Below are 57,671 nucleotides of genomic sequence, written 5' to 3'. Positions count from 1 at the left end.
AGCTTATAGCGCCCCCGACGGCCATTCCTGCAAAAAAACGCTGCCAGGCAGGTTTTCGATATAATGGCGGAATTCTCATGATGAGATATGCTCCTGTGTTAACCAATTAATGATAAGGGCACCAGTCTGGGCACCACCTAAGGCGGAGAGGATTAATAAAAACTGTTTAAAAAGATCCTTTGTATCGGCGTTAAATAAACCTCTTTCAAATGTATAAACCGCGTCGAACGTTCCACCTATAGCGGATACAATGGCCCAGATTCTTAGCGCTGAAGATAAGCGATAAACAGTTGTCAGCGGCGGCTGCCCGGTTAGGAATGAAGCAATTCCCCCTATAAGTGATCCGCCGAGTACGACTCCCAAGGCAATAAAGTAGCTTTCAATAAAAGCAGGAAAAAAACCAATCTCTTTCATCATGTCAACCGCCTCTACACATAGTCAATACCCAATACTCATGTATATGGACAAACTAATAGAAATATGTTTTTTAAAATGGATAGGATTAGGCTCCCCGGACCGCCCGCGGAAAGCGAAGCGCCTGGAGTGGAAATCAACAGGCAAATTTACCAGAGCATAAAATGAGAACATATTTTCCTTTTTGGCAATTAAGTTTTATAATAGAGGGAGAGATTTTCGAATTAAGGGGGTGACAATATGTCTTTTATTCACCTGCATGTATATAGTGCCTATAGTTTATTATCAAGTACGGCATCAGTCCCGGATTTAATAAAAAATGCACAGTCAAAAGGTTTTTCTGCCATTGCGTTAACGGACAGGAACGTCATGTACGGAACCATTGAATTTTATAAATTGTGCCAAAAAAATAATATGAAACCTATTATTGGATTAACAGTGGATGTGGAAAGTGAGTACACCTCTAATGAATCCTTTCCACTAGTCTTACTCGCTGAAAATGATTCTGGTTATAGAAATCTTTTAAAGATATCTAGTACCGTTCAAACCAAAACGGATCATGGAATCCCTTTGAAATGGCTGAAACATTATTCAGATGGTCTCATTGCGCTTACTCCTGGTCTCGAAGGAGAAATTGAGCAGTTGCTCATTAATGGCGACGAGGAAAGGGCTAAAGAACTAATTAGAAAACTAGATTCCATTTTTGGCAAGAATAACTTTTTCCTAGCAATTCAAAATCACCAACTCGAACAAGAAACAAAAATGAGAAATATGCTTACTAGTTTGTCCAAAGAAATGAATGTCCCGATTGCAGCCACAAATCAGGTCCATTATTTAGAAAAAGAAGATATGTTTGCCCATGAGTGTTTGTTAGCCATAAAAAATGGTGATAAATTGCAAGATGACCACAGAGAAACGTTAGAAAACGATCAGTTCTATTTAAAAACTGCAAGTGAAATGGTCGATTGTTTTTCAGATTTCCCCGATGCATTAGAAAACACAATCCGAATTGCTAACAGATGTCAATTTAACATTGAGTTAAATAAAACCTACTTGCCTGCATTTCCAACAGAAAAAGGGATTCCTGCTGAGGACTACCTTGAAATGTTGTGCAAACAGGGATTAAGTGAACGTTTTTCCTCGCCTGCGCAGGAATATTTTGAACGGTTGTCCTATGAATTAGCGGTCATTAAACGGATGAAGTTTAGCAATTATTTTTTAATTGTGTGGGATTTTATGAAATACGCACGTGAGAATGGGATTTTAACTGGGCCTGGGAGGGGTTCAGCAGCGGGTTCATTGGTGGCTTATGTTTTATACATTACAGATGTGGATCCACTAAAGCATAATCTACTATTTGAGAGGTTTTTAAATCCTGAACGAATTTCTATGCCGGATATAGATATTGATTTTCCAGACCATCGCCGTGATGAGGTGATTAACTATGTTGCAGGAAAATACGGTGAACTGCATGTCGCACAGATCGTTACCTTTGGAACGCTTGCAGCCAAGGCAGTACTTAGAGATATTGGCAAGGTATTCGGGTTAAATTCCAAGGAGCTTGAACATGTATCAAGGATGATCCCGTCACGATTAGGAATTGACCTTAAAGGTGCCTATAAAGAATCAGAAGCCCTAAGAAAGTTTATTAATGAAAGTCCTATGAATAAACGCCTATTTGAAACGGCTTTAAAACTAGAAGGACTGCCGCGTCATACTTCCACACATGCAGCTGGTGTAGTCATAAGTGAGAAGCCGCTCATTGATTTAATCCCCATCCAACGAGGGTCTAACCATGTTTTTCTAACACAATTTTCAATGGAACATCTGGAGGAAATCGGCCTCTTAAAAATGGACTTTCTAGGCTTGCGGAACCTTACATTGATTGATTCAATTGTATCCTCAATCACACGTAAAACAGGTAAGAAAATAAATATAGGTTCGATACCATTAGATGACACATTGACTTTTGCGCTATTAGCCAAAGGTGAAACAACGGGTGTATTTCAGCTGGAGTCAGAAGGAATGCGCAAGGTTTTAACACGTCTTAAGCCTTCCCGATTTGAAGATATTGTTGCAGTCAATGCCTTATACCGCCCAGGACCAATGGAAAATATCCCGCTCTTTATTGATAGGAAACACGGTATTCAAAAAGTTGACTATCCACACCCTGATTTACGGCCAATCCTTGAGAATACATATGGTGTTATTGTCTACCAAGAACAAATTATCCAAATAGCTTCAAAAATGGCTGGATTCTCACTTGGTGAAGCCGATTTATTAAGACGGGCAGTTGGAAAAAAGAAAAAGGATATTCTTGATCAAGAGCGCAGCCATTTTGTTCAAGGAGCCCTAAAAAAAGGGTATGAACATACCTTAGCTAATGATATTTATGATTTAATCGTTCGCTTTGCTAACTATGGATTTAATCGAAGTCATGCCGTTGCCTATAGTATGATCGCCTATCAATTAGCATATTTAAAAGCAAATTATCCGGTTTATTTTATGGCTGGTCTGCTTACCTCGGCAATAGGAAACGACACGAAAATAGCACAATACGTGATGGAGACGAAACAAAAAGAAATCACAGTCCTGCCACCATCCATCAACTATAGCGGGTACTCCTTTCAAGTGGAACAAGAGGGAATCCGTTTCAGCCTGGCAGCGATAAAAAGTGTGGGGGCTGCTGCCTTAAAAGAAATCTTTCAGGCCAGGAAAAAGAAAAAGTTTGTTGACTTATTTGATTTTTGTATTCGGGTATCTACTAAAGCCATCAATCGAAAGACGCTCGAGTTCCTGGTTCACTCTGGCTGCTTCGACGAATTTGGTGAAGATCGTGCTGTATTGCTTGCTAGTTTAGATGTGGCGATGGAACATGCACAAATATTTAAACCGGCTGACAATAACCAATTTGATTTGTTTGAAGATGAATTCATGCCAAAGCCGAAATACCTGCAAGTGGATCCAATCAGCCAGGAGAATAAGCTGACATTTGAAAAAGAGGCCCTTGGTTTTTATCTTTCTGACCATCCGGTATCTATTTACGAAGAGCAGCTGAAACGAAGTGGTGCACAATCCTTATTTGGAATAACTCATAAGAACCAGCGGGTCGCTACTGGAGTATATATCACCTCAATGAAATCAATTCGCACCAAAAAAGGTGATTCAATGGCCTTTTTAACGATCAGTGATTCAAGCGGTGAAATGGAAGCCGTCGCCTTTCCTAATGTATACAAGAAATATTCGCACCTATTAGGACATGGGAAGTTTACATTGCTCGAGGGGAAAATCGAAGAACGTGATGGGAAACAGCAATTTATCATTCAACACGTTTTTCATATAGAAGAGTGGCTAAAAACAAAAACAAGTAAACAATCAGTATTATATTTGAAAATAATAGAGGAAAAACAAGATGACAAATTACTTTTCCAAATTCACCAGCTCATTAAAGAAAACCAAGGAACTGCATCCGTCATTTTACACTATGAAAAAAGCCGCAAAACAATAAAGTTAGGTGAAGAAAATAATATCAATCCAACCTTTGAATTATTGCAATTATTAAGAGGGATGCTTGGCCCGAAAAATGTCGTCCTGAAGGAATAATTCTTTACAACTATCACAGATATGTTATAGTGATAATGAGACAAGTGTGGTCTGACCACTAATAATAGCGGGCTGCATAAGTGAGAAAGTTTGTAAATGTTTGTAAAAATTTGAGGGGTGGATATCTTGACATTACGTGAAGAAGCATTACATATGCATCGAATTAACAAGGGAAAGTTAGAGTCGAAATCAAAAGTTCAAGTCCGAAATGCACATGATCTTAGCTTAGCTTATTCACCAGGTGTTGCAGAGCCATGTAAAGATATCTATGAGAAACCAGAATTGGTTTACGAATATACCATGAAAGGGAATATGGTTGCCGTTGTTTCCGATGGAACAGCTGTTCTTGGACTGGGGAATATTGGACCAGAAGCAGCCCTGCCTGTAATGGAAGGTAAGTCAGTATTGTTTAAAAGTTTTGCCGGAGTTGATGCATTTCCAATCTGTTTAAACACAACCGATGTAGACAAAATTGTTGAAACGGTGAAATTGCTTGAACCTACTTTTGGCGGCGTTAATTTGGAAGATATTGCTGCGCCCAATTGTTTTGTCATTGAAGAACGATTGAAAAAGGAAGCAAATATCCCAATATTCCATGATGACCAGCATGGTACAGCTATTGTAACAGTAGCAGGGCTTGTTAATGCACTAAAGTTAGTTGGCAAAAAAATGACCGAAATTAAAGTTGTCGCAAACGGTGCCGGCGCTGCTGGGATTGCAATTATTAAATTGTTATATAGTTATGGTGTAAGGGACATAATTATGTGTGATACCAAAGGAGCCATTTATGAAGGGCGTCCACAAGGTATGAATTCGGTGAAAGCTGAAGTTGCAAAGTTTACAAATCGGGATAATCTATCAGGAAGCCTTGAAGATGTAATCAAAGGTGCGGATGTATTTATTGGGGTTTCAGTTGCAGGTGCACTTTCTAAAGAAATGGTCGCGTCCATGAATTCTGATTCTATTATTTTTGCAATGGCCAATCCGGACCCTGAAATTATGCCAGCTGATGCAAAAGCTGTTGGAGCGAAAGTGGTAGGAACTGGTCGTTCAGATTTTCCAAACCAAGTTAACAATGTTCTAGCCTTTCCAGGAATTTTCCGTGGTGCACTCGATGTTCGCGCTACACATATAAATGAAAAAATGAAAGTTGCGGCAGCAGAAGCTATTGCCAACCTGATCAGCCCGGATGAACTTAATGCGGATTATGTTATTCCAGGACCTTTTGATCCAAGAGTCGCACCAGATGTAGCCGCAGCTGTAGCAAAAGCAGCGATGGAAACAGGTGTTGCCCGTATTAAGGTTGATCCAGAAGAAATAAAGGAAAAAACAAAGAGGCTCGCTATTATTGGTAAAAGTGAGTGATCGGTAAGTGGTAAATAACACCAAGGTCTACTTAGAAGTTGTTAAGCAACTACGAGAAATGATTACCAATGATGGTTTAGAAACTGGAGATAAGATTCCTTCTGAACGTGAATTGTCTGAGCGCCTGAATTTCGGGCGCTCTTCCATTAGAGAGGCCCTTAGAGCATTAGAATTGCTTGGTCTAATTGAAACAAGACGTGGTGAAGGGACGTTTATTCGGGATTTTAGGGGAAATCATCTCGTTCAGTTGCTTAGTACATTTATTTTGCAAGATGAAAAAGCGAAAAGAGATGTGTTTGAAACAAAGAACTTTATTGAGATGGATTGCCTTCGATTAGCCATTCATAAAATAGATGATCAAAGTATTGAAAACTTAAAAAAATGGGTGAATCAGCAAGGAATTATAGATGATAATGATTTTTTTTATCAAATAGTTGAAATCGCAGATAACCACCTCTTTGCTAGAATTTGGTCCATCTTAAAGGATTATTACTACTCTTTTGGTTCAAGCAAGATGATCTATTCTCGTGAAAACTATTTAAGCTTGCTTGAGGCTTTAGCCGAAAAAAATGAATCGAAATTATTGACTGCTTATAACGGTTTACGGAATTTGTCAGTTTTTAACGACAAATACTAACAGATTTTGAACACATTTTATTTTATAGTGAAGTTTATCCAAGTCCAAAGAAAACTAGGTGTTTTTTAACTATAAGTGGTCTGACCACCCATGAGAAGCTATTAGGTATGAAGTAAAGCAACAATAGAAAAACTTTTAATATGTAATTATTGGAGAAACCTAACATTTGGCGTTACCGTAGCACAAAGGAGGTAGAATTTTGGCGCTTAAAGATCTGTTTTCAAAGAACCAGACAAAAAAGAAGAAATATGCTCAAATACCGACGGAAACTGCAAAAAGTGATGTACCTGAGGGCATAATGACAAAGTGTCCATCATGTAAGAAAATCATGTATACTAAAGAATTGCTAAAAAATCTAAAGGTTTGTTTGAATTGTGGACATCATTTTCCAATGAACTCAAGGGAACGTTTAGAAAGCTTTATTGATGAAGGAAGCTTCGTAGAATTTAATGAAAGTATGATTTCTAAAAATCCATTAAATTTTCCTGACTATCTTGAAAAGCTTGAAAAAGATCGGGAAAAAAGCAAGATAAATGAGGCTGTTGTAACTGGAATTGGAACAGTTAACGATCATAAGGTTGTCCTCGCCATCATGGATGCTTCGTTTCGAATGGGAAGTATGGGCTCCGTTGTCGGCGAAAAAATTACACAAGCTATTGAAAAAGCGGATGAGTTAAATCTCCCTTTTATTATTTTTACCGCATCAGGCGGTGCCAGGATGCAGGAGGGTGCACTAAGTTTGATGCAAATGGCCAAAACTAGTGTTGCGTTAAAGAAATTTAGTAATAATGGTGGACTAATCATTTCAATTATGACTCATCCAACAACTGGCGGGGTTTCTGCAAGCTTTGCGTCATTAGGTGATTTCAACCTTTCCGAACCCGGTGCGCTTATTGCTTTTGCGGGACGAAGAGTAATCGAACAATCCATACGTGAAGAATTGCCAGAGGATTTCCAAACATCCGAGTTCCTATTAAAACATGGGCAACTGGACGCAATCATTCATCGGACGGAATTAGTTGAGAAGATCACCAATATTCTAGAAATCCATCAACCTGGAGGTGAGCTCAGATGGTAGGAGAATTAGAATTTGAACGCCCTGTAATCGAATTAAGGAAGAAAATCTCTGAGTTACAGGAGTTCACCAAAACAGCTGATGTTGATTTAAGTTCAGAAATAGAAAAATTAGAAAAAAGACTTGAAAAACTTGAACAAAGCATATATGAAAATATTAAGCCATGGGACCGGGTACAAATTGCCCGCCTTCCTAACAGGCCGACAACATTAGATTATATACCTTATTTGTTTGAGAATTTCTTTGAATGTCATGGCGACCGTACCTTTGCTGATGATGAGGCAATTGTAGGCGGGGTTGCTAAATATCGAGGATTACCAGTTACAGTTATTGGTCATCAGCGTGGAAAAGATACAAAAGAAAATATTCGCAGAAACTTTGGAATGCCACATCCAGAAGGATATCGAAAAGCACTTCGATTAATGAATCAAGCGAATAAATTTAATCGGCCGATTATTTGTTTCATTGATACTAAGGGTGCCTATCCTGGGAAGGCCGCAGAAGAACGAGGACAAAGTGAAGCGATTGCCCGCAATTTATTTGAAATGGCTGGATTAAAGGTTCCTGTCATTTGTATCGTGATTGGCGAAGGCGGAAGCGGTGGTGCACTTGCACTTGGAGTAGGTAATCGGATATATATGCTCGAGAATTCCACATACTCGGTTATTTCTCCAGAGGGTGCTGCAGCTATTTTGTGGAAAGATGCATCATTAGCTAGAAATGCAGCCGAAACGATGAAAATAACTGCTCCTGATCTAAAGGAACTAGGCGTTATTGATGATATTATCCCAGAGGTTAAGGGTGGAGCTCAAAGGGACGTCATGAAACAAGCAGAGGAAATCGATCATATACTGAAGAATGCTCTGCAGCAGCTTCTTAAGCTTTCAGAAGAGGACCTTATTTCTGATCGTTACAATCGTTTCAGAACCATTGGTGAATTTGCCACCATTAATGATTACATTGGTGTGAATTAAAAATAATGTGCTCATAATTTATGGGCACATTATTTTTTTGACCATTTCACACAATGTTCACGAGAATTCCACAAAAAAACCAATGTTTCCGCTTACACATAAGAATAAAACGTTTCCATTTAACTGACTATTCCGACTCTTAAATTTACTAATATCATAAGGTTGTTATAGTTATTTCTTCGTGTTATTTTATAAATATTCGCGGGTTTTATGTAAATAATAAAAGAAGTAATTTATAAAACTCTTTGTTCCTTTTTTTTTACTACATATGGATTTATACATAATTTCCTAATCAAATAACTGAGGTGAAAGCTATGAAAAAAATAGGAGTTCTTACAAGTGGTGGAGATTCTCCGGGGATGAATCCAGCGATTCGTGCTGTTGTACGGAAAGCCATTTATCATAATTTAGAAGTATATGGTATTTACGGAGGTTATACGGGGTTAATTTCTGGTAATATTAAAAAACTCGAGTTAGGCTCGGTTGGCGATATTATTCAACGCGGAGGAACTATGCTGCAATCTGCTCGCTGTCCAGAATTTAAAACCAAAGAAGGACAACAAAAAGGAATTGAACAGCTTAAAGCACATGGAATTGAAGGATTAGTGGTAATCGGCGGCGATGGTTCATATATGGGTGCGAAGGCTTTAACAGAACATGGCTTTCCGTGTGTGGGAGTTCCTGGTACGATTGATAATGATATTCCTGGAACAGAACTTACAATTGGGTTTGATACAGCATTAAATACCGTGATTGATTCATTAGATAAAATTCGGGATACCGCTACATCTCATGAAAGAACTTTTGTCATTGAAGTAATGGGACGAAACGCAGGTGACCTTGCTCTATGGGCAGGACTAGCGGGTGGTGCAGAAACAATTTTGATTCCTGAAGAAGGTTATGACATGGATGATATTGTCGACAAACTTCGTAAAGGGCATGAGCGTGGTAAAAAGCATAGTATTATTGTGGTAGCAGAAGGTGTATGCAGTGGTGTAGAGTTTGGGAAGCAGGTAGAAGAAGCAACCAACTTTGATACCAGAGTTTCTGTCTTAGGGCATATTCAACGTGGTGGATCACCAACAGCTGCTGACAGAGTCCTTGCTAGTAGATTAGGAGCCAGAGCCGTTGAGCTTTTGATTGAAGGAAAAGGCGGTCGTGCGGTAGGGATTGAGAAAAATCAACTAGTGGATTATGACATAATTGAGGCTCTTGGTCGTGAACATACCTTAGACCTTGATTTATATAAACTTTCGATGGAATTATCAATTTAAGAATTAAATTAAGATAACTTTAAGTGCTTTTTTAATATAGGAGGAAATCACGGATGTTACGAAAAACAAAAATTGTTTGTACGATCGGTCCAGCAAGTGAAAGTGTAGAAAAATTAACTCAATTAATCAATTCGGGAATGAACGTGGCTCGTTTGAATTTTTCACATGGTGATTTTGAAGAACACGGAGCACGAATTAAAAATATCCGTGAAGCAGCAAAACTAACTGGGAAAACAGTGGCGATCTTGCTTGATACAAAAGGTCCTGAAATTCGGACAAATAATATGGTAAACGGTGCAATTGAGCTTGAGGCTGGAAATAATATAATTGTCTCTATGATAGAAGTTGAAGGGACCGTTGATAAGTTTTCCGTTACATACCCTGGATTAATTGATGATGTCCATGTTGGTTCTAAAATTCTTTTAGATGATGGCTTAATTGGTCTAGAAGTTACGGATGTAGATAAAACAAATAAAGAGATCCATACGAAAATTTTAAATAGTGGTACATTGAAGAATAAAAAGGGCGTGAATGTCCCAGGTGTATCTGTTAACCTGCCGGGTATCACAGAAAAAGACACACAAGATATTCTTTTTGGAATTGAACAAGGAATTGATTTCATTGCTGCATCATTCGTGCGACGTGCAAAGGACGTATTAGAAATTCGTCAGCTTTTAGAAGCGAATAAAGCAACACATATCCATATTATTCCTAAAATTGAGAATCAAGAAGGTGTTGATAACATCGACGAAATTCTGGAATTCTCAGACGGTTTAATGGTAGCACGTGGTGATTTAGGCGTTGAAATTCCTGCTGAAGAAGTACCACTAGTTCAAAAAATGTTAATTAAGAAATGTAATGCACTGGGGAAACCTGTGATAACAGCAACACAAATGCTTGACTCCATGCAAAGAAATCCACGCCCAACTCGCGCTGAGGCAAGTGATGTAGCGAATGCGATTTTCGACGGTACCGATGCAATTATGCTTTCAGGTGAAACAGCAGCAGGACAATATCCAGTAGAAGCTGTCCAAACTATGCACAATATTGCTTCCAGGGCAGAATCCGCATTAGATCACAAAGAAATTCTCTCAAGCCGCAGTAAAGATACAGAGCACAATCTTACTGATGCAATCGGACAATCTGTTGTCCACACTGCCTTAAATCTTGAAGTGAAATCCATTATTACCCCAACGGAAAGTGGACACACGGCTAGAATGATTTCTAAATATCGCCCGAAAGCAGCGATTGTAGCGGTAACTTCTATTGAGCATGTTTGCCGTAGGCTATCCCTTGTTTGGGGTGTTTACCCGCAGTTTGGCAATATTGCGACCACAACAGATGAAATGCTCGATAATGCGGTTGAAGCGAGCTTAAATAGCGGTATAGTGAACCGTGGTGATTTAGTAGTCATTACAGCAGGTGTCCCTGTTGGTGAAGCTGGTACCACGAACCTAATGAAAATTCATGTGGTTGGAGATATCATTACTAAAGCACAAGGCATTGGCCGTAAGTCTGCATTTGGGAAAGTGGTTATCGCACATGATGCTAAAGAGGCTTTGGATAAGGTAAAACAAGGTTCCATTTTGGTAACGCTAGGTACCGATCGTGACATGGTCCCAGCTCTTGAAAAATGCGCTGCTGTGATTACCCAAGAAGGTGGATTAACAAGCCATGCGGCTGTTGTTGGTCTAAACCTAGGCATCCCTGTGGTTGTAGGGGTAGAAAATGCTTTTGGTTTGTTTAAAGAAGGTCAAGAAATAACCGTTGATGCTAAACAAGGTGTTATTTACAACGGTCACGCTAGCGTATTATAAACTGTTTGTAAAAAAAGGAAGGGGAAACCCTTCTTTTTTTATATCTGACAAAAAGATCCCCATTCGTAATATAATGATACTAAGCCTTTTGGAAAGGGGACAATCTATGCGTTATTTATTTCTATTAATCATAGTCATTCCAGCTCTGGATATTGGTGTACTGCTTTTTTCAGGAAAGACAATTGGTGTATGGCCTACCATTGCCTTAATTATTTTAACTGGAGTTATTGGGGCTTATTTAGCCAAGAGAGAGGGCTTGCAGACGATCCGAAGGGTTCGAGAACAGTTGAGCTATGGACAACTTCCAGGAGATGCTTTATTAGATGGAATATGCATTTTAATCGGTGGAACACTGCTTTTAACCCCCGGATTTATGACTGATGTATCCGGTTTCTTCTTCCTTTTTCCACCAACCCGTAAGCCGATAAAAATATTAATCATAAAAATGTGGCAAAGGAAGATTAATAAAGGGAATATAAAAATAATAAAATAAAAGTCAGCTTCCGATTAGGGAGCTGACTTTTTACTTAAAAGCATTTATTTTTCTTTCCCCATGATAAATCCCCATAAATCATGAAAAACATGGGCCCGATAAAGAGTACTAATGATTACTAGAGTGACAGGACCAACAATTAATCCTAATAATCCAATTAATTTAAATCCGACGAATAAGGCAATCAGTGTTGCTAATGGATCGAGGCCAATATTAGATGAAAGGATCTTTGGTTCCATAATCTGCCGCTGGACGAGAACAATGATATAAAGAACACCTAATCCGATGGCAAGCCCCATATTTCCACCAATCGCCGCATAAATAATCCAAGGAACAAAAACAGCACCTGTTCCCAAATAGGGAATAATATCGACAATGCCAGTGACTAAAGCAATTGTTATTGCATAATCAACACGGAGGATAAGTAGGCCGATTAGAATAATTACTGTTGTAATGGAGATTAATGTTAATTGGGCTTTAATAAATCCAAAAAGCGCCTTTTTTAAATCGATAAAAACCGATCTGCTACTTGCTTTTGCTTTCTCGGGTAGAAGTTTGCCGCCAAATGTCGAAAATCGGTACCAATCTTTGCTAATAAAAAACGTAGCCAATAAAGAAAAGATTAAAACTGTCGCTGCATTCGGAAGCCAAGCAATAATATTGGGAATAATCCCGAATAAATTTTGAATAAAACTCCCAACAGTGGTGCCGATTCTAGTCCCGACATTCTGAATATTACTAATAATGGTATCCTGCTGCCCAGAATCAAGTTTTTTAAAGACGCTAGATAATTGTTCATAAATCGGCAGGATCTGCGCTGTGAAATAATTCTCTATATACTCTATTAACGTATCAAGATGTTTTGGTACCACAGTAGATAAATAATTTGCACCCGAAACAATTTCAGCGATAAGGAGTGTAATAAGTCCTGCAAATAAAGCAAAAATAATAATGAGTGCAATAAAAACTGCCAAGGCACGAGGCATCCTTGCCTTTCCTTCAAAAATGTCAACAAGCGGATTAATCAAAAAGGCAATAATTAAACCTATCAAAAATGGATAAATCAGTTTTGATATATAAAAACAACATAAAAGTCCTAAAACAATTGCTCCAATGACAATGATAAATCGTATTGTCCGGTTTACATACTTTAAATTCAAAGACAAACCTCCTTATAACGGAAATTATCATAATTCCAGTTTAACATTTTACGAAATAATCTGCATATTTTAACTAATAAATATCCTTTTGAAAATATTACAATCACTTTTTGGAAGAACAGTCGTAATGGAATATAACGGAAGTCTGGCATTAACATAAATTTCGCTCATGGATTGACATTATGTTACGATAATTTTGATAAGAAAGGGTGAAGTCATGTTAAACGAGTCAGTCTTATTTTTACTATTACTGCTAGTCATAGGTTTTATCGCGAAAAATAGTTCATTACTAATCGCAATTGCTGTCCTCCTAGTTTTAAAAATTGGAGGATTAGATACTAAAGCATTTTCATTTATACAGTCGAAAGGAATCAATTGGGGGGTAACGATTATAACCATTGCCGTATTAGCACCGATTGCAAGTGGAGAAATCGGTTTTAAAGACTTAACTGGAGCGTTTAAATCCTCCTTTGCATGGATTGCCCTTATCTCTGGTATGATTGTCGCTCTTCTTGCAAAAGGAGGGGTAAAATTATTAGCCGATGACCCCCAGATTACCACAGCATTAGTTCTTGGAACAATCCTATCTGTGTCTATTTTCAAAGGGGTAGCAGTTGGTCCCTTAATTGGCGCTGGAATCGCCTATACCGCAATGAAAATTTATGGTTTTTTTTCGTAGATTTTTTGTAAAATAATATTTTTTTCACTTTTCTAAGCCTTTCCATTCACAAAAATCTGATAATTGTTTATAATAGGCTTGTAAGCGTTTCTTTTTTTACATAAACCACTTATATATGCTGATTGCTTATTAACTAATTTTAGCCTAAAGAAATAGCATTTTAATTGTTTGCTTTTTACCCGAGCAGTCGCTCAGTTAATTTAAAGGATGGACAATGGGATTTTTTCACTTTACTGGTATGGGGAAATTTAGAATGAGAAGGAGAGATTTACTATGACAGTAACACGCGGTCTTGAAGGGGTAGTGGCAACAACTTCCTCCATCAGCTCAATTATTGATGATACGCTTACTTATGTTGGCTATGACATTGACGATTTAGCTGTAAATGCTAGTTTTGAAGAGGTAATCTATTTATTATGGCATCGTAATTTGCCGACAGCAGACCAGTTAACTGAATTGAAAAAACAACTTGCTGAAAATTCGGCATTGCCACAGGAAGTAATTGAACACTTTAAATTGTTTCCAATTCAAGAAGTACATCCAATGGCTGCCCTTCGTACAGCCGTTTCGCTTTTAGGTATTTATGATGATAAAGCAGATTTAATGGATGCTGATTCAAATTATCAAAAAGCTATTCGCCTTCAGGCAAAAATGCCTGCGATTGTTGCAACATTTGCCCGTATAAGAAAAGGGTTAGAGCCAATTGCACCTAAACCAGAACTAAGCTTTGCAGCCAATTTCTTATACATGTTGACTGGGAAAGTACCAGAACCAATCGCTGTTGAAGCGATTGATAAAGCGCTTGTATTACATGCGGACCATGAATTAAACGCATCTACATTTACAGCCCGTGTATGTGTAGCTACATTATCCGATGTTTATTCTGGTGTAACTGCTGCAATTGGTGCTCTTAAGGGACCATTACACGGTGGAGCAAATGAAGCGGTCATGAAAATGTTAAAAGAAATTGGTACGCTCGAAAATGTTGAACCATATGTACGTGGTAAGCTTGAGAAGAAAGAAAAAATCATGGGCTTTGGCCATCGTGTCTATCGAAAAGGAGATCCACGTGCCAAGCATTTAAGAGCCATGTCTAAAAAATTGACTGAATTAACAGGCGAACCACAATGGTATGATATGTCTGAAAAAATTGAAAGTATTGTAACAGGGGAAAAGAATCTGCCGCCTAACGTGGATTTCTATTCTGCTTCTGTTTACCACAGCTTAGGGATTGACCATGATTTAATGACACCAATCTTTGCAGTAAGCAGAGTATCAGGCTGGCTTGCTCATATTCTTGAACAGTATCAAAACAACCGCTTAATCCGCCCGCGTGCAGATTATACAGGTCCTGGAATGCAAAAATATGTACCAATTGAGCAACGAGGTTAATTATTTACTTTTGTCGCAATAATTGGTCTAATAAGAATGTATGATAAGGTTAGAGACAAACATCTCTAACCTTTCCATAAGTCATAACGTAGCTTTTTTACATAATAGGAGGGAAAATCAACTATGCAAGGCGAAAAAATTACAGTTACTAACGGAGTATTAAACGTACCAAACAATCCAATTATTCCATTTATTGAGGGTGACGGAATCGGACCAGATATTTGGGCAGCTTCTGAGCGAGTTTTAAATGCAGCTGTTGAAAAAGCGTATAAAGGTGAACGCAAACTAATCTGGAAAGAAGTTTTAGCTGGAGAAAAAGCATTCAACCAAACTGGTGAATGGCTGCCATCTGAAACACTTGATGTAATCAATGAATATTTGATTGCTATTAAAGGACCATTAACTACACCGGTTGGCGGCGGAATTCGTTCGTTGAATGTTGCACTGCGTCAAGAGCTAGATTTGTTTGTCTGCTTACGTCCAGTTAGATGGTTTGAGGGTGTTCCTTCACCGGTTAAACGTCCGCAAGATACAGACATGGTTATTTTCCGTGAAAACACAGAAGATATTTATGCAGGTATTGAATATGAAAAAGGTACAGAAGCAGTTAAAAAGGTAATTGACTTTTTACAAAATGAAATGGGCGTTAACAAAATTAGATTCCCAGAAACTTCTGGTATCGGTATTAAGCCTGTTTCTGAACAAGGTACTTCTCGTCTAGTCCGTGCGGCAATTAACTATGCCATTAAAGAAGGCCGTACGTCAGTTACACTTGTACACAAAGGGAATATCATGAAATTTACTGAAGGTGCATTTAAAAACTGGGGCTATGAGCTTGCTGAGAAGGAATTCGGTGATAAAGTCTTTACATGGGCACAATATGACCGTATTAAAGCGGAGCAAGGTTCAGAAGCGGCTAATAAAGCTCAAGCTGATGCAGAAGCAGCAGGCAAAATTATCGTAAAAGACGCCATTGCTGATATCTTCTTACAACAAATTCTTACACGTCCACGTGAGTTTGATGTTGTTGCAACAATGAACTTAAATGGAGATTTCATTTCAGATGCACTTGCTGCACAAGTTGGCGGTATTGGTATTGCACCAGGTGCTAACATCAACTATGAAACAGGACATGCGATTTTTGAAGCAACACACGGTACTGCACCTAAATATGCAGGTCTTGATAAGGTGAATCCATCATCTGTTATTTTATCAGGTGTGTTATTGCTTGAGCACCTAGGCTGGAACGAAGCCGCTTCAATGGTTATCAAATCAGTAGAAAAGACAATTGCTTCTAAAGTTGTAACATATGATTTTGCTCGATTAATGGAAGGCGCAACAGAAGTAAAAACTTCTGAATTTGCTAGCGAGCTTATTAAGAACATGGAGTAAAGGGTTGATGCAGATGTGGGCTGTTCTTTAAATAGCCCCTCCTGCATTTTATGGTTCAAGAACAACAAAACGTTAAAAGGGGAGAGTTATAATGTCATTAAAACGTAAAAAGGTTTCTGTAATCGGCGGAGGATTTACTGGAGCAACTACGGCATTTTTACTAGCTCAAAAGGAACTTGGAGATGTAGTTTTAGTAGATATCGCTCCAATGGAAAACCCTACAAAAGGTAAGGCACTAGATATGCTTGAAGCAAGTCCAGTACAAGGCTTTGATGCCAATATTACTGGTACTTCAAATTATGAAGATACGCGTGATTCAGATATCGTCGTGATTACTGCGGGTATTGCTCGTAAACCTGGTATGAGCCGAGATGATTTAGTTCAGACAAACCAAAAGGTTATGAGAAGTGTAACTCAAGAAATCGTGAAGTATTCCCCTAACTGTACTATTCTTGTTTTAACTAACCCAGTTGATGCAATGACATACACAGTATTTAAAGAATCAGGATTCCCTAAAAACCGTGTAATTGGTCAATCTGGTGTTCTTGATACTGCTCGTTTCCGTACATTTGTTGCTCAAGAATTAAACCTTTCTGTTAAAGACATTACTGGTTTCGTTTTAGGCGGTCATGGTGATGACATGGTTCCGCTTGTACGTTACTCATATGCGGGCGGTATTCCTTTAGAAACATTAATTCCTAAAGATCGTCTTGAAGCTATTGTAGAACGTACAAGAAAGGGCGGCGGTGAAATTGTTAACCTTCTAGGTAATGGAAGCGCCTACTATGCTCCTGCTGCTTCTTTAGTTGAAATGTGTGAAGCCATTCTAAAAGACCAACGCCGTGTTCTTCCATCCATTGCCTATCTAGAAGGCGAATTTGGTTACGATGGCATCTACCTTGGTGTACCGACAATCCTTGGTGCAAATGGTATTGAAAAAGTCATCGAACTTGAATTAACTGCTGACGAAAAGGCTGCTTTAGATAAATCAGTTGAATCCGTTCGCAATGTGATGCAAGTATTAGCGTAAAAAAGGATAAAGGAGAAATTCGGGGTTACAAAGGTTCCCCGAATTTCTTTGTATACATTTGAAATCGCTTACATGGAGGTGGAGTTTTTTGCTTTTAGGTAAAAAAAGAAGGTTAGGACGTAAAATTGAAGAAATTTCTGTCGGTGAAAAATTAGCTATGACTGAAAAAATAGAAGACAAGGATCTGCTTCTTTATTTAGGATTAACGGATGATGCAAATCCCCTCTATATTCAGCATGATTATGCTTCACAGACTCCATTTGAAAGGCCGATCGTTCCGAGCATTATGCTGACAGGTATGATCACCTCAGCCATTTCAAAATATTTACCCGGCCCTGGAAGCCATATTTTAAGCCAAGAAATCAATTTTCCTAAACCTGTTTTTCATTATGGAGCTGTTGAGTTGTTATTCGAAGTCGTTGAAGTAACAAGGAATGAGCATACCATTGTGATTAGTGTGGCAGGAACTAATGAAAAGAACGAGACCGTCATTCAAGGTAACGTTAAAGTATGTCCGCCACACCGATTAGAAGAAATTCATGGCAGGGCTTTAGAGAATTTTTAATAATGTTATTAAGAAGGAATGTGACCTGTTCACATTCCTTTTATTTGTTAAAGTTTTGTAAAGCTAGAAAATACACAAACTTTATTATTATAATGGAGGTAACTAATAAAGTGGGGGTTACTATGAAAAATAGAGTGCTTGTTGTCGATGACGAACAGTCGATTGTTACTTTACTACAATATAACTTGGAGCAAGCGGGGTTTGATGTAATAACAGCAATGGATGGAGAAGAGGGAAAACAATTAGCAGAGACACAATCACCTGATATCATTGTATTAGATTTAATGCTGCCTAAAATGGATGGAATGGAAGTTTGTAAGCAGTTGAGACAAAACAAGATTATGACTCCGATTCTAATGTTAACCGCTAAAGAGGATGAATTCGATAAAATCTTGGGGCTGGAACTTGGTGCAGATGATTACATGGTCAAACCTTTCAGTCCAAGAGAAGTAATCGCTCGTGTCAAAGCCATACTTAGAAGGACTCAAATTCAAACAGATGCTGGACAAGTAGGTGGAGAAGAGACGGGATTGCTACAAATAGGTAATCTGAAAATCAATTCTGATAAATATGAGGCTTATTTTAACGGCAAGTTGTTGGAGTTAACATTAAAAGAATTTGAATTGCTTCTTTACCTCTCCAAAAATAAAGGGCGTGTTATGACCCGTGATCAATTACTAAGTGCTGTTTGGAATTATGACTTTGCTGGCGATACTAGAATAGTCGATGTACATATATCACATTTAAGAGAAAAAGTTGAAGCGGACACAAAAAAGCCGGCCTATATTAAAACAATTCGGGGCTTGGGCTATAAACTGGAGGAGCCTAAGGGAGAATGACCAAATTCCGAAAAGGACTGCTAATATCACTAATCATACTAGTTATTATTGTATTAGTTGGGGTAGGAATTTTGATAGGTCAATTTTTTAAAAGCTATTACCTAGAGTCACTAACTCAACATCTGAAATTTGAAGTTTTATGGGTTCTTTCCATTTGTCTTGGGATTGCCATCATTATTATTCTTTTTCTATGTGTAAGAATTACCTCAAAGTATACCAAACCAATTGAGGCTGCAACCAACGTTGCCATTGAACTGGCTAAAGGAAATTACCGTGCTCGAACTACAGTAAGTAGATTAGATGAAACGGGGATGCTTGGATCATCAATCAATATGCTGGCAGAAAACCTGCAAGAACTCACTAAAGCACAAGAAATGCAGCAGGACCGACTAAGTGCACTAATTGAAAATATGGGGGCTGGTCTAGTTCTAATTGATAGTCGAGGGTACATCAACCTAATTAATAAAGGATTTATTGATATTTTTCATGTCAATTCTAGTGATTATTTAAATAAAGTTTATTACGAAGTTATTGAATATGAAGAAATTTGTCAGTTAGTGGCTGAAGTTTTTCGGACGGAAAAAAAGGTCAGCAAACAAATACTTGTTCCACTATTCATTGAACGTAGGTACTTTGTTGTCTATGGTGTTCCGATTCTTGGAACCAACAATGTATGGAAAGGTGTATTGCTCGTATTTCATGACATTACTGAAATAAAAAAACTCGAGCAAATGCGCAAGGACTTTGTGGCCAACGTATCGCACGAATTAAAAACCCCGGTCACTTCTATTAAAGGATTTACTGAAACACTGATGGATGGTGCCATGAATAATAAAGAAACATTGGAAGCGTTTCTTTCCATTATTCTAAAAGAAAGTGACCGACTCCAAACCCTCATCCAAGAATTATTAGATCTTTCAAAAATAGAACAACAGGGATTCAGATTAAATATTCAGGAACTAGATTTGAACGAGATGTTAAAAGAGGTTATTACGATTCTTAGTGGAAAAGCCCAAGCAAAGAATATCCGGGTTAGCCTTCTTTGTAAGCAAGATCAAGTGATGATCCAGGGTGATTTAGACCGTTTAAAACAAGTGTTTATTAACTTGATTGCCAATGCCATGAACTACACTCCGCCTGAAGGGAATGTGGAAATAATCCTACTCGAACACGGTGAAAAGGTACGAGTCCATGTAAAAGACACTGGGATCGGAATTAATAAGGAAGAAATTCCACGTATTTTTGAACGTTTTTACCGTGTTGACCGAGCAAGAAGCCGAAACTCCGGCGGGACTGGACTAGGTCTAGCGATCGTTAAGCATTTAATTGAAGCCCATCATGGAAATATAAGTGTTAGAAGTGAATTGGGTGAAGGAAGCGAGTTTATAATTGAATTGTATAAATATTTAAGGTGATTTTGGAAGGTGGATATATTTAAATGGAAAAAAAGAAACTTGTCCTTATCGATGGTAATAGTATTGCTTACCGGGCATTCTTTGCACTACCCTTGCTTAATAACGATAAAGGAATTCACACGAATGCCGTATATGGTTTTACGATGATGCTGATGAAAATACTTGAAGATGAAAAGCCAAGCCATATCCTTGTCGCATTTGACGCAGGAAAAACGACCTTTCGACATAAGACCTTTAGTGAATATAAAGGCGGCAGACAAAAAACGCCGCCTGAGCTATCGGAACAATTTCCGTTCATTCGTGACCTTCTAGATGCCTATGGAATCTCTAGGTACGAACTTGAAAATTATGAGGCTGATGATATCATTGGTACCTTGTCATTAAGTGCTGAACATGATGGGTATGAAGTGAAGGTGATTTCCGGAGATAAAGATTTAACGCAACTCTCTTCACCAACGACTACCGTTGGAATTACGCGCAAAGGTATTACAGATATTGAGGAATATACCCCTGAACATGTCGCTGAAAAATATGGACTAACACCAGAGCAAATCATTGATATGAAAGGGCTGATGGGGGACCCTTCCGATAATATTCCTGGTGTACCCGGCGTTGGTGAAAAAACAGCGATCAAACTTTTAAAGGAGTTTACAACGCTTGAAAATTTATTAGCCTCTATTGACCAGGTTAATGGTAATAAGCTTAAAGAGAAGTTGGAAGAATTTAAGGATCAAGCCATAATGAGTAAAGAGCTGGCAACGATTGAAAGGCAGGCACCTATCGAAGTAAATTTAGATACGATTGCTTATGAGGGGTTTACGCGCGATAAATTAGTAGCTCTCTTTAAAGAATTAGGATTTCATTCGTTATTGGAAAAGCTGGGTGAAGGTCCAGAGATGGCTGATGTGCCAGAACTGGAAGAGATTGAGTTTCAAACTCCAGCAGAAATCACGGAAGAGTTATTTGCAGACGACAATTATTTTTATGTTGAAATGTTGGATGATAATTATCATTTTGCAGAAATTATTGGCTTTTCCCTTGTCAATGAAAATGGGCATTTTTATTTTCCTACAAATCAGGTATTGCAATCAGAGGCTTTCAAAAGATGGGCAGAAGATGAGAGTAAAAAGAAGACCGTCTATGATGCCAAACGTTCTGAAGTCTCTTTAAGAAGATATGATATTCATTTAAAAGGTGTCGATTTTGATATTTTGATGGCGTCATATATCATAAATCCATCGGAGAACATTGAAGATCTTGCCGCGATTACGAAACGATTCGATGTACATACAATCCAAACAGATGAATCCTTTTATGGGAAAGGGGCGAAACGAAAAGTCCCTGAAGTAACACAGCTTGCGGAGCATCTTGTCCGTAAAAGTCTTGCCATGTCTGATTTAAGAGGAAAACTTGAAGATGAATTAAAGAGAAATGAACAATATCAGTTATTTACTGAACTTGAAATGCCATTATCGCTCATTTTAGCTGATATGGAATCATGCGGAATCAAAGTGGAACAGGAACGCCTTCAGACAATGGGCAAAGAACTAAATGAAAGACTAATTGAAATTGAAGAGAAGATATGTCAATTAGCTGGAGAGAAATTTAATATCAACTCACCTAAACAGCTTGGCGTTATCTTATTCGAGAAATTAAACCTGCCTACATTAAAGAAAACGAAAACAGGGTATTCCACTTCGGCAGATGTATTGGAAAAATTGGCGGAGGATCATGAAATTATTGAATACATCCTTCTATACAGACAATTAGGTAAGCTGCAATCTACCTATATAGAAGGATTATTAAAGGTGATTAATCCTAAAACGGGAAAAGTCCATACTAGATATCAACAAACCTTAACAGCGACAGGGCGGTTAAGTTCGATTGACCCTAATTTGCAAAATATCCCGATTCGTTTGGAAGAAGGTCGGAAAATTCGTCAAGCCTTTGTTCCATCTGAGGAAGGGTGGATCATTTTTGCTGCGGATTATTCCCAGATTGAACTTCGCGTACTTGCCGATATTGCTGGTGATGATAAGCTGATTCAAGCATTTAAGGAAGATATGGATATTCATACGAAGACAGCCATGGAGGTTTTCCATGTCAATAAGGATGAGATAACCTCAAATATGAGGCGGCAGGCAAAAGCTGTAAACTTTGGAATTGTCTATGGAATCAGTGATTATGGACTATCCCAATCCTTAGGAATAACTAGGAAAGAAGCCGGTCAATTCATTGAACGCTATTTAGATACTTACCCAGGTGTCAAAGAATATATGGATGAAATTATACACTCAGCCAAGCAGAAGGGGTACGTTTCAACCCTAATGCAAAGAAGAAGATATATTCCTGAAATTACTGCGCGTAATTTTAATATCCGAAGCTTTGCAGAAAGAACGGCAATGAACACACCAATCCAAGGCAGTGCTGCTGATATCATAAAAAAAGCAATGATAGATATGGATGAGGCTTTAAAGGACATGGGGTTAAAGACACGGCTTTTACTTCAGGTACATGATGAATTAATTTTTGAAGCACCTGAGGAAGAATTGGAAACTTTAAAGAAATTAGTCCCAGACGTAATGGAAAATGCCCTTGAATTAAAGGTACCATTGAAAGTGGATTATGCTTACGGGCCAACTTGGTTTGACGCTAAATAATAGGAGGGGGCTACAATGCCAGAACTTCCGGAAGTAGAAACTGTTCGAAAAACATTAAAAAAATTAGTAGTGAATAAAACCATCAAAGATATAACGGTCTATTGGCCGAAAATCATAAAAAATCCACTGGAAGTGGAACAATTTGTCGATGCCTTGATTGGGGAGACCATTCTTGATGTCGGAAGAAGAGGGAAATTTTTAATTATTTATACAGGAAATTTCGCCTTAGTTTCTCATTTGAGAATGGAAGGAAAGTATGGTCTATATCCTAAGGATGAGCCCTATGATAAACATACACATGTTCTCTTTCATTTTACAGATGGGACAGAGTTAAGATATCGGGACGTTCGCAAGTTTGGAACCATGCATCTTTATAAAAAAGGGGATGAGTTTTTAACGGAGCCCTTGATCGGACTTGGCCCTGAACCATTTTCGGAGGAATTCACCATCGAATATTTAGCTGAAAAGCTGGCAAAAACGAATCGGAAAGTTAAAACAGCTTTATTAGACCAAAAAGTCTTTGTTGGACTTGGAAATATCTATGTGGATGAAGCACTTTTTAGGGCCGGAATCCATCCAGAGCGTTTGGCTAACACTCTGGATAACAGCGAAGTTACCCTTCTTCATCGTGAGATTGTGGCAACCTTGAGTGAAGCAGTCAAAAAGGGAGGAAGTACAATCCGTTCGTATGTAAACTCTCAAGGTGAAATAGGAATGTTCCAGCTTGAATTATATGCTTACGGTCGAAACGGTGAAGAGTGTAAACGATGCGGGACACCTTTAGAAAAAACAACTGTTGGTGGGAGAGGAACCCATTACTGCCCTCAATGCCAAAAAATCGAAGCAGAACCGAAAAAGTAAAAGAGTGAAAAGAGAATAACATTAACCATGGATAGGCTCCTGCCATATACTATCGTAATGATTTTGGTGGAAGGAGCCCTATACATCATGGTTCAGTTGTTATCACTTCTCATCCTCGCTTTTGCCCTTAGCCTTGACAGCTTTAGCGTAGGATTTACCTATGGACTTAGGAAAATGGTCATGCCGCTAAGGTCAATAATTATTATTGCAAGTTGCTCTGCTATTTCCTTAATGATCGCCGTGTCAATTGGACATGGACTTGAGAAAGTTTTATCACCAAGAATTACCGCAAGCCTAGGGGGGATTATCCTAATTGGTCTTGGTGCTTGGGTTTTGTATCAATTTTTTCGGCCAGAAAAAGAAAAGGACGTACTCGATCATGAAAAGACCATCGTGAATTTTGAGATCAAGTCCCTTGGATTAGCCATTAATATATTGAAAAAGCCGATGTCGGCTGATTTCGATCAATCTGGTACGATTACTGGGATTGAGGCGTTAATGTTAGGGTTCGCCTTGTCGTTGGATGCCTTTGGAGCTGGGATTGGTGCAGCGATGCTTGGCTTCTCTCCTTATTATTTAGCGTTTACTGTTGCGATTATGAGTTCGTTGTTTGTGCTTTTAGGAATAAAAAGTGGAACTTTTTTTCATAAATTTGAATGGATTCAAAAGTTCACCTTTTTACCAGGGATATTATTAATTATTATAGGGATTTGGAAATTATAAGAATCAGAAAGAGGATTTTGGGATGTCATTAGTTATCGGTTTAACAGGTGGAATTGCAAGTGGAAAAAGCACCGTCTCTAACTTTTTCAAAGAAATGAATATCACTGTGGTTGATGCAGATATTGAAGCACGCCTTGCGGTAATGAAAGGTGAAGCGGCTTATTTTAAGATCATTGCTGAGTTTGGCGAAGATATATTATTAGCCGATGGAGAAATTGACCGGCCTAAACTGGGCTCCATTATTTTTCATCAAGTCGAAAAACGGCAATTATTAAATGACATCGTTCACCCAGAAGTCAGAAGAAGAATGAAAGACCAAGTCGAAACAGCAAAAAAGAACGGCGAAGAAGTGGTTGTTCTTGATATACCGTTACTATTTGAAAGTAAACTTACCTATATGGTGGATAAAACATTACTAGTATTTGTTGACAATGAAACGCAATTAAAAAGATTAATGGCGAGAAATAACCTATCTGTCATGGATGCTGAAGCAAGGATTCATTCGCAAATGCCGTTATCTGACAAACTCAGGCTGGCGGACGCAGTAATTAATAATAACGGATCGGTCGAGGACACAAAAAAACAGCTTCTTGAAATCTTAGCGAAGTTTGGCATCAATAAAAAATAAGATGAAACAACCGGAGAGAAGGAGTCCCCCTTCTCTTTTTTTATATTATTAAGTTATCTAAATTATTAAACATTAAAAAATCCGCACATAATTCATCACAATTCCACCTAAATATGTTATACTAATTACAATAATACAAGTATTAAGTATGTCACTAATACAAAAGGGGTTGCAAAAATGAAGACAAAAGTTGCGATTAATGGGTTTGGAAGAATTGGAAGGATGGTTTTTAGAAAAGCGATCCTTGAAAATAAACTTGATGTTGTAGCCATAAACGCTAGTTATCCCGCAGAAACATTAGCACATCTACTTAAATATGATACTAATCATGGACCATTTCAAGGAGATGTTATTCCTTTAGATGAAGAGTTACTTGTAAATGGAAAAAGGATTAAACTATTGAGCAGTCGTAATCCAGAGGAACTTCCATGGAGAGAGCTTGGGATTGAGATTGTTATCGAAGCTACTGGGAAGTTTAATGCCCGTGAAGCAGCGGCATTACATTTAGAAGCGGGAGCAAAGAAAGTGATTTTAACTGCTCCGGGAAAAAATGAGGATGTTACAATTGTCATGGGTGTAAATGAGGAAATGTTAGATGTTAATGTTCATGACATTATCTCCAATGCATCATGTACAACCAACTGTCTAGCACCAGTTGCAAAGGTATTAGACGATAAGTTTGGAATTGAATGCGGATTAATGACCACGATTCATGCCTATACAAATGATCAAAAAAATATTGATAACCCTCATAAAGATTTACGGAGGGCTCGTGCATGCGGTCAATCAATCATTCCAACGACAACAGGTGCAGCGAAAGCAATATCTCTAGTCTTACCACAGTTAAAGGGGAAATTACATGGTATGTCACTTCGCGTACCAACACCAAACGTTTCACTAGTTGATTTAGTCGTGGATCTTAAACAAGATGTGACGGTCGATGAAGTCAATCATGCCCTTATGGAAGCAGCAAATGGACCATTAAAAGGTATTTTGGATTTCACAATGGAACCGTTAGTATCTGTTGATTTTAATACGAATGAGCATTCTGCCATCATTGACGGTTTATCCACTATGGTGATGGGCACAAGAAAAGTAAAGGTTTTGGCATGGTATGATAATGAATGGGGCTATTCGTCACGTGTGGTAGATCTCACTCTGTTGGTTGCTCAGCAAATAGCAAAGTCCTCAGAGTTAAAGGTTGGGTAAATAAAGCGCAAAAAAAGCTGTCGATTTGACAGCTTTTTTTTGTGTGCTATCTTGTGCCATTTTGGTGAAATAGGCATAAAATAGCTTTGTTGAATTTATTAACAAATGGATGACAAAGCCCGTCCTAATAAAGTTTTTTAAATTGATAGGTTGCAAAAAAAATATAAACAAAGTATACTAGTCATCGTGAACTTCTTGAAATTAGGTAGCGATTAATTACTTAAAGGGTTAGGACCTCTCTGGACTAACTTTCCCCCGTGGTAGTTATAAGATACCGTCAATACATGATTTCAAGAAAGAACAAAAAGGTTAGAGGGGGAAAATGAATATGGAAACAATGGGACGTCACGTGATCTCTGAGTTATGGGGATGCGACTTTGAAAAACTAAACGATATGAATTTTATTGAAATGACTTTTGTTGAAGCAGCTCTTAAATCTGGGGCAGAAATCCGTGAAGTAGCATTTCATAAATTTGCTCCACAAGGTGTGAGTGGTGTCGTCATTATTTCCGAATCACATCTAACTATTCACAGCTTCCCTGAACATGGGTACGCCAGCATTGATGTCTTCACTTGCGGCGATTTAAATCCTAATGTTGCAGCAGATTATATTGCTGAGGCATTAAATGCCCAAACACGTGAAAATATTGAAATTCCACGCGGCATGGGTCCTGTCCATGTAAAACAGGCAAAAATACTATAATCTATGAACATAATTGGTAAGAGGTGTATCTAAACATACACCTCTTTTTATATTTTGTCTGTGTTAAAGTTTATTGCTGAATTAGGCACCCTGTTGATTGGAGTGGAAGGCACGAAGACTCCTGCGGGAGTACGGGGCAGGGGAGACCCCGCAGGAGCGCAGCGACGAGGAGGCTCCCCGGACCGCCCGCGGAAAGCGAAGTGCCTGGAGCGGAAATCAACAGGCAACTTTAACAGAGGCTATATTTTAAGCGAAAATGTTGTACAATAAAACAAAAGACAATTGGGGAGGAAAAGTATGGCTATGTTAGGTAACTTATTTGTTCGATTTAAGCAGCAAATTGAGACTTCAGACAAAATTGCTGACGATTCTTTAAAAACGCATTATTATAAGGCAAAGTTTAACCAAGTTTTCGATTCAGTTGAAAAGTTATTTCATGAAGATGCCGATTGCCAAGTAACAACCGTTTCTAAAGATCATGGAGAAATTGCTATTGAAATCAATAAACCAATTAAATGCTTTCTGATTGTTACCATTGTGTCTGTAAAACCAATGGAAACCGCAGTAGACTTTAATATTTCATCTGAAAAAATTTCGATTCTCGGCACCTATCCTGCTTTAAAAAAGCGGATTATTTCTTATTACGAGCGAATTAATCAATTACATAACTTCGTAGGAATAAAAAACTCCTAATACTTACTTGTATAAAGATATTCTTTTTTATAAGATGAAAGTAAGCGTTTAGTTCGGAAGCTACAGTGTAGATTTGGAGTTGATTACAATGAAATGCCCTTCTTGTCAAAATTATGGTACACGTGTCCTTGATTCCAGGCCTGTTGATGAAGGCCGGGCCACACGGAGGAGACGCGAATGTGAGGAATGTGGGTATCGTTTTACTACATTTGAGAAGATTGAAGAGATCCCGTTAATTGTAGTCAAAAAAGAAGGTACCAGAGAAGAGTTCAGTCGTGATAAAATCTTACGAGGTTTAATAAAAGCTTGTGAGAAGCGGCCTGTGGCCTTAAAGGAACTAGAAGATATAACCCACGGTGTTGAAAAAGACCTGCGAAGTCAGGGGGTCTCTGAAATAAAAAGTGAAGCCATAGGTGAAATGGTAATGGACAGGCTAGCGCATGTGGACGAAGTTGCCTATGTCAGATTCGCATCTGTTTATCGACAATTTAAGGATATCAATGTTTTCATTGATGAATTAAAAGAATTAATAAAAAAAGAAAAATCGTAAGAGCTAAATAGGTTTTTGGCTCTTTTTGACTTTATAACAGGGGAAGGTTGTAGTATTATGGCGCAGCATTGGCAGGAAATTCTTCCTATTGACCGTTATATCGTAACTGCTGATGGGCTACTGCATGATTATGACCGGAAAGTGCTGACGTTTTTATATCAGCCTTTGATTGGTTCAACTTGCTTTAGTTTATATATGACTCTCTGGGCAGAGGTAGAGGAAAACCGTTTATGGTCTGAGTCCTCCACACACCATCTGTTGATGAATCTCTTAGAGATGAACTTAAAGGACATTTTTGAAGCAAGGTTAAAGTTAGAAGGCATAGGTTTGTTAAATACCCGTGTCAAAACAGATGAAGGAGGCAGGTCGTTTTTATATGAACTTCGTCCTCCATTAAGTCCCCAACAATTCTTTTTAGATGGGATGCTAAATATTTATCTTTACCGAAAGATCGGAAAAACCCATTTTTCACGGTTGAAACGCTTTTTTAGTGATCAACAAAAGCCGAGTGAAGATGAGTATGTTGATGTTACTAAAGCCTTTCAGGATGTGTTTGCTTCAGCTGCACCAGGCAGTATGCAATATATACATGGGATTTCTGAAGAATTACATGAGGAAGAAAATCAGCAGTTTATTGGACGGTCGGATTCCAATCCGATTCAAATTGGTTTGGACACGTTTGATTTTGATATGTTAGCAGCCGGGCTGAATGAGTCACTCGTTCCGAAAAAAGCATTAACGCCAAAAGTAAAAGCAGTGATTAGTAATCTTGCATTTCTGTATCAAATCTCCCCATTAGAAATGAAGAATTTCATCTTAGGCGCTATTAACGAACATGATGAGATTGACATTGAAGACTTAAGAAAAGGTGCTCGGGATTGGTATCAGTTTGTTAATTATGACCAGTTACCAAGTCTTATTAACCGAACCCAGCCTATTGTCCACCAAACTCAAATCACTGAACCTAAAACTCCGGAGGAGAAATTAATCCGTTCTTACGAAACGACCCCGCCGCTAATCGTTTTTAAAGAATTCTCAGGCGGAGTAGAGCCTTCGAATGCCAATTTGAAGACATTAGAAGAAATTATGATTAAATATAAACTGCCACCGGGTGTTGTCAATGTTTTAATTGAAGTGGCAATGAGAAAGACGGACATGAAATTTACCAAGGGTTTTGTGGAGACCATTGCTAGTCATTGGGCAAGGAAGCAGGTTAAAACGGTGAAGGAAGCAATGGAACTTGCGAAAAATGAAGAACACAAGGCAACCGAGAGTAAAAAAACGGGGAAATCAACTAGTAAAAAGCCGATACGGACAGAATTAATCCCAGATTGGTTTGATGAGGGCACTAAGGACACAAGCAAAGAGCCTTCGCAGGGAACTAATAATGAGGTCGAAGCAAAGAAACGGGCAATTGAAGAAAAATTAAAAGCGTTCCGCAAATAGGGGGTGCCGTAGTTGGAGAAAATCAATAAAACCTTAAATAGATTGGCTTCAAATGAAAGTTTTCAAAAACGATATGAACAACAGCGAATGCAAGTCCTGCAAAATCCTGATGTTAAAGCATTTCTGTCACAGAATCAAGAGGCTATTGATTCTGTGATGATTGATAAAAGTATGAGTAAACTGTATGAGTACATCAATCAGAGCAAGGATTGCAATAAATGTGAATCCCTTGATGGCTGCATCAATTTTATGAAGGGGTATCACCCTGATTTGGTTTTAGCTCGGAATTCTATCGATGTGGTGTATAAACAATGTCCTCGAAAAATTATGGCTGACGAAAAGAAGAAAAATGAGAAGTTGATCAAGAGTTTATATGTCCCTAGAGATATCTTGGAAGCCTCCTTTGAGGAATTTGAAGCGGACACTGGCCGACTCGATGCCGGCGATCAAGCTGCAACGTTCTTAATGAATTATGAGGCAGGAAATAAGCCAAAAGGTCTTTATCTTTATGGGAAATTCGGTGTGGGAAAATCTTATTTATTAGGTGCAATTGCCAACGAATTGGCGAAGAAACAAATTTCTTCGATGATTGTCTATGTGCCAGAATTGTTGCGAGAAATGAAAGGGTCAATCGCGGATTCCACATTGAATGAAAAAATTGAAGCATTAAAAAAAGAACCCATCCTTATGCTTGATGATATTGGCGCTGAAGCTGTCTCAAGTTGGACGAGGGACGAGGTGCTTGGCCCCATTCTACAATTTAGAATGCTTGAGAGTCTTCCTACATTTTTTACATCAAACTTTGACTTTAAAGGGCTTGAGCATCATTTAACCTACAGTCAGAGGGGCGAAGAAGAGAAGATGAAGGCAAGACGAATCATGGAGCGGATTCGTTCCTTGAGTGTGCCTGTGATGGTCGAGGGACCAAACAGAAGGTAATTTAAATCAATTTATGTAGTATTAGGATTGTCGTAAACAAGTCGGCAGTCCTTTTTCTATCCTTTTTTTCTGTAAATAACAAAAGCATGTACCAGCTAACTTCTATTTTAGCCAAGTCCCCCATATATATTAATACAAAGATTGGCTTAAAGGGGGGATTCGGTTGGCGGAAATCATCTTCCAAAGCAAGTTGGATGCTGAAAAATTTTATGACCACTTGCTGAAGTACTTACCAAATAATCATGACAAAGAAACTATTCTTCTAATTGAAGATCGACATATAGTAAAATTTTTTAGCAGTATGGTATCGGTTGAAATTTCAAGAATTGTTAAACATGCTTTTTATGAATTCATTACGATCATAAAGCGGGATGATTGGTTTAGGGAAATATTAAAAGGCCATTATTTCTACGATGAATATGAAGAACAGCAGCAAATTATCGAGATTATTGATTCCATCCTCGAAGGTCAACGAGAAGACCTGTCTATTTTTTTAAACGATACAAATGAAGAGAAACAGATCAAATCTGCAATCGACCATATTTTTCAAGATAATATCTCTTTTTCGTTTGACTCGTTCCTTAAATTTCGTTTACGTCCGTATTTACAGTCACTGCAAGGGTATGTCGAGATTGCGATTGATGAATATAAAATGGAGCAAGAATATCAAATATTCGTGCAGATGCTCCGTGAGTTTCTGGTGAATCGTGAACCAAAAATGGAGGTGCTCCATTTATTGTTTGATGAGGAAATCACCTTTTATAATGAGCAGTTTGTCGAAATGAAACGTGCTGAATTAACAAGAATGATTGACCGTAAACTCCTGGTAAACCATCCTGTCTATGTCGACTCAGCATCGATTGCCCCATTATTATCACTTGCGCCTACAACTATTTTTTTGTATACAAAGGACCCGGATGAGCCCTTAGTAAGGACTATTAAAAATATTTTTGAAGAAAGAGTAACCATTAAATCATTTGCTGCACTAAGAGAAGTGAATAAATGGGCGGAGAATCAGCAATCTTCTGAAAATCAGGCTTGAGAAGAGGAATTGTGTGAAAATTTGTCTTATTAGGTTGATGTCTCTTGATTTTTCAAAAATTAATCATTATAATTGCATACATAGTATAGTCATAGCAAAAGTGATGATAAGGATAACAGTATTTTTTACGGTTTCTAGAGAGGGAGGACATGGCTGAAAGCCTCCTAACACGAAAATAATACTTACCACCTTTAAACTTCAGCAGTGAACGCTTCATGTCTTCATGCGGTTAGTAATTGACTGACGGCTCTCGACCGTTAACAGACCAAAGTCATTTTCAAAGTGTTATTATGTGAAAATGAAAAATTGGGTGGAACCACGTGTTTATCAAAACTCGTCCCTTTTCCAGGGACGGGTTTTTTTATTTTTTTGTTGTGTTAAAGAATAATGTTGATTTTGGAACTCTGTTGATNNGAGGAGGCTCCCCGGCACGCCCGCGGAAAGCGAAGTGCCTGGAACGGAAATCAACAGACTAGTTTAACACAGCCTATTTTTTAAAAGCGGATTTTTGGGCAAAAATTGACCCGAAACGCTTATTTCAAAGGAGGAATTACCATGTCAGACGTTGTTAAGATTTCGTTTCCAGATGGGGCAGTAAAGGAGTTCCCACAAGGAACAACAACGGAAGATATTGCCGCATCCATCAGCCCAGGCCTAAAGAAAAAAGCGATTGCCGGCAAATGGAACGGACAGTTGTTTGATCTTCGCCGTCCAATTAATGAAGACGGTTCAATAGAAATCGTCGTCCCAGATTCCGATGATGCGTTAGAAATTTTACGTCACAGTACTGCGCATTTGATGGCACAGGCTGTTAGGAGACTTTATCCGGGTGTGAATTTAGGTGTTGGACCTGTTATCGAAGGTGGATTTTATTATGATATGGACCTTGAAGAATCATTAACTCCAGAAGATCTGCCAAAGATTGAAAAAGAAATGGCCCGAATCGTTAATGAAAATATTGAAATTGTCCGCAAAGAAGTAAGCCGTGCGGAGGCTGTTCAGCTTTTTAAAGAAGCAGGTGACCCTTATAAGCTGGAATTAATTGAGGCTATTCCTGATGAGGAAACAGTGACAATTTACGAACAAGGTGATTTCTTTGACCTTTGCCGCGGAGTCCATGTCCCATCAACAGGTAAAATCAAAGAGTTTAAGCTGTTAAACATTGCAGGTGCTTACTGGCGCGGTGACAGCAAAAATAAAATGCTGCAGCGCGTTTATGGAACAGCCTTTTTCAAGAAAGAAGACTTAGCGGAACACCTTCGCTTACTTGAAGAAGCGAAAGAACGTGACCACCGTAAAATTGGGAAAGAGTTAAACCTTTTCACTAGCAATCAATTGGTAGGACAAGGATTACCGTTATGGCTTCCAAAGGGTGCAACTATCCGTCGGGTGGTTGAACGTTACATTGTTGATAAAGAACAACGTCTGGGCTATGACCATGTATACACTCCAATTATGGGAAGTGTCGATTTATATAAAACTTCAGGGCACTGGGATCATTACCAAGAAGATATGTTCCCAGTAATGGACATGGATAACGAGCAATTAGTTCTTCGTCCAATGAACTGTCCGCATCACATGATGGTGTACAAAAACAGCATCCACAGCTATCGTGAGCTGCCAATTCGAATCGCAGAACTTGGAACAATGCATCGTTATGAAATGTCTGGTGCACTTTCAGGACTACAGCGTGTTCGTGGAATGACTTTAAATGATGCACATATCTTCGTTCGACCTGACCAAATTAAAGATGAATTCAAACGGGTTGTGAACCTCGTTTTAGCCGTATACAAAGACTTTGATATTAATGACTATTCCTTCCGCCTTTCTTACCGTGACCCGCAAGATACTGAAAAGTATTTTGACGATGACGCAATGTGGGAAAAAGCCCAAGGAATGCTGAAGGAAGCAATGGATGACCTTGGTCTTGATTATTATGAGGCAGAAGGAGAAGCAGCCTTCTACGGTCCAAAGCTTGACGTTCAAGTGAAAACTGCATTAGGAAAGGAAGAAACACTTTCCACAGTTCAATTGGACTTCTTATTACCAGAACGTTTTGATTTAACATATGTGGGTGAGGACGGTAAACCGCATCGTCCTGTGGTAATCCACCGTGGTGTTGTATCCACAATGGAACGATTTGTTGCCTTCTTAATTGAAGAATATAAAGGTGCTTTCCCTACTTGGCTCGCTCCGGTACAGGTGCAGGTCATTCCTGTTTCTCCTGGTGTGCATTATGATTATGCGAAACAAGTTCAAGAACAGCTTCAAAATGAAGGTATTCGTGTTGAATTGGATGGCCGTGATGAAAAAATCGGTTATAAAATCCGTGAAGCACAAATGCAAAAAATACCATATATGCTTGTTGTTGGGGATAAAGAAGTCGAAAATCAGGCGGTTAATGTCCGCAAATATGGCGAGCAAAACTCAGAAACAAAGCCATTCTCAGACTTTTTAACTTCATTAATTGCTGAAGTGAAAAGAGGATAAACAGTAGAAAGAGAGGTTCGCCTCTCTTTTTGTTTGAAAAAAACTATTGAATAATTATTTATTTCTTGCTAAAATAAATTTCGTTGTCAAAGAAAATAGTTCATTTGACATTGTATCTTTGCTTATGTTATATTTACTAAGGTGAAAAATTGAATACTTGTTTTTGGGAAAAGAAGAAGCACCCGCTTCTCACCTGATTGACGCGAATAGAGCAGTTAGCAGGTTTTACTTGAACTTTTTGGTTTGATTACTTTTGTTCTGTAAAGTGTGGGTGCATTCATCCGCACTTTTTTGTTTGTGCACTTATAGCACTGCTAAAAAGTTTTATACCTGTGGATTCTTGTATAGCGTTTTACGTTAAGGTTTGAAAGGGCTCGTAATGATTTTCTTGACCATGACGTTGTATTCGTGATAAAACCTTGGAGGTGGCTAATTATTAGCAAAGACATGTTATTAAATGAGGGCATTCGCGCTCGCGAAATTCGCCTAATTGATCAAAATGGCGAGCAGTTAGGGATTAAAACCAAAACTGAAGCCTTAGAGATTGCCGGAAGAGTGAACCTAGATTTGGTACTTGTAGCACCAAATGCAAAGCCTCCAGTCGGCAGAATTATGGACTATGGCAAATTTAAATTCGAGCAGCAAAAGAAAGAAAAAGAAGCTCGTAAGAATCAAAAAATCATCACCACTAAAGAAGTTCGTCTCAGCCCGACAATTGATGAGCATGACTTTAATACAAAGTTACGCAATGCAATTAAGTTCTTAGAAAAAGGCGACAAGGTAAAAGCGTCCATCCGTTTCAAGGGCCGGGCGATTACCCATAAAGAAATTGGTCAACGTGTGTTAGACCGTTTTTCAGAGGCGTGCAAGGAAGTTGCAACGATTGAATCACATCCAAAAATGGATGGTCGTAGCATGTTCCTAGTTTTAGCACCTAAAACCGACAAGTAATAAGGAGGATATCCCAATGCCAAAAATGAAAACTCACCGTGGCGCTGCAAAGCGTTTTAAAAGAACTGGTTCAGGTAAATTAAAACGTGACCATGCTTATACAAGCCACTTATTTGCTAACAAATCTACTAAAGCAAAGCGTAAGCTTCGCAAAGCATCACTTGTTTCTAAAGGTGATTTCAAACGCATTCGTCAAATTTTAACTTACATGAAGTAAAAATTAAGTGATCGATTTATATATTGGAGGGAAATTAAATGCCACGTGTAAAAGGCGGTACAGTTACGCGCAAACGTCGTAAAAAAGTTCTTAAATTAGCAAAAGGTTATTTCGGTTCAAAACATACATTATATAAAGTAGCTAACCAACAAGTTATGAAATCTTTAATGTATGCTTTCCGCGATCGTCGCCAGAAAAAACGCGACTTCCGCAAACTTTGGATTACTCGTATCAATGCAGCAGCACGTATGAACGGTCTTTCTTACAGCCGTTTAATGCATGGCTTAAAGCTTGCTGGTATCGAAGTAAACCGCAAGATGCTTGCTGAATTAGCAGTAAGCGATGCAAACGCATTTGCTGAATTAGCAAATGTTGCAAAACAAAACATTAACAAGTAATTTGAAAAGCGGAAGCGCCTTGAACAGGGGCGACAGGCATAAGACGAGCCGGCGAGAAGGTTGTTTTTTAACCTTCTTGACGGATTGGCTTATGACCCCGAGCCCCTAGGCGCTGTAGCTAGACATATCAAAGGCCATTCTCTTATGAGGATGGCTTTTTCTATAGAGGGGGATACTGGGGATGAAAATATGGTTAGTGGCCTATTTTATCATGAATATTGCGGGGCTCGTGATTATGTGGGAGGATAAGAGAAGGGCTAAAAAGCATGAGTTTAGAATAAGCGAGCGGACCTTATGGCTAGTGGCATTATTTGGCGGTGCTGTAGGTGCGACAGCAGGCATGCAACTTTATCGACATAAAACAAAGCATACTTCATTTAAGATTGGTTTTCCGGTTCTTGCAGTGATTGAGTTAGTTCTGTTAATCAAGTTTTTACTATAAAAGTCGCATCTTGGGGGCTAAGCAATGCATGCGTAATCAATTAAGTTACATAAAAATTTCTTGAAAAGAGGTTCAAAATGGAATATCAATTGAAAGTTAAATTAATAGACGATGAGGCTGTATTACCCCATCGAGCATATGAAGGTGATGCTGGCTTAGATTTATTTTCTATTGAAGAAAAAATAATCAAAGCAGGGGATGCGGGCTTAATAAGAACGGGTATACAAATTGAATTACCTAAAGGAACGGAGGCGCAGATTAGGCCAAGAAGTGGTCTAGCCTTAAAACACTCTATAACTGTGCTTAATAGTCCGGGGACTATTGATGAAGGGTACCGAGGGGAAATAAAAATTATCCTTATTAATCATGGGAAAGAAGATTTTACAATTGAAAAACAAATGAGAATTGCCCAAATGGTTATTGCCCCAGTCTTAAAAGTTAACCTTATTGAAACAGAAATATTAGCGGATACGGGTAGATCAGAAGGTGGATTCGGTTCTTCCGGTATATAAAAGTATGATTGGACATTTTCATTAGAAATTGGACTTTGCAGCTTCCAACTTCTTTAAAAAGGTGAGAATGTCCATTTCATATTTTTTGATAGTAAAAATTAGTATGGTCCCCCTTTAATACCAAATCATTAGACAAATGATCGGATAATTACCATAATACTCAATGCTAAGCCAATTAATGAAAGAATAGAAAAAACAACTAGTTCTTTTATTTCCCTTTTTCGTATTAAACGTAAAGCTTCCCATGAAAAGATTAAAACGAAGGTAAAAATCACTAAAAAAATCTTAAACATTTTCCATTCCTTTTTATGAAGTATTTCTTCACTTACTTAAGCCGATTCTTCTTACATAAACTTTTGATTTAATATTTACTTCTACTTGTGAAAACTCATGGTTCCAATTCTTTTTATAAAATGTATTCCATGCTTTTGGATATTCTCTGTAAACGGCTTGGCCAAATCCAAATATGTCTGATTGAAAATCTTTTTGAGCCTTATTTACTACTAATTGAATTCGACCCTTAATCTCCTTTTCAATATTTTTTTGGATCTCTTCAATTACTTTTGGATTAAATAATACTAGCTTTGAAGTATTTTCAATTGCACTCATTTCTGAGGTAACATTAACTGTAATTTTCATTTGTCCATGGTCATGATGAGGAAGGATTTTTGTTTTTGATCTAATAATATCAAGACTAATATTTCCCCCGCCTTTTTCCTTTGGGACTTTAATAGTAATGACTCCTCCTTCAATTTCATTACGAAGCCATAAAATTCCCCGGGTTTCAGTTTCATCCATCCAACCTATTAGCTTGTCTTTTTTAAATACAGCAGCCCCATTAATAGACTGTATTTTTCCTGATTCATTTTCCGTATCTACTTCTACCGAAGTTAATTTATACTGAGGGGCATATGGTTCTAATCCGTCTGTAAGAAGCATGTTTAAAAAATCCCTGACATAAACCTTTAAACCTACACTTAGCTTTGCAAGTTCCTTCGTTTCCTCTGCTGAAACACTTTCTAAATTTGGCATGTTTTTAATAACTTCGGAAGCCGCTCCTTCTGTAAACATAATAAAACTGTTCATTCGAGGTTGATGGAATCTTGTATAAAAGTCAATAATATTAAAAATTCCCTTTCTAGCTAAAGACTCACTGATTAACAAGACCCTGCTTTGAGAAAAGAATACACGTCTCGATAGCTTCATTTGTAACTTTCGGTACGCTTCAGAAACCGTGACACCTTTCTCTGAAATGACAAATGTACTGCGATCTTTTCCTCCTCCACTACTTCCTCCAGCTGGTCCTAGCTTAGTTGGTATAGCCACTTGAAGGGTTAAGCGAATCATATTCTCTTCAACAAGGTCTAATCCAATCGCAGTAACAATGGCAATATCATTCACTTCAATCCGGTTCCAACATCCTGTAAGCAAAAAAACGGTTATGACTCCTAATAGCAGTTTTCTAATCACCTTCATAATCCCATCCCGTCCTTTTAAACGAACTAGTTTTTACGGTTGCGGGGACTTAATCTCCTCAAATTCCTTTTTCCTGTTTGTTCTGGCCGTTCATTCATCCTCCACCAAGGGGCACGAACAAAAACATCTTTAAGGTTGTTAAAATTAAGTGGGGCAACAGGGGCCAAATAAGGAACACCAAAGGAGCGCAGTTGGACAAGGTGTACTAAAATAAAGAAAACTCCTAATAAGATTCCATAAAACCCTAATGTTGCGGATAAAAAAATCATTAAAAACCGAAGGAGCCGAATAGCTCCAGTTAGGGTATAACTAGGAAACATAAACGATGCAATGCCTGTAGTGGATACAACAATAACTAATGGAGCGGAAACAATCCCCGCCTCAACAGCAGCTTGACCGATTACTAATGCTCCAACAATACTTACTGTTGATCCAATCGGCCGCGGCAGCCGTAAACCAGCTTCACGCAGTGCTTCAAAGGTTATTTCCATTAATAGGGCTTCGATAACCGCCGGAAAGGGCACCTTTTCCCGGGAAGCTGCAACACTAAACAAAAGATTGGTTGGCAGTAATTCCTGATGGAAGGTAGTCACAGCGATATAAATGGAGGGAAACAATAGTGCAATCAATAAAAATAAATAGCGGATGAATCGAATAAAGGTTGCCATAATAAACTTTCCATAATAGTCTTCAGGGGAACTCATCATTTGAAAAAATGTCACAGGAACCACTAGAGCAAAAGGGCTATTTTCAACGATAATCCCAATTCTGCCTTCAAGAAGGTTACCGACCACTCGATCCGGCCGTTCAGTTTGCAATATTTGCGGAAACACTGAGAAAGGATGATCCTCAATAAGCTCCACAATATAGCCGCTGTCCTCAATCGCATCAATATTAATCTGGTTTAATCTGCTACGAACTTCTTCTATGATTGAATATTGGGCAATTCCATCAAGATAAGTAATGACTACTTCAGTTTGGGAAAGGTTCCCAATCTGTATACTTTCGAATTTAAGCTTTGTTGTTTTTAAACGTCTACGAATCATACTTGTATTGGTCCGGATATTTTCAGTAAAGCCTTCTCTTGGTCCTAAAACGACCGCCTCGGATAGGGGTTCTTCAATGGAGCGCTTTTCCCATGCTTGTTCACTAATAAAAAGGAATTGTTTATATCCATTAATCAATAAAACAGTATCACCTAACAAAATATGATTAATCACTTCCTGCAGTGTTTCCCCTTGTTTTACTTGAGCTGAACTTAGTTCTTCTATGATGGTCTCAATTGTCGGTTTAGGGTTATTTAGGAATGCATTATTGTTTTTGAGTAAAGGAGTGATGACGTTTAATTCAATTCTTTCTATACCCACTAATCCATCGAGATAAAAAATCATAGCCGAGTAGGTAGAATTTATTTGAAGTTCACGATATTTGAAATCTGAAGCCCCTTCAAAATAATGCTTTACCTGTAAAAAATCTTCCTGAAGAAATCCTGATAATTGATCGTTTCCTTTTTCCTCCAGAGTTTTGTCTCGGTTTTGATTTTGGAAAGTCGAATATAATTTTTTAATCCGTCTTAAAGTTTTCAATGAACGTACCACCCTTATTGATTAAAATGAGACTATAAAAGGCCCAATTTTTTTCGAATCATTGCGGTAAATAGTAATAAAATCGGCACAATGATTTGTAATAGAGTTAAGAAATATGGAACAAAAAACTTAAATCCAAAATCTATATGTTCAACATAATTAGATGAGGATATTAGTGACAAGGGGGTAATAATTAACCCTAGTGATATCAGTACGGAACGAGTTTGTTTTAATTTGAATAATTGAGATATGGCAACGGAAGCACCGAATGTAAATCCTCCCACCTTAAAAAATACACCTGCTACCATCATTAAAATAACAAGGGCATCAAACCGCTCAAGAAAGTCTGCAACAGAAACCATTTGAGTTGCAGCAAGCAGGGTAAAAAGATCTCTGTTGTAAATTTCCGGTCCTAGCGTAGAAAGCATCATAATAGAATTAATTGTTAATAGGATTCCTCCGATTACTAGAGCAGACAATCCTATCTTTCTTATATGTTTTTTATTGCTTAAAAAAGGAAAAAACATCATAATGACAATGGTTTCGCCAAAAGGGAAGTTTATGGCAGTTGGAATTGCTTTTTTCAATAAAGGTTGTACTCCATTACCTAAAACAGGAGTTAGATTTTTTAGATCAAATGGTTCAACGCTAAATAAGAGAAGCCAAATCAGGATAAGTGCAAAAATATAGATAGGAAAGATGATTTCCGCCATTCGCCCCAAAGTCTCTACTCCGCCCAGCAAACAATAGATCATTAACACCATAAAGCTTCCTATTACTACTAAGATTGGGGTTTCAGTTAAGATGGTTGTGACAATCAGATCCCCCAATTCTCTGCACGCTCTTGCGGCAGAATAGGTAAAATGCACAATATAAAGCAGGATTACCGGATAGGAAAGAAATCTTCCGATTATCTTTGGCAGCATCTGAACGAGTGTATCCCCTGAATAATAGGTTGATAATTGAGTATAAACAACCATTAATATTAGACTGGATCCCATGCCGATAAGGATATAGATCCATGCATCCTGCTTCGTGTCAGCCCCTAAACCCAGAATCATCGCCGTCCCTAATACATAGCCTGCCATTAAATAAACAAGCTGGATTGCACTAATTTTTTCCTTAATCATTAATTTATCTCCCTTTTGAAATAAGAAAAGCTTTTGCTATACAAAAAAAACCGTTCCTAACAAAGTATTCCTTTTTTTTAATATTCTCCATAGATATACATGTTATCCATGAAGCCTAGATTCCATGAACTTCTTAAAGATTCAAAGGGTGCCGAGTTATTTCATCCAATCAGGCTAAATTTGTAACTGAACAATATCCTTCTGTATAATAAAATTGTACCTATAAAAAATGGGGGCGAAATAATGACAAAACTAGATGAAACCTTGATGATGTTAAAAGAGTTAACAGATGCCAAAGGAATACCTGGTAATGAGCGTGAAGTTCGGGAAGTCATGAAAAAATACATAGAACCTTTTGCTGATGAACTTACAACGGATGGACTTGGCAGTTTAATTGCCAAAAAGGTGGGTAAAGAAGGCGGCCCGAAAATTATGGTTGCGGGTCATTTGGATGAAGTTGGCTTCATGATTACCCAAATTGATGACAAAGGTTTCCTTCGTTTTCAACCAGTTGGCGGCTGGTGGGGTCAGGTTATGCTCGCCCAGCGTGTAACGATCGTGTCGAGCAAGGGAGATGTAACCGGGATTATCGGTTCTAAGCCGCCGCATATTTTATCACCAGAAGCACGCAAGAAACCTGTTGAAATTAAGGACATGTTTATTGATGTAGGTGCTTCAAGTCGTGAGGAAGTCACGGAGTGGGGCGTTCGTCCAGGCGATATGGTTGTTCCATATTTTGAATTCACTGTTATGAATAATGAAAAAATGTTATTAGCTAAAGCCTGGGATAACCGGATTGGCTGTGCCATTGCTATTGATGTGTTGAAGCAGCTGAAAGGTGTAGACCATCCTAATGTTGTCTATGGTGTTGGTAATGTTCAAGAAGAGGTTGGTTTGCGTGGTGCCAAGACGGCAACGACTAAAATTAAACCTGATATCGGCTTTGCAGTTGATGTCGGTATTGCCGGCGATACACCGGGAGTTTCTGAAAGAGAAGCCATGAGTAAAATGGGTAAGGGACCACAAGTTGTTATCTATGATGCTTCACTTGTAGCCCATAAAGGATTGCGCGATTTAGTAACCGACACAGCTGATGAACTGAACATTCCTTATCAGTTCGAATCAATACCTGGCGGCGGTACGGATGCAGGGTCAATCCATTTGACACATAATGGGGTTCCAGCGATGGCGATTACAATTGCGACTAGATATATCCATTCTCATGCCGCGATGCTCCATCGTGATGATTATGAAAATGCGGTAAAATTGATTGTGGAAGTCATCAAGCGTTTAGACCGTGAGATGGTTGATAAAATTACGTTTGAATAACTTATTGTGGGGTCCCCGGTAGAACTTTACCGGGGATTTTTTATTCGAGTTTTTGATTCGTTGATTGAAAGGTGATATTCGCCGATTGAATCTCCAAATTCGCTGATTAAGCATGAAAATTCGCCGATTGAATGCCCAAATTCGCTGATTGAAACCAAAAATTCGCCGATTGAGTGTCTAAATTGCTGATATTCTTTATATATCAACATTTAAACATTTATTATTAGATCAAGTTTTGCTGAAAGTTTAAATCTTTACAGAAAAAAGCTGTCAACCTTAACCGATTGACAGCCCCAGAACCAACAAATGGCTACTTTAACCCACTTTCAAGAGTAGCGAGCATTTCTTTTTTCTCTTCTTCGGATGAGTTTTTCCAAATGATTTCAAATAATACGCCGAGACCCGGGAGCATTTTTTCTTCTCCGTTTTGAATCGCATCAACAATCGTATCTTCTAATTGGTCTTGTGTATTCCCAGCAACATTGTGAACAATCGCGTTACGTAAATTTAAATTCATGTATATGCACTCCTTTTCAATAAATAATAAAGTCTAAAACTCTGAAACTGGAGAACTGTCTAGCTACAGCGCCTAGGGGCTCGAGACATAAGCCAATCACTTCGGAAGGCAAACGGCGCCTTCTGTCAGTGCTTGTCTTATGCTTGTCGCCCCTGGACAAGGCGCTTTCGCTTTTCTTTTAATATGTTTTCTATTTTTGGTTTTATTATGTATTTTTATTAGGCTATAATATAAAAATCATCGTTATTGTAAAAGGAGAGCGGGTTTTGAAGCATATAGAATCAATCAATAATCCCAAAGTTAAACAATGGAAAAAACTGTTAACGAAAAAAGAACGGGATAGGTCAGGAACATTTTTAGTGGAAGGCTTCCATTTAGTTGAAGAAGCCCTGAAACAAGGGGAACAAATTATAGAAATCATTGTTTCTGAAAAAGTGGATTTACCTTCAAGATGGGATGCTGGTTCCACGCCAGTTACACAAGTTACGGAAGAGATATCGAATTCCTTAACCGATACGGAAGCTCCCCAGGGAATTTATGCCGTCTGCCGAATCGCAGCTCCGGAAGTACGTAATGCAAAAACCTACCTGTTCATTGACGCGGTTCAGGACCCGGGCAATCTCGGCACTATGATTCGTACCGCTGATGCAGCGGGGATTGACGCTGTTGTGGTGGGACGTGGAAGTGTGGATATTTTCAACTCTAAGGTCCTAAGGTCTGCACAAGGAAGTCATTTTCACCTGCCAATAATTAGAGGAGACCTTCATGAATGGATCGACCAGCTGCAGGAAAAAAATATTCCTGTTTACGGTACAGCACTTGAGGGGGCCTCTGCATATACTGATATTTCCATAGGTGATTCGTTTGCCTTGATTGTTGGAAATGAAGGAAATGGTGTGGGTAAAGATATTCTTGCAAGTACAACAGCGAACCTTTATATCCCCATTTACGGGAAGAGTGAGTCATTAAATGTGGCCGTTGCGACAGGGATCCTGCTTTATTATTTGAAAAAATAGGCGTAAACTAGTTTGACCTTGCGTAGAGAATTATTATATAATAATGAACAATATGGAATATTAAATGACGATGATGGAGAAAAGTATCTTATTTAAAGCTATTTAGGGAGAAAGTGCCGTGACTGAAAGCACTTTTATGGCAAGGATAAGAGAAGTTCACCTCCTGAGTTGGCATCGGGACCACGATTAAAAGCAATAGCAGTCCAGCTGCTTCGCTTTCCGTGTAAAGATGCGCCGGCATAAGCCGTTATCCGAATGAAGCGAACACAATGTGTTTTACATAACGTGTTTACAAGGGTGGTACCGCGAAACTTTAACCTCGTCCCTTTCCAGGGATGGGGTTTTTTTGTTTTTTTCTGGTGCCTGACACCAATTACCGATTACTATGAAGGAGGAATTGACATGCAAGAGCGTTTAAAGGAATTGCAGGAAGAGGCTATTCAAAAAATTGAACAATCTGGAAGCTTAAAAGAATTAAATGACATCCGTGTTGCCTACTTAGGAAAAAAGGGGCCAATTACGGAAGTGTTGCGTGGCATGGGGAAACTTTCAGCTGAAGAGCGTCCAGTGATGGGGGCATTAGCAAACGAAGTTCGTGAAGCGATTGCCGAAAAAATTGAAGCCAAACAAAAGGGGTTAGAAGAAGCGGCTGTCCTAGAAAAGCTAGCTTCTGAAAGTATCGATGTTACTCTCCCTGGCCGCCCAGTGAAGGTTGGAAATCACCATCCGCTGACTAGAATCATCGAAGAAATTGAAGACTTATTTATCGGAATGGGTTACCAGGTAGCTGAAGGTCCAGAAGTTGAACAGGATTATTATAATTTCGAAGCTCTTAATTTACCGAAAGGCCACCCAGCCCGTGATATGCAGGATTCTTTCTATATTACAGAAGACATCCTTCTTCGTACTCATACCTCTCCGGTTCAAGCTCGGACGATGGAAAAGCACCAAGGCAAAGGTCCGATCAAGATTATTTGTCCAGGTAAAGTGTACCGCCGTGATAATGATGATGCGACACACTCCCACCAATTTATGCAAATCGAAGGTCTTGTTGTCGGTGAAAACATCCGAATGAGCGACCTGAAAGGAACATTAGAAGTGTTTGCGAAGAAAATGTTCGGGGAAGATCGTGAAATCCGTCTACGCCCAAGCTTCTTCCCATTCACAGAACCTTCTGTTGAAATGGACATTTCTTGTAAAATTTGCGGCGGCCATGGCTGCAGCGTTTGTAAGCGCACCGGCTGGATCGAAATTCTTGGTGCTGGTATGGTCCATCCGAACGTCCTTGAGATGGCCGGATACGATTCTAAAAAATACACTGGCTTCGCCTTCGGTATGGGACCTGAGCGAATTGCAATGTTAAAGTACGGTGTCGATGATATCAGACATTTCTATACAAATGATGTGCGTTTCTTAAAACAATTTTCAAAACACGAGTAAATGGGAAGGCTTCAATCCGTTGAAGTTGAATAAACAAAGGAGGATGACGACATGTTCGTTTCATATAAATGGCTCCAAGATTATATCGATTTAACTGGAGTAACTGCTGCTGAATTAGCAGAAAAAATTACAAAAAGCGGTATTGAGGTTGAGGGAGTCGAAATCCTTAACGATGGTATTAAAGGTGTTGTAGTTGGTCATGTCCTTGAACGTGAGCAGCACCCAAATGCCGATAAATTAAGCAAATGTCTTGTTGATGTAGGCGGTGAACAGCCGGTACAAATCATTTGCGGTGCACCAAATGTGGCACAGGGACAGAAGGTTGCGGTGGCAACAGTAGGTGCAGTATTACCAGGTAATTTTAAAATAAAACGTGCGAAACTTCGCGGTGAAGAATCAAACGGAATGATCTGTTCGCTGACAGAGTTAGGGATGGAAGGAAAGGTAGTTCCGAAAGAGTATTCAGAGGGAATCTTTGTTTTTCCAGCGGATACAGTAGTAGGCGTCGATGCACTAGCCGAGTTAAATCGTGACGATGAGATTCTTGAACTTAGCTTGACTCCAAACCGTGCGGATTGTTTAAGCATGCTAGGTGTTGCCTATGAAGTGGCAGCGATACTTGGCAGAGACGTTAAACTTCCAGAAACAAACCTGCAGGCTTCAACTGAAAAAGCATCTGATTATGTGAAAATTACGGTCGATGCAAAAGAGGATAATCCATTATATGTGGCGCAAATCATTAAAAATGTAAAAATTGGACCCTCTCCGCTCTGGATGCAAACTCGCTTGATGTCAGCGGGAATCCGTCCACACAATAATGTGGTCGATATTACCAACTATATCCTGCTTGAATATGGTCAACCGCTCCATGCATTTGATTATGACCGCTTAGGTTCAAAGGAAATCCTTGTCCGCCGTGCAGCTGATGGCGAAAAATTTATTACGCTTGATGATGCAGAACGGACACTTACTTCCGATCATCTCGTCATTACAAATGGAACGAAACCCGTTGCCCTTGCTGGTGTCATGGGAGGAGCAAATTCAGAGGTAACCTCAGATACAACAACTGTACTGCTTGAATCCGCTTATTTTAATGGGGCAACTGTGCGTAAGGCATCGAAAGACCATGGGTTAAGAAGTGAAGCGAGCGCTCGTTTTGAAAAAGGTGTGGATCCTAATCGTGTTCGTGCTGCTGGAAATCGGGCTGCCTATCTGATGGCAAAATACGCTGGCGGTGAAGTGCTAGAAGGTGCCGCAGAGGCAGATACACTGACCGTTGAGCCAGCGGTTGTTTCGATTACTTTAGAAAAAATCAATCGAGTTCTTGGTACAGAATTGGTAATGAACGATGTAAAAGAAATCTTCGATCGCCTTCAATTTGGTGTCAGCATTGAGGAGGATACCGTAACGGTAACGGCGCCTACTCGCCGCGGTGATATTAAAATAGAAGAAGATTTACTAGAAGAGGTCGCTCGTCTTTATGGATACGATAATATTCCAAAAACATTGCCAATTGGTTCAACAACCCCTGGTAGATTGTCTGAGTATCAACAGAAGCGCCGAAAGGTTCGTCAATACCTTGAAGGGGCAGGTTTGTATCAAGCAGTGACATATTCCCTTACTAGCGAGGAAAAAGCAACTCAATTCGCGCTTGAAAAACGAGATACCATCCGTCTTTCAATGCCAATGAGTGAGGAGCGCAGCATCCTGCGATTAAGCATCATGCCACAGCTGTTAGAAGTATTAAAATACAACAGCGCTCGTCAAAATGATACCTTAGGTGTGTATGAAACTGGGGCTGTATTCTTAGCAAATGGCACGGATACTCTTCCTTCCGAAAAGGAACACATTGCAGCAGCTATTACAGGGCTATGGTCTAGTCATTCTTGGCAAGGAGAGAAGAAGGCGGTCGACTTCTTCGTAATCAAAGGAATCCTAGAAGGAATGTTTGCTAAGCTTGGTTTACTAGAACAGGTTCAATTTGTTCAAGCGCAAGTAGACGGCATGCACCCTGGACGTACGGCTGAAGTACTCTTAAATGGGGAGAAAATCGGCTTTATCGGTCAAGTTCACCCAACAGTTCAAAAAGAGCTGGATTTGAAGGATACGTACGTATTCGAGCTATCATTAAAGGCAGTACTTGAAGCAGAAACACCAGCATTACAATACCAGGCCATCCCACGCTTCCCGTCCATCACAAGAGACATTGCCCTTGTGGTAAACAGAGAAACGGTGTCAGGCACCCTAAAAGGAATTATCGAAACAGCGGGCGCACCGCTTCTGAAGGAAGCTGAAGTGTTTGACTTGTATGAGGGAGATAAGATGGAGGCAGGCAAGAAGTCGATTGCGTTCTCTCTTAAGTATGTCGATCCGGAACGTACGTTAACGGATGAAGAAGTAACGAAGGTTCATAACCAAGTTCTTGAGGCTTTGGAAGAAAAAGCAGGCGCGGTTTTAAGAGGTTAATAAAAGAAGCTAGTTCGAAGATAAAATTCGGGCTAGCTTTTTTTTCTAAGTTATAACGAATTCAATTCATATTATCTCTTTTCATAAATCGTGTCATAGTTTTTCGCCAAAGTGATATCCAAATCAGTTAATCCTCCGGCATTCCATGAGGTTAAGCGAAGTGTGACTAGTTTATAGTCAATCGAAATGAATGGATGATGATTTTTTTCTTCTGAAAGCTGTGCAATAGCATTCACGAACGCCACGCCTTGTAAGAATTCACGAAAGCGATACTTTTTCACAATGAATTTTCCGTCCAATTTCCAGCCTGATACCCCTGCCACAGCTGCCGCAATCTCCGCTTCACTTAGTCGATTTGCCACCCTTGAACTCCTCCAAACACCGTTTTTATATATCTATTCGAAACAAAGCCCAAAAAATCATTTCAATTTCGTTTTTTATTAACAAGGGCGATCGCTTTGTCCGTATTGGCAAAGTGGAGCTTCACATAAGATGGAAGGATGTCCCGGCCTTTGCTCATAATCAGTTTCGCTGCAGCTACGTCCACCTGTGCACCTGCACCTTTTGGAATTTTAAAGCCGGCAGACTCGCTGAGTTTATCAATGTATTGGATGAAAGCATATCTTGCGAGAATACTTGCTGCAGCAACGGCAAGATGAATGCCCTCTGCTTTTGTACTAAAACAAACATTCTCTTTGGCCACTGCTTTTTGGCCTTTAATATGTTGAAAATAGGTACTACCCTGCACAAATTGGTCGATAAGAATGGCTTCGGGTTTTTCAGGCGAAATTTTGTCTAATACATTTAAAATTGCTTGATTATGAAGAATCGCCTTCATTTTCCCCTGTGACATTCCAGATTGTTGGACCTGATTATATTTTTCGTTTTTTAAGGTCATTAAACTAAACGGAATAATGTCTTTAATAACCTTTGCAATTGCAATGATTTTTTCATCGTTTAAATCTTTCGAATCCCGCACACCTAATTCTTTCAACAAGGGAATATTTTCTTTTTTTACATAAGCTGCCACGACTGTAATGGGTCCGAAAAAATCTCCCGTCCCAACTTCATCTGAACCAATCACCGACATTTGACCAATCCCAACAGGCAGGTCGCCTTTTGCTTGTGATTTCGGTTTAGATGGAGAGGAAGGCTTATTTGAAGAGGCACTTCCCCATTTACTGGCCTCTTTTTCACTATCATTTCCTTGGAATAATACTTTGCCAGATTTATAAGCTGTAATCATACAGGCAGACGTTTTTGCGGCAAACACACTGCCGGGAATGTTTTTATCTAATAAACTTTTCCCGTAATAGTTTCTCATTTCCATGATCTTATTCATTTCTAGATTCAATACAACATTACCCATACTATATACACCACATTTCTAAATAAAGATAAAATACGCTTTAACTTTTCCACAGATATCGGTTCATGTTATGATAGAGAGTAGGATTCTCTGAATGGAGGCATGACGTTGTCGAATAATCAAAAAAATAGAACAACCGTAGATATATACGGACAACAATATGTTATTATGGGTTCCGAAAGTCCAAGTCACATCCGGCATGTGGCCTCATTAGTTGACAATAAAATGCGCGAAATCAGTTATAAGAATCCCAATTTAGATGCAACTAAACTCGCCGTTTTAACCGCTGTAAATGCAGTCAATGATTTTCTTCAAATGAAAGACGAATTAAATCGGCTTAAAACAGAACAACTAAAGGAAAAGGACTAAAAAATCATGTTGGATTTAGCCATTATCATTTTTTTAATTATTGGATTCTTTGTAGGCCTGAAAAGAGGCTTTATACTGCAGCTTGTTCATTTATTAGGTTTTATTATTGCATATGTAGCCGCATATTCATACTACGAACAGTTAGCACCGAAGTTAACATTATGGATTCCTTATCCGAACTTCGGTAATATGTCCACCCTGAAAATCCTTGGCGAAAGCAGTAATATGGAAACCGCCTTTTATCGTGCGATTGCCTTTGTCATCATCTTTTTTGCGGTAAAAGTATTATTGCAAATTATTGGTTCCATGCTCGATTTCGTTGCTCATCTGCCTATTTTAAAGCAGTTGAATGTTTGGGCAGGAGGGATTCTAGGTTTCGTTGAAGTGTATTTAGTTATCTTTATTTTATTATATATTTCAGCCCTTGTACCAATCGAATTTATGCAAAATGCTTTGGACCATTCGATCATGTCAAAAGCAATTGTGAATAACACTCCGATCCTTTCACAGCAAATAAAAAGCTTGTGGATAGAATATACAGCTGCTTTAACTTCTCTGTAGCAGAGAAGTTTTTCTATTCATGCCATAAAGTAGGCTAAAATGAAAATGCTAATCAGTAGGTAGGTGACTTAATAATGGAAGCAACTAAAAAAGATTTATTACGCTTATTAGAAACGATTGCCGTTTATATGGAGTTAAAGGGAGAAAACCCTTTTAAGGTTTCTGCTTTTCGAAAAGCGGGCAATGCCTTGGAAACAGATGAACGAGACTTAACAGAAATTGAAGATTTTACAACGATTTCTGGGATCGGTAAAGGGACAGCCGCTGTCATAGATGAATATATAAAAGAGGGTACTTCCTCCGTGTTAACAGAGTTAAAGGCGGAGGTTCCAAGAGGACTAATCCCGTTGCTTCAGCTCCCAGGACTTGGGGGTAAGAAGATTGCCAAACTATACAAAGAGTTAAAGGTCATTGATGTTTCCAGTTTAAAAAAAGCCTGTGAAGCAGGAAAGGTTCAAGCACTCGCTGGTTTTGGTAAAAAAACAGAGGAAAAAATTCTCAGTGCCATTGCCAATGTCGGTACAAGGCCTGAACGGCTTCCGTTAGCATACATGCTGCCCATTGCAGAGCAGATTGAAGCCACACTGGCGGAATTAAAAGATATTGAGAAATTCTCACGTGCAGGAAGCCTGCGCAGAATGAGAGAGACGATCAAAGATCTTGATTTTATCATCGCAACCAATCAGTCTGAACATGTGCGCGAGCAGCTATTACAATTAGCAAACATTAAAGAAGTGATTGGAGCAGGAGAAACGAAGGTCTCCCTCGTTTTTGCCTATGATTATGATATTTCTGTCGATTTTCGCCTCGTGAAACCCGAAGAATTTATCACAACTCTGCATCATTTCACTGGATCAAAAGATCATAATGTCCGGATGAGACAACTTGCGAAAGAACGCGGTGAAAAAATCAGTGAATATGGCGTGGAAATAAGCGAGACAGGGGAAATTCTCACCTTCTCATCTGAAGAAGAATTTTTCAAGCATTTTGACCTTCCCTTTATTCCTCCAGAAATAAGAGAGGACGGGAAAGAAGTCGAGATATTCAGTGCAACGGAGGAATTAATTGAGTTAGCAGATATTAAAGGTGATCTGCACATGCATTCCACCTGGAGCGACGGTGCCCATTCCATTGAACAAATGGCTCAAGTCTGCCGAGCAAGAGGTTATCAATATATGGCCATCACAGACCATTCACAGTATTTAAAAGTGGCTAATGGCCTTACACGCGAAAGACTACTAATGCAAAGAGAAGAAATTAACAGACTAAATCAAAAGTATGATGATTTTCTTATTCTAGCGGGTGTCGAGATGGATATTCTTCCAGATGGCAGCTTGGATTATGATGATGAGTTCCTGGCTGACATGGATTTCGTGATTGCCTCCATTCATTCTGCCTTTTCTCAACCGCGGGAAAAAATCATGGAACGTCTAAAGACAGCGTTAACGAATGCCCATGTGGATTTAATAGCTCATCCAACCGGCAGGAAAATCGGGCGCCGCGAAGGATATGATGTCGACATCGATCTACTGATTCAACTTGCCAAAGAAACCAATACAGCACTAGAACTAAATGCAAATCCCAATAGGCTAGATCTAGCAGCCGAATATCTACGAAAGGCTCAAGATGTGGGAGTAAAAATCCTTATCAACACAGATGCACATAAAATGGACACATTAAAGCATATGGAAATCGGTGTTTCCGCAGCCAAAAAAGGCTGGATTAAAAAATCATCCGTGTTAAATGCCCTGGATAAAAATGACCTGCTAGAATTTTTACATAATCGAGAATAGGAGGTTATCTCCATGCAAGAAAAGGCATTAAAAGTATTAGAATTCACTAAAGTTAAAGAACAGTTGTTAGAACATGCGGCTTCTTCCCTTGGGAGAAGAAAAATACAGGACTTAGTCCCATCTACTGATTTTGATGAGGTGGTTAAACTTCAAGCTGAAACAGATGAGGCAGCGACGGTTTTCCGAGTAAAAGGGAATGTTCCACTTTCAGGTGTTCATGATATAACTGCACACATCAAACGTTCTGTCATTGGCGGTGTGTTAAGCCCGCATGAGCTCATTCAAATAGCTAGTACCATCCATGCAAGCAGACAAATGAAACGATTTATCGAAGAGTTTGCCGATGAACGAACAGAAATTCCAATTTTGTCTGAACAAGCGGAGAGAATTATTCCGCTCACAAACCTAGAGCATTCGATTAAACAAGCCATCGATGACAATGGTGAGGTATTAGATAGTGCAAGCGATCTTTTACGGTCATTAAGGCATCAACTTAGATCCAATGAATCGCGAGTTCGTGAAAAATTAGAGAGTATGATTCGCTCTTCTAATGCCAGCAAAATGCTTTCCGACGCTATTGTCACGATTCGAAATGACAGATTTGTCATTCCTGTTAAACAGGAGTATCGCGGCCATTATGGCGGGATTATTCATGACCAAAGCGCATCGGGACAAACTCTTTTTATAGAACCGCAAGTGATTGTCCAATTAAACAATCAACTGCAGGATATTCGTGTGAAGGAACAACTCGAAATCGATAGGATTCTTACCGAGTTATCTGCCGCAGCGGCTGAACACGAGAGTGAACTTAAAGTCATCGTCAAAGTCCTTGCTAATTTAGACTTTATTTTTGCAAAGGCTAGGTTTGGAAAGCAAATAAAAGCAACCATGCCGATCATGAATAATGAAGGAAGGATTGCATTATATAAGGCAAGACATCCACTTATTCCTATCGATGAAGTCGTCGCCAATGACATCATGCTTGGAAAAGAGTTCACAACGATTGTTATCACGGGTCCGAATACTGGCGGAAAAACGGTCACCTTAAAAACACTTGGGTTGTGTACATTAATGGCCCAGGCGGGTTTGCAGATTCCAGCGTATGACGGTTCGGAGTTAGCTGTTTTTGATGCTGTTTATGCTGATATAGGCGATGAACAATCCATTGAACAAAGCTTAAGTACCTTTTCATCCCATATGGTTAATATCGTGGATATCTTAAACCGCGTCGATTTTAATAGTCTTGTACTATTTGATGAACTAGGGGCAGGCACCGATCCGCAGGAAGGTGCGGCCTTGGCGATTTCCATTTTAGATGAGGTTCACAAGCGGGGCGCGAGAGTCATTGCGACGACACATTATCCTGAGTTAAAAGCATACGGTTATAACCGTGAGGGTGTTTTGAATGCGAGTGTCGAGTTTGATGTGGAAACATTAAGCCCTACCTATAAATTGTTATTAGGAGTTCCTGGGCGGAGTAACGCGTTTGAAATCTCCAAACGTCTCGGCTTAAATGAACGGGTCATCGAGGCGGCCCGCTCACATGTTAGTGAAGATACGAACCAAATTGATAAGATGATTTCATCGCTTGAGGATAGTAAACGACTGGCAGAAAAAGAGCAAGAAGAAGCTCGCGATTATTTAAAGTCTGCTGAGAAACTCCATCAAGACTTGCAGAAACAACTGATGGAATTTTACGAGAAAAAAGACTCTATGCTTGAGAAGGCAGCTGAGAAGGCTGGAGAAATCGTTGACGAGGCAAAGAGTGAGGCCGAACTGGTCATCCGAGATCTTCGCAAAATGCGCACGGAAAAGCATGCCGATATTAAGGAGCACGAATTAATTGAAGCAAAACGGCGCTTAGAAAATGCCGCACCAGAAATACCAAAATCCGCTGCTAAACTCACAACTAAAAAAACAAAGAAACATACGTATATGCCTGGCGATGAGGTAAAGGTACTTACCTTTGATCAGAAGGGCACCCTGGTTGAAAGAGTTTCTTCAAATGAATGGCAGGTTCAAATCGGTATTCTCAAAATGAAAGTAAAAGAAAAAGATATGGAATATATGAGTACCCCGAAACAGGTTGAAACCAAGCCAATGGCGATTGTCAAAGGTCGGGATTCATATGTTAAACTGGAATTAGACCTCCGCGGAGAGAGGTATGAAGATGCTCTTCTTAAGGTGGAAAAATATATTGATGATGCGCTGCTTTCCAGTTATCCACGTGTATCGATCATCCACGGTAAAGGAACGGGTGCGCTGCGACAGGGTGTTCAGGAATACTTAAAAAACCATCGCTCTGTCAAAAAAATTCGCTTTGGAGAAGCTGGGGAAGGCGGATCAGGCGTAACCATCGTAGAGTTTAAATAATGTCCGGGGAGTTTTGGCAATGGACCAGTTTTGGGAGAACGAATATATTCAAATAGCTGCTAATTATAGTGTCGTCATTTTATTTTTGGTCGTTTTTTTAGCTATTTTTGAAATGGTGACCAAATATAAAAATTGGGAAGAAATCAAAAAAGGAAATGTGGCCGTGGCAATGGCAACGGGGGGGAAAATATTTGGGGTGGCCAATATTTTTCGCTGTACAATCGAGCAGAACAATTCGTTGCTTTCCATGATTGGCTGGGGGATTTATGGATTTCTGTTATTAGTAGTTGGTTATTTTATCTTTGAATTTTTAACGCCAAAATTTAAAATTGACGAAGAAATTCAAAATGATAATCGGGCAGTTGGGTTGATTTCGATGGTGATCTCGATTGGCTTATCGATTGTCATTGGTTCAGGTATTACGTAAGGGGAGAATAATAAGTGGAGACATTAGCTAAGATACTTCTTGGATTATGCGGCTTGTTTTTGCTAATCGGTTTAATCTATATGTTATTTTTTGCGTAAGTCCAAATCACCGCTGAGGATTATTCAGCGGTGATTTTTTAACTATATCGTCAATTGTTTAATGTGAAGTACTGTAATATAATAGAAGAGAAGTTTGAATTTTTAAAATTATCCACATAGAAAAGGGGGATATTATGTATGAAGAAAAGCCTTGGCTAGCACTATATCCGAAAGAAATACCCGCCACACTTGAGTACTCTAGAGAGCCTGTACAGCAATACTTAGTGAATTCTGCAGAGCAATACCCTGAAAAAATAGCGATTCATTTTATGGGAAAAGACATCACTTATAAACAACTTTATGAAGATGCCATGAATTTTGCTGGTTATTTGCAAGAAAACCTGGGCATTTCAAAAGGTGATCGGGTCGCGATTATGCTGCCGAACACACCACAGGCCGTGATTAGTTATTTTGGGATACTAATGGCAGGCGGAATTGTTGTACAAACGAACCCATTATATACGGAACGTGAACTTGAATATCAGATGAAAGATTCAGGAGCAAAGGCAATCATTACACTCGACATCCTCTACCCACGTGTATCTAAAGTAATGCCGCATACAAATTTACAGCATATAATTGTAACCGCTATCAAGAACTACTTACCATTCCCTAAAAATCTAATTTATCCCTTCATCCAGAAAAAACAATATGGCGTTGTTGTGAATGTCAAACACGGAGGAAGCACACATCTGCTTTCGGAAATAGTAAAAATAAAGTCTTTAAAAGTGAGGGATGTTGAATTTAATCCTGAGGAAGATGTTGCTCTTCTTCAATATACAGGTGGAACGACAGGATTTCCGAAAGGTGTTATGCTCACTCATAAGAACTTAATTGCTAATACAAAGATGTGCCAGGCCTGGCTTTACAAAACCAAGCCAGGAGAAGAGTCAGTACTCGCAATTATCCCGTTTTTCCACGTGTACGGCATGACAACGGTGCTCATTTTATCGGTGATGCAGGCCAATAAAATGATTCTTTTACCTAAATTTGATGTTGAGACAACATTGAAGACCATACACCAACAGCGCCCGACAGTGTTCCCAGGTGCACCCACCATTTACATTGGCCTCTTAAATTATCCTGATTTGAAAAAATATGATTTATCATCCATTCACTCTTGTATCAGTGGCTCAGCGGCCCTTCCCGTTGAAGTACAAGAGAAGTTTGAGGACGTATCTGGAGGAAAGCTTGTAGAAGGCTATGGGTTAACGGAAGCATCTCCAGTCACACATGCGAACTTTTTATGGGATGCCCCTCGAATGAAAGGCAGTATTGGTGTGCCCTGGCCAGACACAGAAGTAAAGGTTGTTGCAACCGACACAGGTGAACCGGTGCCGATCAAGGAAATGGGAGAAATCGTGATAAAAGGGCCGCAAATCATGAAAGGGTACTGGAATCGTCCAGAGGATACCAAGGAAGTTCTTCATGATGGATGGTTATATACAGGTGATCTTGGCTATATGGATGAACAAGGCTATTTTTATGTCGTTGATCGCAAAAAGGATATGATTATCGCCGGTGGGTATAATATCTATCCAAGAGAAATAGAGGAAGTATTATATGAACATCCGGATGTAGTTGAAGCGGTTGTAGCAGGAATACCTGATCAATACCGTGGAGAAACGGTTAAGGCATACATTGTTTTAAAAGAAGGTTCAACCGTTACGGCAGAAGAAATGAACCAATTTTCACGAAAATATCTTGCAGCATACAAGGCACCAAGATACTATGAATTTAGACAAGAATTGCCCAAAACAGCTGTAGGGAAAATTCTAAGAAGGATGCTAATTGAAGAAGAGAAACAAAAAATAGAAGAAAACCAAAAACACGCATAATTGCTCCTCTTTTTTTTGACAGATTAAGCCTGTCCCTAACCCATTATATGAAAAAAGTAATGAGATATCTTGACATATCCAGAGATAATATCTATTATTAAAATATGAATGATTATTCATTCATATTTTTCTTTTTAATAATTCTATTAACTGAACAGAACTTTTTTTTTCAAAGGAGGGATAGAGTTGAAAAAAAGTAAGCCCAAATACATGCAAATTATTGATGCAGCGGTGATTGTGATCGCCGAAAATGGCTACCATCAAGCCCAAGTTTCAAAAATTGCAAAGCAGGCTGGAGTGGCTGATGGCACCATTTATCTATATTTTAAAAACAAGGAAGACATCCTTATCTCTCTCTTTGAAGAAAAAATGGGAAGTTTCATTGAAAAAATAGATACAATGATAGCAGGAAAAGGGACGGCGGCAGAGAAGTTATTAATGATGATAGAAGCTCATTTTAGTATGCTTTCTGAAGACCATCACATGGCAATCGTGACACAGTTAGAGTTACGGCAATCGAATAAGGAACTGCGGCACCGAATTAATAATGTTCTAAAAGGTTACTTGCAGGTAATTGATAAGATTGTTATTGAAGGTAAAGAAACCGGTGAGTTTCCCATCGACCTCGATATCCGTCTGGCCCGGCAAATGATTTTCGGTACAATCGATGAGACCGTGACATCATGGGTGATGAACGAGGAAAAGTACGATCTAGTTGCACTGGCTACTCCAGTCCATCGCCTCTTGATTAATGGCTGTGGAAGCCGATAAATATTAAAATAGGGGGAAATCCAATGGAATATTTAAAATGGTCTTTTCAAGACAGTATTGCGACAATTACAATTGATCGTCCTCCAGCAAACGCCCTTTCTTCAGGACTACTAAGGGAATTGTCAACTGTGCTTGATGAGATTGAACCTAATCGCGAGATCAGAGTTATTGTCATTCATGGGGAAGGGCGCTTTTTCTCTGCTGGTGCAGATATTAAAGAATTTACTACTGTCACTTCTTTAGAAGGATTTTCAAATCTTGGAAAGTATGGGCAAGACTTATTTGACCGAATGGAAAAATTCCCGAAACCCATTATCGCCGCTATCCATGGTGCAGCACTTGGCGGGGGGCTTGAACTAGCAATGGCATGCCATATCCGCTATGTTAGTGAGCAGGCAAAACTTGGTCTGCCTGAATTGCAGCTTGGCTTAGTACCAGGATTTGCTGGTTCGCAGCGTCTGCCTAAATATGTGGGCGTGGCAAGAGCTGCGGAAATGCTGTTTACTTCTGAGCCAATCACAGGT

General features: G+C 39.0%; 53 protein-coding genes and 2 other annotated features (2 of these 55 cut by a window edge). Of the genes, 44 read left to right on the top strand and 9 right to left on the bottom strand.

Translation table 11 applies throughout. The annotated features are described in order from the left end of the window. Both ytrI and ytrH read right to left on the bottom strand, forming a co-directional pair. Positions 1-79 carry the beginning of a sporulation membrane protein YtrI gene (gene ytrI, locus COJ96_RS14380; RefSeq protein ID WP_098574418.1) on the bottom strand. It extends 422 nt beyond the left edge of the window, so 79 of the gene's 501 nt are visible here — the first part of the coding sequence; it begins with the start codon at positions 77-79; the stop codon falls past the left edge of the window. Beyond that, complete coding sequence (gene ytrH, locus COJ96_RS14375; RefSeq protein WP_180230121.1) at positions 76-417, bottom strand: sporulation membrane protein YtrH; 342 nt, start codon at positions 415-417, stop codon at positions 76-78. Before ytrH ends, ytrI begins: the two co-directional genes overlap by 4 nt. Positions 418-654: 237 nt before the next feature. Between ytrH and dnaE the strand changes: the two genes are divergently transcribed. The 8 genes from dnaE (at position 655) to COJ96_RS14335 (ending at position 11,652) form a co-directional block, all read left to right on the top strand. After that, on the top strand, positions 655-4,017 hold the full coding sequence (gene dnaE, locus COJ96_RS14370; RefSeq protein WP_098574415.1) for a DNA polymerase III subunit alpha: 3,363 nt from the start codon (positions 655-657) through the stop codon (positions 4,015-4,017). Positions 4,018-4,143: 126 nt separating this feature from the next. Further along, a complete protein-coding gene (ystJ, locus tag COJ96_RS14365; RefSeq protein ID WP_098574412.1) occupies positions 4,144-5,382 on the top strand; it encodes an NADP-dependent malic enzyme in 1,239 nt (412 codons plus the stop codon). 7 nt (positions 5,383-5,389) lie between these two features. After that, positions 5,390-6,019 (top strand): FadR/GntR family transcriptional regulator, encoded by a 630-nt coding sequence (locus COJ96_RS14360; RefSeq protein ID WP_098574409.1) that lies wholly within the window; start codon positions 5,390-5,392, stop codon positions 6,017-6,019. 199 nt (positions 6,020-6,218) lie between these two features. Next, positions 6,219-7,097, top strand: coding sequence for an acetyl-CoA carboxylase, carboxyltransferase subunit beta (gene accD / locus COJ96_RS14355; protein WP_098574406.1), 879 nt, complete (start codon positions 6,219-6,221; stop codon positions 7,095-7,097). After that, a complete protein-coding gene (accA, locus tag COJ96_RS14350) occupies positions 7,091-8,068 on the top strand; it encodes an acetyl-CoA carboxylase carboxyl transferase subunit alpha (protein ID WP_098574404.1) in 978 nt (325 codons plus the stop codon). Before accD ends, accA begins: the two co-directional genes overlap by 7 nt. Before the next feature lie 314 nt (positions 8,069-8,382). Continuing rightward, positions 8,383-9,342, top strand: coding sequence for a 6-phosphofructokinase (pfkA, locus tag COJ96_RS14345; RefSeq protein WP_098574401.1), 960 nt, complete (start codon positions 8,383-8,385; stop codon positions 9,340-9,342). A gap of 53 nt (positions 9,343-9,395) precedes the next feature. Then, complete coding sequence (pyk, locus tag COJ96_RS14340; protein WP_098574398.1) at positions 9,396-11,159, top strand: pyruvate kinase; 1,764 nt, start codon at positions 9,396-9,398, stop codon at positions 11,157-11,159. Positions 11,160-11,265: 106 nt separating this feature from the next. Beyond that, positions 11,266-11,652 (top strand): FxsA family protein, encoded by a 387-nt coding sequence (locus COJ96_RS14335; protein ID WP_098574393.1) that lies wholly within the window; start codon positions 11,266-11,268, stop codon positions 11,650-11,652. A gap of 44 nt (positions 11,653-11,696) precedes the next feature. Here the strand turns inward: COJ96_RS14335 and ytvI are convergent, their stop codons facing one another. After that, positions 11,697-12,812 (bottom strand): sporulation integral membrane protein YtvI, encoded by a 1,116-nt coding sequence (gene ytvI, locus COJ96_RS14330; protein ID WP_098574390.1) that lies wholly within the window; start codon positions 12,810-12,812, stop codon positions 11,697-11,699. A gap of 217 nt (positions 12,813-13,029) precedes the next feature. Between ytvI and COJ96_RS14325 the strand changes: the two genes are divergently transcribed. From COJ96_RS14325 to dut, 24 genes are all read left to right on the top strand, one after another. Beyond that, positions 13,030-13,491 (top strand): DUF441 domain-containing protein, encoded by a 462-nt coding sequence (locus COJ96_RS14325; protein WP_098574387.1) that lies wholly within the window; start codon positions 13,030-13,032, stop codon positions 13,489-13,491. 273 nt (positions 13,492-13,764) lie between these two features. Next, positions 13,765-14,883 (top strand): citrate synthase, encoded by a 1,119-nt coding sequence (gene citZ, locus COJ96_RS14320; RefSeq protein WP_098574384.1) that lies wholly within the window; start codon positions 13,765-13,767, stop codon positions 14,881-14,883. A gap of 123 nt (positions 14,884-15,006) precedes the next feature. Continuing rightward, positions 15,007-16,275 (top strand): NADP-dependent isocitrate dehydrogenase, encoded by a 1,269-nt coding sequence (icd, locus tag COJ96_RS14315; protein ID WP_098574381.1) that lies wholly within the window; start codon positions 15,007-15,009, stop codon positions 16,273-16,275. Between the two features lie 91 nt (positions 16,276-16,366). Then, positions 16,367-17,305 carry a malate dehydrogenase gene (gene mdh, locus COJ96_RS14310; RefSeq protein ID WP_098574379.1) on the top strand — a complete coding sequence of 313 codons (939 nt, stop codon included), beginning with the start codon at positions 16,367-16,369 and terminating at the stop codon, positions 17,303-17,305. Positions 17,306-17,393: 88 nt separating this feature from the next. After that, positions 17,394-17,870, top strand: coding sequence for a MaoC/PaaZ C-terminal domain-containing protein (locus tag COJ96_RS14305; RefSeq protein WP_098574377.1), 477 nt, complete (start codon positions 17,394-17,396; stop codon positions 17,868-17,870). Positions 17,871-17,992: 122 nt separating this feature from the next. After that, a complete protein-coding gene (locus COJ96_RS14300) occupies positions 17,993-18,709 on the top strand; it encodes a response regulator transcription factor (protein ID WP_098574374.1) in 717 nt (238 codons plus the stop codon). Continuing rightward, positions 18,706-20,124 (top strand): two-component system histidine kinase PnpS, encoded by a 1,419-nt coding sequence (pnpS, locus tag COJ96_RS14295; RefSeq protein WP_098574372.1) that lies wholly within the window; start codon positions 18,706-18,708, stop codon positions 20,122-20,124. The genes COJ96_RS14300 and pnpS overlap by 4 nt, the downstream gene beginning before the upstream one ends. A 23-nt stretch (positions 20,125-20,147) precedes the next feature. Beyond that, the gene (gene polA, locus COJ96_RS14290; RefSeq protein WP_098574370.1) at positions 20,148-22,784 is read left to right on the top strand and encodes a DNA polymerase I; all 2,637 of its coding nucleotides are present in this window, start codon (positions 20,148-20,150) and stop codon (positions 22,782-22,784) included. A 15-nt stretch (positions 22,785-22,799) separates the two neighbouring features. Then, entirely contained in the window at positions 22,800-23,645 is an 846-nt protein-coding gene (gene mutM, locus COJ96_RS14285; protein ID WP_098574368.1) for a DNA-formamidopyrimidine glycosylase, read from the top strand. 87 nt (positions 23,646-23,732) lie between these two features. After that, positions 23,733-24,368, top strand: a complete 636-nt coding sequence (ytaF, locus tag COJ96_RS14280) for a sporulation membrane protein YtaF (protein ID WP_098574366.1) — start codon at positions 23,733-23,735, stop codon at positions 24,366-24,368. 22 nt (positions 24,369-24,390) lie between these two features. Then, positions 24,391-24,996, top strand: coding sequence for a dephospho-CoA kinase (coaE, locus tag COJ96_RS14275; protein WP_098574364.1), 606 nt, complete (start codon positions 24,391-24,393; stop codon positions 24,994-24,996). Positions 24,997-25,173: 177 nt separating this feature from the next. After that, complete coding sequence (locus COJ96_RS14270) at positions 25,174-26,205, top strand: glyceraldehyde-3-phosphate dehydrogenase (protein ID WP_098574362.1); 1,032 nt, start codon at positions 25,174-25,176, stop codon at positions 26,203-26,205. 328 nt (positions 26,206-26,533) lie between these two features. After that, positions 26,534-26,908 carry an adenosylmethionine decarboxylase gene (gene speD / locus COJ96_RS14265; RefSeq protein WP_098574360.1) on the top strand — a complete coding sequence of 125 codons (375 nt, stop codon included), beginning with the start codon at positions 26,534-26,536 and terminating at the stop codon, positions 26,906-26,908. Between the two features lie 297 nt (positions 26,909-27,205). Further along, positions 27,206-27,601, top strand: coding sequence for a hypothetical protein (locus COJ96_RS14255; RefSeq protein WP_098574356.1), 396 nt, complete (start codon positions 27,206-27,208; stop codon positions 27,599-27,601). 88 nt (positions 27,602-27,689) lie between these two features. Next, positions 27,690-28,151, top strand: a complete 462-nt coding sequence (gene nrdR, locus COJ96_RS14250) for a transcriptional regulator NrdR (protein WP_098574354.1) — start codon at positions 27,690-27,692, stop codon at positions 28,149-28,151. A gap of 57 nt (positions 28,152-28,208) precedes the next feature. Beyond that, positions 28,209-29,597, top strand: a complete 1,389-nt coding sequence (locus COJ96_RS14245) for a replication initiation and membrane attachment family protein (protein ID WP_098574352.1) — start codon at positions 28,209-28,211, stop codon at positions 29,595-29,597. A 12-nt stretch (positions 29,598-29,609) separates the two neighbouring features. Further along, entirely contained in the window at positions 29,610-30,536 is a 927-nt protein-coding gene (gene dnaI, locus COJ96_RS14240) for a primosomal protein DnaI (RefSeq protein ID WP_098574350.1), read from the top strand. Between the two features lie 163 nt (positions 30,537-30,699). Then, entirely contained in the window at positions 30,700-31,578 is an 879-nt protein-coding gene (gene ytxC / locus COJ96_RS14235) for a putative sporulation protein YtxC (RefSeq protein WP_098574348.1), read from the top strand. A gap of 555 nt (positions 31,579-32,133) precedes the next feature. After that, positions 32,134-34,068: a threonine--tRNA ligase gene (gene thrS, locus COJ96_RS14230; RefSeq protein ID WP_098574346.1), complete on the top strand. Its 1,935-nt coding sequence runs from the start codon at positions 32,134-32,136 to the stop codon at positions 34,066-34,068. A gap of 164 nt (positions 34,069-34,232) precedes the next feature. Further along, positions 34,233-34,367 (top strand) — a sequence feature (ribosomal protein L20 leader region). A 133-nt stretch (positions 34,368-34,500) separates the two neighbouring features. Next, positions 34,501-35,019: a translation initiation factor IF-3 gene (gene infC, locus COJ96_RS14225; RefSeq protein ID WP_180230124.1), complete on the top strand. Its 519-nt coding sequence runs from the start codon at positions 34,501-34,503 to the stop codon at positions 35,017-35,019. 16 nt (positions 35,020-35,035) lie between these two features. Beyond that, a complete protein-coding gene (gene rpmI / locus COJ96_RS14220) occupies positions 35,036-35,236 on the top strand; it encodes a 50S ribosomal protein L35 (protein WP_098574342.1) in 201 nt (66 codons plus the stop codon). A gap of 38 nt (positions 35,237-35,274) precedes the next feature. After that, entirely contained in the window at positions 35,275-35,634 is a 360-nt protein-coding gene (gene rplT, locus COJ96_RS14215) for a 50S ribosomal protein L20 (RefSeq protein ID WP_026563363.1), read from the top strand. A 181-nt stretch (positions 35,635-35,815) separates the two neighbouring features. After that, a complete protein-coding gene (locus COJ96_RS14210; protein WP_098574341.1) occupies positions 35,816-36,076 on the top strand; it encodes a DUF1294 domain-containing protein in 261 nt (86 codons plus the stop codon). Positions 36,077-36,153: 77 nt separating this feature from the next. Further along, complete coding sequence (dut, locus tag COJ96_RS14205) at positions 36,154-36,588, top strand: dUTP diphosphatase (RefSeq protein ID WP_098574339.1); 435 nt, start codon at positions 36,154-36,156, stop codon at positions 36,586-36,588. 321 nt (positions 36,589-36,909) lie between these two features. On the opposite strand, the gene COJ96_RS14200 is transcribed toward dut, so the two are convergent. The 3 genes from COJ96_RS14200 to COJ96_RS14190 are packed head-to-tail and all read right to left on the bottom strand — an operon-like array spanning position 36,910 to position 40,780. Further along, on the bottom strand, positions 36,910-38,064 hold the full coding sequence (locus tag COJ96_RS14200) for a Ger(x)C family spore germination protein (RefSeq protein ID WP_098574337.1): 1,155 nt from the start codon (positions 38,062-38,064) through the stop codon (positions 36,910-36,912). A 26-nt stretch (positions 38,065-38,090) separates the two neighbouring features. Beyond that, on the bottom strand, positions 38,091-39,650 hold the full coding sequence (locus COJ96_RS14195) for a spore germination protein (RefSeq protein WP_180230120.1): 1,560 nt from the start codon (positions 39,648-39,650) through the stop codon (positions 38,091-38,093). Between the two features lie 32 nt (positions 39,651-39,682). Then, complete coding sequence (locus COJ96_RS14190) at positions 39,683-40,780, bottom strand: GerAB/ArcD/ProY family transporter (RefSeq protein WP_098574333.1); 1,098 nt, start codon at positions 40,778-40,780, stop codon at positions 39,683-39,685. 243 nt (positions 40,781-41,023) lie between these two features. Between COJ96_RS14190 and COJ96_RS14185 the strand changes: the two genes are divergently transcribed. Continuing rightward, positions 41,024-42,109, top strand: coding sequence for a M42 family metallopeptidase (locus tag COJ96_RS14185; RefSeq protein WP_098574331.1), 1,086 nt, complete (start codon positions 41,024-41,026; stop codon positions 42,107-42,109). Between the two features lie 310 nt (positions 42,110-42,419). Here COJ96_RS14185 and sspI read toward each other — a convergent pair whose 3' ends face one another. Then, a complete protein-coding gene (gene sspI / locus COJ96_RS14180) occupies positions 42,420-42,626 on the bottom strand; it encodes a small acid-soluble spore protein SspI (protein ID WP_098574329.1) in 207 nt (68 codons plus the stop codon). 266 nt (positions 42,627-42,892) lie between these two features. Between sspI and COJ96_RS14175 the strand changes: the two genes are divergently transcribed. From COJ96_RS14175 to pheT, 3 genes are all read left to right on the top strand, one after another. Continuing rightward, positions 42,893-43,642 (top strand): TrmH family RNA methyltransferase, encoded by a 750-nt coding sequence (locus COJ96_RS14175; protein WP_098574327.1) that lies wholly within the window; start codon positions 42,893-42,895, stop codon positions 43,640-43,642. 61 nt (positions 43,643-43,703) lie between these two features. Beyond that, positions 43,704-43,972, top strand: a binding site (T-box leader). Positions 43,973-44,044: 72 nt separating this feature from the next. Beyond that, positions 44,045-45,082: a phenylalanine--tRNA ligase subunit alpha gene (gene pheS / locus COJ96_RS14170; protein ID WP_098574324.1), complete on the top strand. Its 1,038-nt coding sequence runs from the start codon at positions 44,045-44,047 to the stop codon at positions 45,080-45,082. Between the two features lie 51 nt (positions 45,083-45,133). Further along, positions 45,134-47,548: a phenylalanine--tRNA ligase subunit beta gene (gene pheT, locus COJ96_RS14165; protein ID WP_098574322.1), complete on the top strand. Its 2,415-nt coding sequence runs from the start codon at positions 45,134-45,136 to the stop codon at positions 47,546-47,548. A 71-nt stretch (positions 47,549-47,619) separates the two neighbouring features. Here pheT and COJ96_RS14160 read toward each other — a convergent pair whose 3' ends face one another. Both COJ96_RS14160 and rnhC read right to left on the bottom strand, forming a co-directional pair. After that, on the bottom strand, positions 47,620-47,910 hold the full coding sequence (locus COJ96_RS14160) for a 4a-hydroxytetrahydrobiopterin dehydratase (protein ID WP_098574320.1): 291 nt from the start codon (positions 47,908-47,910) through the stop codon (positions 47,620-47,622). 62 nt (positions 47,911-47,972) lie between these two features. Beyond that, positions 47,973-48,917, bottom strand: coding sequence for a ribonuclease HIII (gene rnhC, locus COJ96_RS14155; protein WP_098574318.1), 945 nt, complete (start codon positions 48,915-48,917; stop codon positions 47,973-47,975). 108 nt (positions 48,918-49,025) lie between these two features. Here rnhC and zapA point away from each other — a divergent pair, with 108 nt between their 5' ends. The 8 genes from zapA to COJ96_RS14115 form a co-directional block, all read left to right on the top strand. Next, on the top strand, positions 49,026-49,286 hold the full coding sequence (zapA, locus tag COJ96_RS14150) for a cell division protein ZapA (protein WP_098574316.1): 261 nt from the start codon (positions 49,026-49,028) through the stop codon (positions 49,284-49,286). Between the two features lie 6 nt (positions 49,287-49,292). Further along, positions 49,293-49,847 carry a CvpA family protein gene (locus COJ96_RS14145; protein WP_098574314.1) on the top strand — a complete coding sequence of 185 codons (555 nt, stop codon included), beginning with the start codon at positions 49,293-49,295 and terminating at the stop codon, positions 49,845-49,847. 74 nt (positions 49,848-49,921) lie between these two features. Next, positions 49,922-51,640, top strand: a complete 1,719-nt coding sequence (polX, locus tag COJ96_RS14140) for a DNA polymerase/3'-5' exonuclease PolX (protein ID WP_098574312.1) — start codon at positions 49,922-49,924, stop codon at positions 51,638-51,640. Positions 51,641-51,652: 12 nt separating this feature from the next. Beyond that, the gene (locus COJ96_RS14135; protein ID WP_098574310.1) at positions 51,653-54,013 is read left to right on the top strand and encodes an endonuclease MutS2; all 2,361 of its coding nucleotides are present in this window, start codon (positions 51,653-51,655) and stop codon (positions 54,011-54,013) included. Between the two features lie 19 nt (positions 54,014-54,032). Further along, on the top strand, positions 54,033-54,440 hold the full coding sequence (locus COJ96_RS14130; RefSeq protein ID WP_098574308.1) for a DUF350 domain-containing protein: 408 nt from the start codon (positions 54,033-54,035) through the stop codon (positions 54,438-54,440). Positions 54,441-54,672: 232 nt separating this feature from the next. Further along, positions 54,673-56,376 carry a long-chain-fatty-acid--CoA ligase gene (locus tag COJ96_RS14125; RefSeq protein ID WP_098574306.1) on the top strand — a complete coding sequence of 568 codons (1,704 nt, stop codon included), beginning with the start codon at positions 54,673-54,675 and terminating at the stop codon, positions 56,374-56,376. Between the two features lie 186 nt (positions 56,377-56,562). Continuing rightward, positions 56,563-57,147: a fatty acid metabolism transcriptional regulator FadR gene (locus COJ96_RS14120; protein WP_098574304.1), complete on the top strand. Its 585-nt coding sequence runs from the start codon at positions 56,563-56,565 to the stop codon at positions 57,145-57,147. Positions 57,148-57,170: 23 nt separating this feature from the next. Next, on the top strand, positions 57,171-57,671 hold the 5' portion of the coding sequence (locus tag COJ96_RS14115; protein WP_098574302.1) for an enoyl-CoA hydratase. 273 nt of this gene lie beyond the right edge of the window; the window shows 501 of its 774 coding nt (coding positions 1-501); the start codon lies at positions 57,171-57,173; its stop codon lies beyond the right edge, outside the window.

This window comes from Bacillus sp. AFS073361, from assembly GCF_002567005.1.
Lineage (GTDB): Bacteria > Bacillota > Bacilli > Bacillales > Cytobacillaceae > Neobacillus.
This window is presented reverse-complemented; position numbering and strand designations above follow the sequence as displayed.

Excerpts from the sequence above, each read along its gene's own strand:
- ytrH (WP_180230121.1), bottom strand. The coding sequence starts at position 417 with ATGATGAAAGAGATTGGTTTTTTTCCTGCTTTTATTGAAAGCTACTTT.
- dnaE (WP_098574415.1), top strand. The coding sequence starts at position 655 with ATGTCTTTTATTCACCTGCATGTATATAGTGCCTATAGTTTATTATCA.
- accA (WP_098574404.1), top strand. The coding sequence starts at position 7,091 with ATGGTAGGAGAATTAGAATTTGAACGCCCTGTAATCGAATTAAGGAAG.
- pfkA (WP_098574401.1), top strand. The coding sequence starts at position 8,383 with ATGAAAAAAATAGGAGTTCTTACAAGTGGTGGAGATTCTCCGGGGATG.
- pyk (WP_098574398.1), top strand. The coding sequence starts at position 9,396 with ATGTTACGAAAAACAAAAATTGTTTGTACGATCGGTCCAGCAAGTGAA.
- COJ96_RS14335 (WP_098574393.1), top strand. The coding sequence starts at position 11,266 with ATGCGTTATTTATTTCTATTAATCATAGTCATTCCAGCTCTGGATATT.
- COJ96_RS14325 (WP_098574387.1), top strand. The coding sequence starts at position 13,030 with ATGTTAAACGAGTCAGTCTTATTTTTACTATTACTGCTAGTCATAGGT.
- citZ (WP_098574384.1), top strand. The coding sequence starts at position 13,765 with ATGACAGTAACACGCGGTCTTGAAGGGGTAGTGGCAACAACTTCCTCC.
- icd (WP_098574381.1), top strand. The coding sequence starts at position 15,007 with ATGCAAGGCGAAAAAATTACAGTTACTAACGGAGTATTAAACGTACCA.
- mdh (WP_098574379.1), top strand. The coding sequence starts at position 16,367 with ATGTCATTAAAACGTAAAAAGGTTTCTGTAATCGGCGGAGGATTTACT.
- COJ96_RS14300 (WP_098574374.1), top strand. The coding sequence starts at position 17,993 with ATGAAAAATAGAGTGCTTGTTGTCGATGACGAACAGTCGATTGTTACT.
- pnpS (WP_098574372.1), top strand. The coding sequence starts at position 18,706 with ATGACCAAATTCCGAAAAGGACTGCTAATATCACTAATCATACTAGTT.
- polA (WP_098574370.1), top strand. The coding sequence starts at position 20,148 with ATGGAAAAAAAGAAACTTGTCCTTATCGATGGTAATAGTATTGCTTAC.
- mutM (WP_098574368.1), top strand. The coding sequence starts at position 22,800 with ATGCCAGAACTTCCGGAAGTAGAAACTGTTCGAAAAACATTAAAAAAA.
- ytaF (WP_098574366.1), top strand. The coding sequence starts at position 23,733 with ATGGTTCAGTTGTTATCACTTCTCATCCTCGCTTTTGCCCTTAGCCTT.
- coaE (WP_098574364.1), top strand. The coding sequence starts at position 24,391 with ATGTCATTAGTTATCGGTTTAACAGGTGGAATTGCAAGTGGAAAAAGC.
- COJ96_RS14270 (WP_098574362.1), top strand. The coding sequence starts at position 25,174 with ATGAAGACAAAAGTTGCGATTAATGGGTTTGGAAGAATTGGAAGGATG.
- speD (WP_098574360.1), top strand. The coding sequence starts at position 26,534 with ATGGAAACAATGGGACGTCACGTGATCTCTGAGTTATGGGGATGCGAC.
- COJ96_RS14255 (WP_098574356.1), top strand. The coding sequence starts at position 27,206 with ATGGCTATGTTAGGTAACTTATTTGTTCGATTTAAGCAGCAAATTGAG.
- nrdR (WP_098574354.1), top strand. The coding sequence starts at position 27,690 with ATGAAATGCCCTTCTTGTCAAAATTATGGTACACGTGTCCTTGATTCC.
- COJ96_RS14245 (WP_098574352.1), top strand. The coding sequence starts at position 28,209 with ATGGCGCAGCATTGGCAGGAAATTCTTCCTATTGACCGTTATATCGTA.
- thrS (WP_098574346.1), top strand. The coding sequence starts at position 32,134 with ATGTCAGACGTTGTTAAGATTTCGTTTCCAGATGGGGCAGTAAAGGAG.
- rpmI (WP_098574342.1), top strand. The coding sequence starts at position 35,036 with ATGCCAAAAATGAAAACTCACCGTGGCGCTGCAAAGCGTTTTAAAAGA.
- rplT (WP_026563363.1), top strand. The coding sequence starts at position 35,275 with ATGCCACGTGTAAAAGGCGGTACAGTTACGCGCAAACGTCGTAAAAAA.
- COJ96_RS14210 (WP_098574341.1), top strand. The coding sequence starts at position 35,816 with ATGAAAATATGGTTAGTGGCCTATTTTATCATGAATATTGCGGGGCTC.
- dut (WP_098574339.1), top strand. The coding sequence starts at position 36,154 with ATGGAATATCAATTGAAAGTTAAATTAATAGACGATGAGGCTGTATTA.
- COJ96_RS14200 (WP_098574337.1), bottom strand. The coding sequence starts at position 38,064 with ATGAAGGTGATTAGAAAACTGCTATTAGGAGTCATAACCGTTTTTTTG.
- COJ96_RS14190 (WP_098574333.1), bottom strand. The coding sequence starts at position 40,780 with ATGATTAAGGAAAAAATTAGTGCAATCCAGCTTGTTTATTTAATGGCA.
- COJ96_RS14185 (WP_098574331.1), top strand. The coding sequence starts at position 41,024 with ATGACAAAACTAGATGAAACCTTGATGATGTTAAAAGAGTTAACAGAT.
- sspI (WP_098574329.1), bottom strand. The coding sequence starts at position 42,626 with ATGAATTTAAATTTACGTAACGCGATTGTTCACAATGTTGCTGGGAAT.
- pheS (WP_098574324.1), top strand. The coding sequence starts at position 44,045 with ATGCAAGAGCGTTTAAAGGAATTGCAGGAAGAGGCTATTCAAAAAATT.
- pheT (WP_098574322.1), top strand. The coding sequence starts at position 45,134 with ATGTTCGTTTCATATAAATGGCTCCAAGATTATATCGATTTAACTGGA.
- rnhC (WP_098574318.1), bottom strand. The coding sequence starts at position 48,917 with ATGGGTAATGTTGTATTGAATCTAGAAATGAATAAGATCATGGAAATG.
- COJ96_RS14145 (WP_098574314.1), top strand. The coding sequence starts at position 49,293 with ATGTTGGATTTAGCCATTATCATTTTTTTAATTATTGGATTCTTTGTA.
- polX (WP_098574312.1), top strand. The coding sequence starts at position 49,922 with ATGGAAGCAACTAAAAAAGATTTATTACGCTTATTAGAAACGATTGCC.
- COJ96_RS14135 (WP_098574310.1), top strand. The coding sequence starts at position 51,653 with ATGCAAGAAAAGGCATTAAAAGTATTAGAATTCACTAAAGTTAAAGAA.
- COJ96_RS14130 (WP_098574308.1), top strand. The coding sequence starts at position 54,033 with ATGGACCAGTTTTGGGAGAACGAATATATTCAAATAGCTGCTAATTAT.
- COJ96_RS14125 (WP_098574306.1), top strand. The coding sequence starts at position 54,673 with ATGTATGAAGAAAAGCCTTGGCTAGCACTATATCCGAAAGAAATACCC.